The 47,083-nt window shown below is 52.5% G+C and carries 48 protein-coding genes and 1 tRNA gene; 27 read left to right on the top strand and 22 right to left on the bottom strand.

The genetic code is table 11. The features are described 5' to 3' along the window. From D6783_00525 to D6783_00570, 10 genes are all read left to right on the top strand, one after another. Window positions 1-1,064 (top strand): hypothetical protein (locus tag D6783_00525; protein ID RME53841.1); only part of this gene is annotated, 1,064 nt, incomplete at its 5' end. Window positions 1,065-1,194: 130 nt separating this feature from the next. Then, window positions 1,195-2,103: an ABC transporter ATP-binding protein gene (locus D6783_00530; protein RME53842.1), complete on the top strand. Its 909-nt coding sequence runs from the start codon at window positions 1,195-1,197 to the stop codon at window positions 2,101-2,103. Beyond that, complete coding sequence (locus D6783_00535; protein RME53843.1) at window positions 2,100-2,861, top strand: hypothetical protein; 762 nt, start codon at window positions 2,100-2,102, stop codon at window positions 2,859-2,861. Before D6783_00530 ends, D6783_00535 begins: the two co-directional genes overlap by 4 nt. 170 nt (window positions 2,862-3,031) lie before the next feature. After that, window positions 3,032-4,240: a cysteine desulfurase gene (locus D6783_00540; protein ID RME53844.1), complete on the top strand. Its 1,209-nt coding sequence runs from the start codon at window positions 3,032-3,034 to the stop codon at window positions 4,238-4,240. A 109-nt stretch (window positions 4,241-4,349) separates the two neighbouring features. After that, window positions 4,350-4,661 (top strand): hypothetical protein, encoded by a 312-nt coding sequence (locus tag D6783_00545; protein ID RME53845.1) that lies wholly within the window; start codon window positions 4,350-4,352, stop codon window positions 4,659-4,661. Window positions 4,662-4,689: 28 nt separating this feature from the next. After that, on the top strand, window positions 4,690-5,379 hold the full coding sequence (locus D6783_00550) for a hypothetical protein (GenBank protein ID RME53846.1): 690 nt from the start codon (window positions 4,690-4,692) through the stop codon (window positions 5,377-5,379). 13 nt (window positions 5,380-5,392) lie between these two features. Further along, window positions 5,393-5,875: an HIT family protein gene (locus tag D6783_00555; protein ID RME53847.1), complete on the top strand. Its 483-nt coding sequence runs from the start codon at window positions 5,393-5,395 to the stop codon at window positions 5,873-5,875. Next, window positions 5,868-6,194 carry a hypothetical protein gene (locus tag D6783_00560; GenBank protein ID RME53848.1) on the top strand — a complete coding sequence of 109 codons (327 nt, stop codon included), beginning with the start codon at window positions 5,868-5,870 and terminating at the stop codon, window positions 6,192-6,194. The genes D6783_00555 and D6783_00560 overlap by 8 nt, the downstream gene beginning before the upstream one ends. 157 nt (window positions 6,195-6,351) lie before the next feature. Continuing rightward, the gene (locus tag D6783_00565) at window positions 6,352-7,155 is read left to right on the top strand and encodes a sigma-70 family RNA polymerase sigma factor (protein RME53849.1); all 804 of its coding nucleotides are present in this window, start codon (window positions 6,352-6,354) and stop codon (window positions 7,153-7,155) included. Window positions 7,156-7,230: 75 nt separating this feature from the next. Next, window positions 7,231-7,611, top strand: a complete 381-nt coding sequence (locus D6783_00570) for a hypothetical protein (GenBank protein ID RME53850.1) — start codon at window positions 7,231-7,233, stop codon at window positions 7,609-7,611. Between the two features lie 65 nt (window positions 7,612-7,676). Here the strand turns inward: D6783_00570 and D6783_00575 are convergent, their stop codons facing one another. The 4 genes from D6783_00575 to D6783_00590 are packed head-to-tail and all read right to left on the bottom strand — an operon-like array spanning window position 7,677 to window position 11,664. Beyond that, complete coding sequence (locus D6783_00575) at window positions 7,677-8,957, bottom strand: Ni/Fe hydrogenase subunit alpha (GenBank protein ID RME53851.1); 1,281 nt, start codon at window positions 8,955-8,957, stop codon at window positions 7,677-7,679. After that, on the bottom strand, window positions 8,941-9,792 hold the full coding sequence (locus tag D6783_00580) for a hypothetical protein (protein RME53852.1): 852 nt from the start codon (window positions 9,790-9,792) through the stop codon (window positions 8,941-8,943). Before D6783_00580 ends, D6783_00575 begins: the two co-directional genes overlap by 17 nt. Next, the gene (locus D6783_00585) at window positions 9,776-10,690 is read right to left on the bottom strand and encodes an anaerobic sulfite reductase subunit AsrB (GenBank protein RME53853.1); all 915 of its coding nucleotides are present in this window, start codon (window positions 10,688-10,690) and stop codon (window positions 9,776-9,778) included. The genes D6783_00580 and D6783_00585 overlap by 17 nt, the downstream gene beginning before the upstream one ends. After that, window positions 10,615-11,664, bottom strand: a complete 1,050-nt coding sequence (locus D6783_00590) for a hypothetical protein (protein RME53854.1) — start codon at window positions 11,662-11,664, stop codon at window positions 10,615-10,617. The genes D6783_00585 and D6783_00590 overlap by 76 nt, the downstream gene beginning before the upstream one ends. 301 nt (window positions 11,665-11,965) lie before the next feature. On the opposite strand from D6783_00590, the gene D6783_00595 reads away from it, so the two are divergent. After that, a complete protein-coding gene (locus D6783_00595) occupies window positions 11,966-12,706 on the top strand; it encodes a hypothetical protein (GenBank protein ID RME53855.1) in 741 nt (246 codons plus the stop codon). Window positions 12,707-12,844: 138 nt separating this feature from the next. Here D6783_00595 and D6783_00600 read toward each other — a convergent pair whose 3' ends face one another. Continuing rightward, a complete protein-coding gene (locus D6783_00600) occupies window positions 12,845-13,048 on the bottom strand; it encodes a HypC/HybG/HupF family hydrogenase formation chaperone (protein RME53856.1) in 204 nt (67 codons plus the stop codon). Here D6783_00600 and D6783_00605 point away from each other — a divergent pair, their 5' ends adjacent. Both D6783_00605 and D6783_00610 read left to right on the top strand, forming a co-directional pair. After that, window positions 13,049-15,061, top strand: a complete 2,013-nt coding sequence (locus tag D6783_00605) for a DUF2339 domain-containing protein (protein ID RME53857.1) — start codon at window positions 13,049-13,051, stop codon at window positions 15,059-15,061. Continuing rightward, entirely contained in the window at window positions 15,058-16,773 is a 1,716-nt protein-coding gene (locus D6783_00610) for a hypothetical protein (protein ID RME53858.1), read from the top strand. The genes D6783_00605 and D6783_00610 overlap by 4 nt, the downstream gene beginning before the upstream one ends. A 75-nt stretch (window positions 16,774-16,848) precedes the next feature. Here the strand turns inward: D6783_00610 and D6783_00615 are convergent, their stop codons facing one another. Further along, complete coding sequence (locus D6783_00615) at window positions 16,849-17,061, bottom strand: hypothetical protein (protein ID RME53859.1); 213 nt, start codon at window positions 17,059-17,061, stop codon at window positions 16,849-16,851. Between the two features lie 157 nt (window positions 17,062-17,218). On the opposite strand from D6783_00615, the gene D6783_00620 reads away from it, so the two are divergent. The 3 genes from D6783_00620 to nrdR all read left to right on the top strand — a co-directional run bounded on the left by D6783_00620 (window position 17,219) and on the right by nrdR (window position 19,754). Then, a complete protein-coding gene (locus tag D6783_00620) occupies window positions 17,219-18,451 on the top strand; it encodes a hypothetical protein (protein ID RME53860.1) in 1,233 nt (410 codons plus the stop codon). Between the two features lie 181 nt (window positions 18,452-18,632). Then, complete coding sequence (locus tag D6783_00625) at window positions 18,633-19,262, top strand: hypothetical protein (protein RME53861.1); 630 nt, start codon at window positions 18,633-18,635, stop codon at window positions 19,260-19,262. A gap of 54 nt (window positions 19,263-19,316) precedes the next feature. Then, window positions 19,317-19,754 (top strand): transcriptional repressor NrdR, encoded by a 438-nt coding sequence (gene nrdR / locus D6783_00630; GenBank protein RME53862.1) that lies wholly within the window; start codon window positions 19,317-19,319, stop codon window positions 19,752-19,754. A gap of 76 nt (window positions 19,755-19,830) precedes the next feature. Here nrdR and D6783_00635 read toward each other — a convergent pair whose 3' ends face one another. The 5 genes from D6783_00635 to D6783_00655 all read right to left on the bottom strand — a co-directional run bounded on the left by D6783_00635 (window position 19,831) and on the right by D6783_00655 (window position 23,746). Then, a complete protein-coding gene (locus D6783_00635) occupies window positions 19,831-20,346 on the bottom strand; it encodes a hypothetical protein (protein ID RME53863.1) in 516 nt (171 codons plus the stop codon). 99 nt (window positions 20,347-20,445) lie between these two features. Next, entirely contained in the window at window positions 20,446-21,390 is a 945-nt protein-coding gene (locus tag D6783_00640) for a sodium:calcium antiporter (protein ID RME53864.1), read from the bottom strand. Between the two features lie 221 nt (window positions 21,391-21,611). Further along, window positions 21,612-22,037, bottom strand: a complete 426-nt coding sequence (locus tag D6783_00645; protein RME53865.1) for a YjbQ family protein — start codon at window positions 22,035-22,037, stop codon at window positions 21,612-21,614. 107 nt (window positions 22,038-22,144) lie between these two features. Further along, the gene (locus tag D6783_00650; GenBank protein RME53866.1) at window positions 22,145-22,822 is read right to left on the bottom strand and encodes an NUDIX hydrolase; all 678 of its coding nucleotides are present in this window, start codon (window positions 22,820-22,822) and stop codon (window positions 22,145-22,147) included. A 132-nt stretch (window positions 22,823-22,954) separates the two neighbouring features. After that, window positions 22,955-23,746, bottom strand: a complete 792-nt coding sequence (locus D6783_00655) for a hypothetical protein (GenBank protein RME53867.1) — start codon at window positions 23,744-23,746, stop codon at window positions 22,955-22,957. A gap of 170 nt (window positions 23,747-23,916) precedes the next feature. On the opposite strand from D6783_00655, the gene D6783_00660 reads away from it, so the two are divergent. Next, window positions 23,917-24,759 carry an ArsR family transcriptional regulator gene (locus D6783_00660; protein RME53868.1) on the top strand — a complete coding sequence of 281 codons (843 nt, stop codon included), beginning with the start codon at window positions 23,917-23,919 and terminating at the stop codon, window positions 24,757-24,759. Between the two features lie 255 nt (window positions 24,760-25,014). Here the strand turns inward: D6783_00660 and D6783_00665 are convergent, their stop codons facing one another. Continuing rightward, complete coding sequence (locus D6783_00665) at window positions 25,015-25,209, bottom strand: hypothetical protein (GenBank protein ID RME53869.1); 195 nt, start codon at window positions 25,207-25,209, stop codon at window positions 25,015-25,017. Between D6783_00665 and D6783_00670 the strand changes: the two genes are divergently transcribed. From D6783_00670 to D6783_00695, 6 genes are all read left to right on the top strand, one after another. Then, window positions 25,208-26,170, top strand: a complete 963-nt coding sequence (locus D6783_00670) for an ABC transporter ATP-binding protein (GenBank protein ID RME53870.1) — start codon at window positions 25,208-25,210, stop codon at window positions 26,168-26,170. The genes D6783_00665 and D6783_00670 overlap by 2 nt on opposite strands. After that, window positions 26,167-28,134: a hypothetical protein gene (locus D6783_00675; protein ID RME53871.1), complete on the top strand. Its 1,968-nt coding sequence runs from the start codon at window positions 26,167-26,169 to the stop codon at window positions 28,132-28,134. The genes D6783_00670 and D6783_00675 overlap by 4 nt, the downstream gene beginning before the upstream one ends. A 123-nt stretch (window positions 28,135-28,257) precedes the next feature. Continuing rightward, the gene (locus tag D6783_00680) at window positions 28,258-28,878 is read left to right on the top strand and encodes a hypothetical protein (GenBank protein ID RME53872.1); all 621 of its coding nucleotides are present in this window, start codon (window positions 28,258-28,260) and stop codon (window positions 28,876-28,878) included. After that, window positions 28,879-29,334 carry a rhodanese-like domain-containing protein gene (locus tag D6783_00685; protein RME53873.1) on the top strand — a complete coding sequence of 152 codons (456 nt, stop codon included), beginning with the start codon at window positions 28,879-28,881 and terminating at the stop codon, window positions 29,332-29,334. A 413-nt stretch (window positions 29,335-29,747) separates the two neighbouring features. After that, the gene (locus D6783_00690; GenBank protein ID RME53888.1) at window positions 29,748-33,209 is read left to right on the top strand and encodes a vitamin B12-dependent ribonucleotide reductase; all 3,462 of its coding nucleotides are present in this window, start codon (window positions 29,748-29,750) and stop codon (window positions 33,207-33,209) included. Window positions 33,210-33,281: 72 nt separating this feature from the next. Further along, on the top strand, window positions 33,282-35,582 hold the full coding sequence (locus D6783_00695; protein RME53874.1) for a hypothetical protein: 2,301 nt from the start codon (window positions 33,282-33,284) through the stop codon (window positions 35,580-35,582). Between the two features lie 68 nt (window positions 35,583-35,650). Here the strand turns inward: D6783_00695 and D6783_00700 are convergent, their stop codons facing one another. After that, a complete protein-coding gene (locus tag D6783_00700; GenBank protein ID RME53875.1) occupies window positions 35,651-36,028 on the bottom strand; it encodes a hypothetical protein in 378 nt (125 codons plus the stop codon). A 247-nt stretch (window positions 36,029-36,275) separates the two neighbouring features. Here D6783_00700 and D6783_00705 point away from each other — a divergent pair. After that, window positions 36,276-36,347, top strand: a tRNA-His gene (locus tag D6783_00705). Between the two features lie 79 nt (window positions 36,348-36,426). Here the strand turns inward: D6783_00705 and D6783_00710 are convergent. From D6783_00710 to D6783_00720, 3 genes are all read right to left on the bottom strand, one after another. After that, entirely contained in the window at window positions 36,427-37,098 is a 672-nt protein-coding gene (locus tag D6783_00710) for a JAB domain-containing protein (protein RME53876.1), read from the bottom strand. Window positions 37,099-37,179: 81 nt separating this feature from the next. Further along, window positions 37,180-38,193, bottom strand: a complete 1,014-nt coding sequence (locus D6783_00715) for an alpha/beta fold hydrolase (GenBank protein RME53877.1) — start codon at window positions 38,191-38,193, stop codon at window positions 37,180-37,182. Next, a complete protein-coding gene (locus D6783_00720; GenBank protein ID RME53878.1) occupies window positions 38,048-39,691 on the bottom strand; it encodes a hypothetical protein in 1,644 nt (547 codons plus the stop codon). Before D6783_00720 ends, D6783_00715 begins: the two co-directional genes overlap by 146 nt. Before the next feature lie 276 nt (window positions 39,692-39,967). Here D6783_00720 and D6783_00725 point away from each other — a divergent pair, with 276 nt between their 5' ends. Continuing rightward, the gene (locus tag D6783_00725; GenBank protein ID RME53879.1) at window positions 39,968-41,302 is read left to right on the top strand and encodes a DUF87 domain-containing protein; all 1,335 of its coding nucleotides are present in this window, start codon (window positions 39,968-39,970) and stop codon (window positions 41,300-41,302) included. A gap of 60 nt (window positions 41,303-41,362) precedes the next feature. Here D6783_00725 and D6783_00730 read toward each other — a convergent pair whose 3' ends face one another. After that, entirely contained in the window at window positions 41,363-42,310 is a 948-nt protein-coding gene (locus D6783_00730) for a hypothetical protein (GenBank protein RME53880.1), read from the bottom strand. Window positions 42,311-42,496: 186 nt separating this feature from the next. Here D6783_00730 and D6783_00735 point away from each other — a divergent pair, with 186 nt between their 5' ends. Continuing rightward, window positions 42,497-42,712 (top strand): hypothetical protein, encoded by a 216-nt coding sequence (locus D6783_00735; protein ID RME53881.1) that lies wholly within the window; start codon window positions 42,497-42,499, stop codon window positions 42,710-42,712. A gap of 4 nt (window positions 42,713-42,716) precedes the next feature. After that, entirely contained in the window at window positions 42,717-42,992 is a 276-nt protein-coding gene (locus D6783_00740) for a hypothetical protein (GenBank protein RME53882.1), read from the top strand. Window positions 42,993-43,019: 27 nt separating this feature from the next. On the opposite strand, the gene D6783_00745 is transcribed toward D6783_00740, so the two are convergent. The 5 genes from D6783_00745 to D6783_00765 form a co-directional block, all read right to left on the bottom strand. Next, window positions 43,020-43,991, bottom strand: a complete 972-nt coding sequence (locus tag D6783_00745; protein ID RME53883.1) for a CBS domain-containing protein — start codon at window positions 43,989-43,991, stop codon at window positions 43,020-43,022. Further along, window positions 43,988-44,839, bottom strand: a complete 852-nt coding sequence (locus D6783_00750; protein RME53884.1) for a hypothetical protein — start codon at window positions 44,837-44,839, stop codon at window positions 43,988-43,990. The genes D6783_00745 and D6783_00750 overlap by 4 nt, the downstream gene beginning before the upstream one ends. A 49-nt stretch (window positions 44,840-44,888) precedes the next feature. Continuing rightward, complete coding sequence (locus D6783_00755) at window positions 44,889-45,140, bottom strand: hypothetical protein (GenBank protein RME53885.1); 252 nt, start codon at window positions 45,138-45,140, stop codon at window positions 44,889-44,891. Between the two features lie 124 nt (window positions 45,141-45,264). Next, window positions 45,265-45,876 (bottom strand): hypothetical protein, encoded by a 612-nt coding sequence (locus tag D6783_00760; protein ID RME53886.1) that lies wholly within the window; start codon window positions 45,874-45,876, stop codon window positions 45,265-45,267. Window positions 45,877-45,961: 85 nt separating this feature from the next. Beyond that, complete coding sequence (locus D6783_00765; protein RME53887.1) at window positions 45,962-46,987, bottom strand: transketolase family protein; 1,026 nt, start codon at window positions 46,985-46,987, stop codon at window positions 45,962-45,964. Between the last annotated feature and the right edge of the window lie 96 nt (window positions 46,988-47,083).

Consider the following 47,083-nt stretch of genomic DNA (forward strand, 5'->3'; position numbering starts at 1 on the left):
ATATAAATACCCCGTTCATTTCCGGCGACACCATGCTTTGCTTGCTCACCTTGATTGTTTTCGGCATCCTGGGCGTATTTAGTGCGAAGTACCGGCCCCTCGCGAAGGAAGCATTCGACTGCGTGTTTCGCCGGCTAACGTTCAGGAAGTGCAGCACGAGCTTAGATAAGAAAGTGAAGGCGGCGCTTGCAGGAAAGTTGATGAAGCGAAGGCCTGGGCTTGCAAGGCTCGTCTATAAGCATGCTGAACTGCTCAGCTGGGTCCTCACAATTCTCCTCCTGCTGACCGTGGTGAATCTCGCGTTTGGCTTGTATAACTACGTTCAGTACGGGAACTGCAACGGTCCAGAAAATTCTGGCGAGTTTTGCATTTTTGACCCGACAGGGAAGCACAGCCAGTATAGCGGCATTGATGTAGGTTCTCAAGGAGGGGAGGTTCTTCCCGGCCCCGATGACGACCCAGCATTAGGTCCTGAGGAAGCAAGCGTGGAAGTTATTGAGTTTGGGTGTTACCTTTGTCCTTTCACGAGGAAAGCCGAGCCGATGGTGAAAGAGATTCTTGATGAATTCTCGGGCGATATTCATTTTGTGTATCGTGACTTCCCCTTGGACGGTGTCGAGGAAGCAGTCGAGACGGAATCGGTTACGTGTGAAGTGCCTGAGGATCCCTCATGGCTTGAGCGTTTGTTCGGCAAGAAGGAGAAGCCCGAAATTAAGCATGCAGGGTCAACAAGGGCGGCCGTCGCTGCTAACTGCGCCCTCGCACAAGGAAAGTTTTGGGAGTTTCACGACGCACTCTTTCTTGATCCGCAAAAGACGGCGACAAAGTCGGGCTTGGTCGAGATCGCGCAAGAGACAGGGCTTGACGTTAGCGAATTTGAGGCGTGCTTGGAGAGCGGCCAGATGCAAAGCGAGGTTCGTAAGGATTTCGAGGATGGCGTCAGCGCAGGCGTTTTTGGGACGCCAACGTTCTTTATCAACGGGAAACGGCTCGTTGCGCCGAGCAAAGAGGAGCTTGTCCGGGCGATTCGGGAAGCGATGAATGATCGGGGAAGCGAAGGATGATTTGTGCTTCTAAGCCTCTCAAGGAGGTCTCTGAACTGGTGGTCTGGCACGCGTTCGTGGTGCCCGAAACACGCGTAACCAACGCCTTTGCAGAACAAGTATTTCCTAGGCAGGGCATTGAGGGAAGGGTATGGTAGCGCTTGAAGTGGAGAATTTGAAAAAGTCCTACGGTGATGTAGAGGCGGTGAAGGGTGTTTCTTTCAACGTTCGCAAAGGGGCTTTTTTCGGATTTATCGGCCCGAATGGCGCAGGGAAAACAACAACGATTCGTTCCATTGTGGGTCTGACACGGTTTGAGGGCAGTATTCGCGTCTTTGGCCGCGATGTAGATCGTGAGTCCAGGAAGGTGAAGGCGTCCATTGGTCTGAGTCCGCAGGAATATAATTTTGACCGGTTCTTAACGGTGCAAGAGGAGCTTGAGTACACCGCCGGGTATTATGGCTTGCCGTGGCGTGAAGGAAGGAGGCGTGCCGAGCGCTTGTTGCATCGTTTTTCGCTGTGGGAGCACAGGAAGAAGTTGTCCGAGCGTCTGAGCGGAGGAATGAAGCGGCGGCTCATCATCGCGCGAGCGCTCATTCACGACCCTCCTTTGCTCATTCTTGATGAGCCAACCGCCGCCCTTGATGTTGAGCTTCGCCGGTCGCTGTGGGAGGAGCTTCGCCGAATTAATGAAGAGGGAAAGACGATAATCCTGACAAGTCATTATTTGGAGGAAGTGGAGCTCCTCTGTCACGACGTTGCCATCATTCATGAAGGGAGGCTCTTGGCTCTGGGGAAGAAGGAGAAACTCCTTGCTGATTTGAGCTGCGAGATGCTAACAGTTGAGACAGACAAGCCGGTCCCTTCGTCCGCGTTGAAAGGGCTGCGTGTCGAGCGTGTAGGAAGTAAGACGATGATTGTGGGGAAGGGCGTTCATGAGAAGGCAAAGAAGATTTTGGATGCGCTGGAGCGGCGCGGTATTGCTGTCTTGCGGGTAGAGACGGGAAGGGAGAACTTGGAGCATCTTTTTTTGAGGATGACGAGGAGGGGGAGGTCATGAACTGGTGGGGTTTGTTCACCTTGGTCAAGCACGAAGTGCATCGTACCTTTAAGGTGTGGGCTCAAGCACTCTTTCCTCCCATAGTGAGCACGATTTTGTTCATTACCATTTTTTATTTTGTTCTGGGAAGGTCGGCGTCTGCTCCGGGAGGTGTTTCGTATCTTGAGTTCTTGGTTCCTGGCTTGGTGATCATGAATATGGTGTCCGCTGCGTATCAAGGATCGTCGTTTAGCTTATTTATGAGTCGGTACACAAAGCATTTTGAGCATATCTTGACAATGCCGATCTCGTATATGGAGATCGTTCTTGGCGTGCTCATGGGCGGTCTTGCGAGGAGCATCATCACCGGGGCGGGTATTGTGGCGGCAACGTCTTTTTTTATTCCGTTTCGCGTTGAACACGTTGTGTTGTTGGTAGTGTATGTTTTGCTGGCAGTATTTTTTGTCGGGAGCTTGGGTGTTCTGGTCGGTTTTTGGGCGGATAAGTTCGACCACTTAGGGATTGTTGTCACGTTCGTTCTCACGCCGTTGACGATGCTTGGCGGAGTCTTTTATAGCATAAGCAATCTTCCTGCGTCATTTCAGAAGGCGACGTTGCTCAACCCTGTTTTTTACATGGTTGACGGCTTTCGCTATGCCATCTTAGGAATTCATGATGCTCCAATTTGGCAGGGCTTGACGGTGTTGTTCATCCTCGGCGTTGCGGCCTTCACGTTTGTGGTGGCGCTATTGCGCTCTGGCTGGAAGGTGAAGGAGTGAGGCGCGATCGGAAGCAAACGCATAAATAATACTGTGTTTTTCCTTGCTATGTGTTTTGCTTGTGGAAACGGTCCTCGTGTTTTTGAAGAGCGGCGGGCATCCTGCGTGTTCTTAGCGGGCGCGGCGAGGATGCGCTTGCGCGCAGCAGCGTTGGGCGGTGGTGGCACGAAATGCGTTTGAACGTGGAAAAAATAAGAAAAGAGTTTCCGCTGTTTGGAAACGGTGAAAAGGGGGGTGTGGTGTATTTTGATAACGCGTGCATGACGCTTCGTCCCCGGTGTGTCATCGAAGCCGTTAGGCAGTATTATGAATTGTTTCCTTCGTGTGGAGAGCGGAGCATGCACAGGCTGGGCAAGCGCGTTGATGCTGAAGTTGCACGTTCACGCTCAATTGCTCGGAAGTTTTTTGGGGCGAAAAGGAATGAGGAAATTATTTTTACGAGCGGAACGACGCACGCAATTAATATCGTAGCGCATTCTTTTCCTTTCAAGAAGGGGGATGTTGTCGTCACGACGGATAAAGAACATAACTCGAATCTGCTCGTGTGGCAACAGTTGGCAAAAAAAGGCGTGGTTCGTCATGTTGCCGTTCCCTTTGGTGACGTGGAGGCGCTGTCTCGAGTGCTGGAAAAAGGGCGTGTTGGTTTAGTGTCGATGGTTTACACGTCTAACGCGGACGGGTCAAGCATTCCGGTGAAGGACGTTATTCGTGCTGCGCATAAGCATGGCGTGCCTGTTCTTCTTGATGGAGCGCAAGCAGCACCCCACCGTCGTGTTGATGTGCGCGCGCTTGACGTCGATTTTTTTGCTTGTTCAGGGCATAAAATGCTCGGCCCGAGCGGGACTGGCCTGCTGTACGGGAAGAAGGCGTGGCTTGAGCGTTTGGTTCCTGCCCTTGTTGGCGGCGGGACTGTTGTTGACGCGACGCTGCAAGGTGCCGAGTTTGAGGAGCTGCCGCATCGTTTTGAAGCAGGTTTGCAGAACTACGCAGGTATTATTGGTCTTGGCGCCGCGATGGAGTTTTTGCTGAGTGTAGGGCTCTCCCGCATCCACGATCATGAAGTCGCGTTGACGCAGCGCTTGGAGGAGGGGCTCAGGGAGTTTTCCCACCGTGGCGTTCGAGTTATCGGGCCTTCTCCAAAGGAGCGTGGTGGCGTGACAAGCTTCTTTGTTGAAGGTGTTGACGTGCATCAGGTGGCGCTCTTGCTGGACGAGTCAGGAGGATTTGCGACACGTTCCGGGAGGCATTGTGTGCACGCGTGGTTTAACAAGCAACAGTTGGATGGGACGGTGCGGGTTTCCTTTTATCTCTATAATACGATGGAAGAGGTTGAGTCGTTCTTGGAAGCGCTGCGATCAGTACTCGAGATTGTCGCGTGAACGCTCACGCGCGTCAATTTTTTTTGGATGTTTTTTTTTTCAGGCCTTTCCAGACTCTTTTTTTTGGGGAAAAGTATTTATGTTACTTCTCTTCTGATTTTTTTCTTGTATGGGTAGGAACGTCCCGTTCACCGTTGCGTTTGCCATAGTGCTCGTATTAGCAGGTGTGTTCTTGTTAGGGCGCGGCATTACTGGCTTTGTTGTCAGCCAGAGTTGTTGTTTTCCTCCTTTTTGTTCCGGGGAGAACGTGTGTGACGTTGCAAAGCCCGCAGTTGAAAACGGAAGAGGCGGTTCGGAAGAAGGGTTTGTTTTGGCAACGCTTTTTGGAGTGCTGTCAGTCGGTGCCGCGACGTTGGCGGTTGCTGGGCGTGTTCGCCGAGGCGGGCGGCGAAAGAAAGGAGGGCGCGAGGGCAATATTTAAAAATGATTGATTCGTTTTCTCTGCCAGCATGCAGGCGGTTATTGAAGCGATTATTCAGGAAACACAAGCCGTCAGGAGGTTTCGCCTTCGCCCAGAAAAGCCGCTTGAACACAGGCCAGGACAGTTCTGTTTACTCTCCCTTCCGGAAAGCAACGTTGCACGGCCGTATTCCATCGCGACCTCGCCTACTGAGGAGCAGGGTTTTTTTGAGCTCATCATCAAGCGAGTTGAACACGGTCGCTTGACGCCTGCCTTGTTTGCAAAAAAAGAAGGAGATGTTGTGGACGTAAAGGGGCCGTTTGGCACGTTTTATTATCGTGACGGCGTATACGCCCCTGTTGTTCTCATCGGCGGCGGTTCTGGCATAGCCCCCCTTCGTTCAATTTTGCATTACCTCCTAGCAAAGAAGGTGAAGGTGCCAATATGGCTTTTTTTTGGAAACCGGACCGAGCAAGACATTATTTTACACAACGAGTTTTCTGCTCTTTCTTCGGAGCATGAGAATTTCTCGTACATCCCGGTGGTTGATCATCCTAAGGATGGGTCGTGGCAAGGGTATGCGGGTCACGTGACGGAGTCGCTTGTGGCAGAGCGCGTCGTTGACCTTCGAGCCCCGCATTATTATCTTTGCGGCCCTCCGGGAATGGTTGCTCAAATTATTTGTGCTCTTGAAGTGCACGGCGTGCCGCACGAGCATATTAGGCGGGAGCAGTGGTGAAGAAGACGGGTGTATGCAGGAGGTGAGCAGGGTGAGTGGCGAAGAGTGTATCTTTTGCAAAATAGTGAAGGGCGACGTTCCTTGTCATACGATCTGGGAGGATGAGAAGCACTTGGCGTTTCTTTCCATTTTTCCCAATACTGACGGGTTTAGCGTTGTGATCACCAAGGAGCATTACCCGAGTTACGCCTTCGACCTCCCTGATGATGTGTTATGCGGCCTCGTTGCAGCCGCAAAAAAGGTTGCGAAGAAGATTGACAGGGCGTTTGATGATGTTGGGAGAACGGGCTTAATTTTTGAAGGCTTCGGAGTTGATCACGTGCACGCAAAGCTCTTTCCTATGCACGGGACGGCGAATATGAAAGAGTGGAAGCCGATAGAGTCAAAGCAGAGGGTATTTTTTCGAACCTATCCTGGGTATATTTCCTCCCATGATTACGAGCGGGCAGACGATGCACACCTTGCGAAGCTGGCTGAGGTGATCCGGCGTGCATGAGCAAGCGATTGCGAACAGGATTATTGAGGAGGCAAAAAAGTGCGGGGCTGTGAAAGGTATTGTTGTTGAGGTCGGGGACCTTGCGCACCTCCCCGCTGATGAGATGCGCCAGGTGCTCTTGGACAGGACGGAGTGGGACGTCACGGTCGTTGAGAAACGAGCGCTCGTTGAATGTGTTTGTGGTTATTGTGGCGAGCCGAAGATTGTGCAAAAGCAGCATGATGCTACCCTGTTCGAATGCCCTGTGTGCGGTTCACTTCCGCTCGTGAAGGAAGGCGACCAGATTGTTCTCAAAACGGTCGAGCTGCAAGAGGACTGACGAAGGCGAAGAGGGAGCGTAATCTGGGCGTGAAAGGATGCTTTTCGTTTTGAGCAGTTCGCATTCCCTTGCGTTCTCCGTTGAATTTTGAGAAATAGTTTTTGAATGCTCGTGAAAACTTTAAAAGGAAGGAGTGGTTTCTCCTTCTTTTTGAAAAATGACGCGGTCAAACTATGCCACTGAGAGCAGTTCACTCTCGCTCTACATGCGCGTGTTACAGCGTTCCTCTTCAGGCCTTCCTAAGAGCAGAGTGATTGAACTGCACAAGCGGATGCGAGAAGGGGATGTTAAGGCGCGCAATGAGCTAATAGAATCAAATCTTCGTTTAGCATTTCATCTTGCACTCAAGTTTTGGAGGAGGAATGGGGATTTGCCTGTTGAGGACTTCGTGAATGAAGCGAACACCGGGCTCACGCGAGCAATGAATACCTATGACCCTGCTACAGGCGCAGCGATTTCAACGTATGCCACGTTCTGGATACATAAGCATCTGAGGGATTTTGCTGAGAGAACGCGTACTTTGGTAAGGGTTCCTCGATACATACGGGAGAAGGTAACGGAACAAGAGGCTTGTGCAACGGAATCAGCTCCAGAATGGAAAACCACAGCGCAGGAACAAGCGGCAAAGGTTTTGCGTTCAACAACGGTCTCGTTAAGTGACGCCTATGATAGTCTCGAAGAGGAGATTGCAGCGTGCCAAGAAAGGTTCACTGAGGGTGAAGCCGTATCCTCGTTGGACAGAAAGAAAGACATTAACGTGTTGTACGCGGTGCTTGATGCGCTCGATCCTGCATTGAGGGATGTGTTGGAGCGAAAATTTGGATTGAACGGGTACGATGCTTCAACCTTGAATGAAATCGCGAAAGTGTATGGGAAGAGCAAGGAGTGGGCGCGTAAGAGGGTCGATGAGGCCTTGCGGCTCATTCGAAAGCGGTTTCTGGCAATTCGTGCACGAAAGTGATTGTTCAAAAAGAAGAAGGCAGATTGTGAAGGAGATGCGGGGTGTTTTGTTTAAGCGTGAAGAGCGTGATGCTTGATGAGAGAGCTTTTCGTCTTTGGGAATGAGTGGGTTGAGCGGGATAGCGGCGCGTACTGCGTGGTGAAAGAGTTGGAAAAACGCGGTGTTTTGTGCACGCACGTGAAGGATCCGCAGGAGCTCCTTCCTCGTTTAGAGCGCGGCGATCGTGTGGTGATTCTTGATGTCGCAGAAGGGGTTGAAGAGCCAGTAGTTGTGGAGCGTCTTGACCTGCTGGAGACGGGCAGGGTTTCTTCGCTTCATGATTTTGATCTTGCGTTCTTCCTCAAACTTCTCAAGGAAGTTGGTGTGGTCAAGGAGGAGCAAGTAACGATTGTTGCGGTTCCTGTTTCCGGACGCGTCGCCGTAAACGACATCGTGGCGCTGTTGAAAAAAGTGTAGCCACGGCGGGCCGTCATGGATTGCGTCACGGATTGTTTTTGTTTTCGTTTTTTGTTTTTGTTTTTTTATTTTGAGAACCACTTCACTTTGAGGAAGTGCGTGCTGCAGCTAAAGCAGGGATCGTAGGAGCGGATGAGTTTTTCTATTTCTGTCACTAGTGCTTCTTTTGGGAGGTGGGCGATGGTCGGGACGAAGGCTTTGATGTCGTCTTCGCAGTTGCGCAGGTTTTGGCAGGTGGGGGTGATGATATTGGCTCTGATAATGGTTCCTGTTTTGTCCAGCTCGTACTCGTGCCAGAGGACGCCGCGGGGTACTTCGATGGCGCCTATGCCGACGCCCGAGCGTGGCTGTGCTTCAATAAGTGGTTCTTTTTTTGGGGTGAGCGTTTCGCAAAGTTCTGCTGCTTTTTCTACGTAGTGAACGAGTTCTATTGCTTGGGCGAGGTTGTTGAGGAAGGGGCCGTGGAGGGGAAAGGTGATGCTGTGTCTTGCCACGACGCGTTGCGCGGCCGGGCTGAGCCATTGGTGGTTGTTGTTGAGGCGGGAGAGTGCGCCGACGAGGTAGCTCTTGCCTTCTTTGACGACGAAGTTGGAGGTGGCGTAGCGTTCGTGGTATTCGTGGAGGAATTCGTGGTAGCGCTCCTTGGGGAAGCGAGAACTCTGCGAGGTGAGGTCTCCTCGTAGCGTTGCGTACTCTCCAGGCCTGGTGAGGGAGAAGTACTCTGTCGGTCTCTGGAAGGAGGGTTGTTTGAGGCGGGCGAAGAGGTTTGCTGTTTGTTCGGCGTCAGGCAGCGCTTCGCGCAGGCGTCGTGCGATTGTGCGTAGTTCTTGTACTGGAGGCAGCTTGAGCCAGCCCCCAACGGTTGCGCTGGCTGGGTGGAGGTCTCGTCCGCCGATGAGAAAGATAAGATCGTTGCCGAGCTTCATGAGGCGAAGGGCTTGTTGAAGGGTTGCTTTGTGCGTAGGGGCCATGGCGAGCGCGCTCTCAAAGCCGAGGTAGTCCGGGAGGGCGAGGAAGTAGAGGTGGGTCGTGTGGCTCCTGATGCGTTCGGCGTAGGTGAGGAGTTCGCGGAGTTTGTAGGTTTGCTCGCTCGGCTCGATGCCGAGGGCCGCTTCGCAAGCTTGGATGGCGCAGATAGTGTGGGCGCAGGAGCAAATGCCACAGATGCGCGAAGTTATCTCGCTCGCTTCTCGGTAGTGTCGGTCGACGACGAGGCCTTCAAAATAGCGGGCGCCCTCTTCTGCTTGGAGCTCGCATTTCGTTACGGTTGTGCCGTCTAGGCCGAGGGAGAGGCTGGCGTGGCCTTCTATTTTGGTGATGTGGTTGAGTTCAATGATTTTGCCCATGGGGCACCTCGTGTCGTATGCGTTGTTGTTCGGGGATTTTGAGGCCGGCAAAGCTTTGCAGCCGAGTCCTGATCGCGTCGGTGTCAAAGCCTTTTTTTTCGAGCAGGTCGAAGAAGGCGTCGTAGCGTGCTTGGAGGGCTGGGCCGCGGCACCCCCAGCATTCGAGGCCTGCGTTGGTGCAGACGCTGTTGCATCCTCCGCTCGTGATGGGGCCGAGGCAGAGTTTGCCGTCTTCGAGGAGGCAGCGGTTTTCGTTTTTTCGGCATTCCACACAAACAGGGTTGAGGTAGCCGCGATGGACGCGGCCGAGGGCGAAGTCTTTGATGAAGGAGAGGATTTCTTTTTTGTCAGGAGGGCAGCCCGGGATGGTGTAGTCTACAGTGACGTAGTTGTCAATAGGGGCGGCCTGCGTGTCTTCGAGTTTGAGGCAGCGGTTGAACTTGAGTTTTGCGTAGCGGTCCTCTCCGATGAAGTTGCGCATGGCAGGTATGCCGCCGGTGTGAGCGCAGGCTCCGAGGGCGACGAGGTACGTGCACATGCCCCTCCACTTCTTGAGCTCTTCAATGTCTTCTTTTTTTGCGACGAGGCCTTCGACGAGGATGACGTCGTAGTGGATGTTTTGCGGGTTGTGTTCTTTGATGAAGGGGAAGCTTTTGAGATCGACGGCTTCGATGAGGTCGAGGAGGTCGTCCTCGTTGAAAATGACGCTGAGCATGCATCCGTAGCAGCCGGTGACGCCGTACACGCCAATGACGGGTTTGCGCAGCCCTTCGGCGCGGCGCGGCGGGCCTTTGTGTTCTTCGCTCTTGTTTGTTGCTTTAAAAGTCGTTTCCAAAGCTGCTCACCTCGTCGTATCGAAAGACAGGTCCGTCTTTGCAAGTGTAGGTTCCGCGTATCATGCAATGGCCGCATTTGCCAACAGCGCAGAACATGAGGCGCTCGGCACTGACGAAGATTTGGTCTTCGTGAAACCCTTTTTCTTGAAGGAGGTCGATGCAGGTGCGCATCATGACGGGGGGGCCGCACATGATAACGATTTTGTTCTCGTTGGTGAAGGGTGTCTTCTTGACGACGTCGGTGATGAAGCCGACGTTGCCCGTGTAGCACGCTTCGGCCGGGGCTTTGTCGACGCTGACGTGGACGCGGAAGGTTTTTTCCCATTCTTGAATGCTGTGGCCGTAGAGGATGTCGCCTGGTGTTCGGTAGCCGAGGAAGAGCGTGACGTCAAGGTAGTTGTTTCGGTGTCGTTCGATGTATTCAATAACGCCGCGCAGGGGAGCGACGCCGCAGCCCCCTCCAATGAGGACGAGGTGGTTGTTTGTGAAGTGGTGCATGGGGTAGCCGCGGCCGTACGGCCCGCGTACGAGGAGTTCATCCCCTGCTTTGACGTGTTCGAGTGCGTTGGTGACGTTGCCGACCTTTCGGATGGAGAGGTCGACGTGCTCGTCTGAGTAGCTGCTAATGCTGATTGGTGCCTCGCCGATGCCGGGGAGGCTGACCTGGACGAACTGGCCTGGCTGGTGGCGTGGTTGCCAATCAAGCCGGAGAGTGAAGATGTCTTCTGTTTCTTTCTTGTTGGAAAGAACAGTGACGGGGAACGGCTGGTAAGGGTTGGTTGTTTGGGCGCCGTTGCTTGCGTTGTTTGTTTCGATAGGGTTCATGGTGTGTTTTCCTCTGGCGTGTTCTCCTTGAATGCGTTGATGGTGGAGCGAAAGTCGATTCGTTCTGGGCATCCGCGGATGCACCGGCCACACCCGACGCAGAGGTGAACGCCGAAGCGGTCTTTAAACCATTGGAGCTGGTGGTAGATGCGGTGTTTGAACCTGTCGAGGAGCTCGTGCCGGAAGATGTGGTCGCCGGCGACGCGGGTGAAGCTTGGCGTCATGCACGCGCTCCATTTGCGCTCGCGCTTTCCTTTCGTGAGTTCTGGAAGGGATGAGGTGTCGTGGATTTCGAAGCAGTAGCAAGTAGGGCAGAGCGTGTTGCACGCGGCGCAGTCGATGCACCGCGAGGCAGGTTCTTCCCATTGCTTGTTATTGATGAAGTGGTTGAGGTTGATGGTTGCGAGGTTGTTGGTTCCTGGCGTGGTTTTTTCTTCGTCGGAGATGGAATGAGGAGTTGGGGTGAGGGTGTCAGGGAGGGTTTGGGCGAGGTTGTTGAGGAGTTGTTCTCCTTGGTTGCTCGTGGCTTCGAGGAGGTAGTGGTCGGCTTTTGGGTAGAGCATGATGTCCTGGGCGTTCTTGTCCAGGTTGAGGGAGCCGCAGAAGCAGTATTCGTCGTAGGCCGTTGCGCAGTGGATGCCGATGAGGACGGTTTCGTCGCGGCGGGCTTGGTAGTACGGGTCAGGGTGTTCCGTGGTGAAGGCGATGTCTTGGTGGGCGATCGCGTTGAGGTCGCAGCGTCGAAGTCCGAAGACGACTTTAGGTTTCTTTTGCGGTGTTGCGGGGGTGAGGGTGTTGCCTTTGAAGTGAAAGAGTGTTTCTTCTTTTGGGAAGAAAATTTTTTTGGCGGGGAAGAGGGGGAATTCTTCGAGGGTGATGTCCTTGATGGCGTCTTCGGTGGCGAGTTCTTCGTAGCGGGTTTCGTCTTGCTTGATGGGGGCGAAGACGGTGTAGGTTTGCATGAGTGTCTTGAGGAGGGAAGAAAGCCTCTCTTTTTGGAGTTTCCACACAGCGTTGCTGCGAGCGGACTGCTGGGGCGTGGCCATTTCTTTGTCTTGCGAGCGTGAAGATATAAAAAGATTTGCCTCTACTTGCGAACCGTAATTATTTTATATGGTGGTGTCGTTGCGGTGTTGTTGCGTGCTCAGGTGTGAGCTGCGGAGCGTCGTGGCTCGGTGCCGAGGGCGTGTTGTCGCGGTCTGGCGTTTTTGTTTGCTCTTATGCTTGTTTATGCTTGGTTGTGTGGGTGGCTGGTTATGGATTCATGGAAGGGTGTGGGTTTGGTGTTTGGCAGTTCCTGTTTCGTGTTCCTTTTCGTAGTGTTGGATCGTTGGGGGCGGGTGGTTCGTGGACGGGATTGAGCTCTGCATCAGGTTTTCACTCAGGCCTACGTCGTTGCGGTTCTGCGGTCCGCAGCGAGCTCAGGCGTTGTTTCAGAGGTACTTGGAGAGGAAGGATAATGAGGACGAAGTGAGAGCCGCGTTTGAGCAGTTTGAAGGGCTCTATCCGTACTTGAGCGCGATTGCGCAAAAGCACGGGCGGGACGTTCTCGATTATGACGTTGTTGAGGCGTACTGGTTGGGTAATCGCTTGCTTGAAGGGTTTACGCGCGATGAGGCAAGAGGGATTATTGAGGGGTTGATGGCGAAGCGTTCCGCGTTGCGAAGCCTGCCTCGCAGGATTGGGGAAGCGCTCATCGAGTCGTTGCCCGAGAAGGTGTTGCCTCATCATAATTTCCACGTGTTTTATGTTGGTGTGGGGAGGACTGCTGGCACAGTGCCGCTCGTGATGAACAGTTACGACCAGTGCAGGATTAGTTGGGGTGAGGTGCTTGAGGTGCGTGCAGAAAAGGAGTTGCTCCGGGTGAGGACGACGCGCTTAGTTGAGGACGGAGGAAAGGTGGTTCTTGGCGGGCGTGTGGAGCGTGAGGTGGGGTACGTGCCTGGTTTGTTGGGGCGGGTTCGCAGGGGTGATTTCGTAGCGTTGCATTGGGGGTTCGCGCCGGTGTTGTTGCGCGAGGAAGATGTAGCGCGTATTGAGAAGTACACGCGCTACGCCCTTGATCTCTACAACGAGCGGGCAGTGTGAAGCGCCGCGTCTGAAAATCTCGTTCAGGGTCGTGACCGGTTCGTGGCGTGGCTTCTCAGGAGGTTGCCGTTCGTGGCCAGTCGCGCCAGGAACTATGAGAAGGTTGGCTAAGGAGGTTTAGCGCGCGGGGGTGTGTTCTTATGGTGAGAGGAGGTGGTATAGTGCTTTGGCTTTTTCGGGGGGGACCTTCTCGACAGCCATTCCTGCTTGGACGAGGACGTAGTCGCCTTTTTTTACGTGGTCGAGGAGCGAGATGTCGGCGCTGGCTTGCTGGCCGTCAAAGTCGAGCGTTGCGGTTTTGTCGTTGATGGCGATGACCTTCCCAGGGACTGCAAAGCACATATGGGGTGTTGTTTCTCTTTTCTTGTTTTTAAGCGTTTCTTTTCGTTTCAGTACGGTTCTAGGAGTTGGTTTTGGCGCGCCTTCTTGGAGTCCTCGTGGCGGGCGGCGGAGGGCTTGGAGAGAAAATTTATAAAGTTTGCTTCAGGAGTGTTTGCTGTGGCGCTCAAGGAGGACATTGCGAAGCTGGCAAAGAACCAGGCCGCGTTGCAGAAGAACCTGGAGATTTTGAAAGGGCGGGTTGATGCGCTCGAGCAAGCAGTGTCGGGGCTTGGCGGAGCGTCTTCTTCTGAAGCAAAAGCGCGTGTTGGGAGTGCTAGCGGTGAAGACGACGCGCTTGCCGCGTCGCACCATGCAAAGGCTGCATCCGCTTCGTCGGCGGCGTTGGAGCGCCGTGCTGCTGCCAAGAGGGAGCCGAGGCAGGTTGAAAACCTCGGTTTTAAGGTTTTTGGCAGTGTCGGCTTTCTCCTGCTTGTTTTAGGGCTGTTCTTCTTGTACTCGTATGCGAAGGAGCAGGGCTGGATCGGTCCGGGCGAGGAGATTGTCCTGGGCGTGCTCCTATCCGCAGGCGTGCTTTTAGCGGGCGAACTATCGCGTAGGAAACAGTTTTTGGCGTTCTCGCAGCTTCTGACGGGCGGCGGGTTGGGCTTGCTCTACTTCACGTTTTTTGCAATGTATTTTTTTGAAAAGTACCGTGTCGCGTTGAGAGTCACGTTTGGTTTAGAGGCGTTCTTGCTTCTTGCCGTAGTTGCTGGTGCGGTGGCGTTGGCGCTTCGTCATGACTCTGTCATCCTTGCGGGGTTTGCATTCTTTCTTGGGTATCTCTCCGGCATCTTGGCCTTTATTGATGGAGGAGAGGGCATGCTGCATCCGGTCATGCTCTACACGCTCTTGCTCTCGATTGGCTTGGCGGTCCTGGTGGCAAGGAAGAACTGGCCGTTAGGCATTGGGAGTGTGATTGCTTCGTACATCGTGTACGGCTTGGTTTTTTCAGATGCGAAGTGGAGGGCGTACAGGTATGGGGAGCAGGCAGGGAGTTTTGTTCCTGGCGTTATTTATGTGCTTTTAGGGTATGTGCTGGTTTTCTTCGTCCTTTTTAATGTGTTGAGTGTTCTCTTGCGGGATGACGAGAAGCATTGGCAGAACGTTGCGCTCTCGGTGCTTAACGCCGCGCTCTCTTTCAGGTTCGGCTTTCTCCTTGTGAAGGAGTGGTGGCCAAGTGCGCGGGGTGTGTTCGTGGTCTTCTTCGCAGTGGTGTATGTGCTCATGGCGTTCATTGCGAAGAGGCGCCGCTTGGTAAACTTGTTTGAAGCATTCATCGCGCTCAGCGTAACCTTCCTAACGATTGCCGTGCCGATTCAGCTTGATAACGCGTGGGTGTCGCTGGCGTGGTTGCTTGAGGGTTTATTGCTCATCTTTGGTGGTGTTCGCGTGAAACACGCCTTCTCTCGCTTGCTAGGCTATCTTGTTGCGGCGATCGGTGTTGTGCGTGTCGTCGTGTGGGATTCCTTTATGCTTGACTTTGGCGAGCGAACCCTCATTTTTTCCGTGACGGTTGCTATTCTTTGGCTGATATATGTGTTGCTGCGAGACAACGAGGAAGTATTGCGGTCAGAACCTAATGAACGGTTTTTGATACGGCTCGTTCCTCTTGTCGGTTTGGTTTTGTTCACGTTATTTCTCACAATTGAGGTTGTCGATTGGAATGGGTTGTTCTCCTCGCTCAGGTCCGACGCGAGGCAGATTCTGCTTTCCATTGTGTGGACGGTCGAGGCCATCGTTCTCATCGTAGCCGGTTTTGTTAACAAAAAAAAGGTTGTTCGCACCTTTGGTGTTGTGCTTTTTGGTCTCGTTCTGGCAAAGTTGCTTATTTTTGACTTGAACAGTGTTTCAACACCGTACCGGGTGATTGTGACTATTGTTGTGGGTGTGTTGGCGCTGGTCATCTCGTTCGTCTATACGAAGAACAAGGAGCGCATTGAAGAGTTTTTGAAGGGAGAGGAAGAGGGGGAATGATGAATCAAAGTTCATGGCGGATGCGCGTTGCTCATGTCTCGTTAGCGCTGTTCGTAGTTACTTGCGTGTTGCCCTTCGTGCTCGGCACGGCGGACTTTTCCGAATGGAAGTACGTGCAAGACATCGCGATTCCGAGGGAGGTGCAAGAGCCGGTAAAGCTCGCGCTCGACGCTTCCATTCTTGATCATGCCCGTGTTGATGCTGCCGATATTCGTATTGTGGCCGGCGTGGAGGAAGTTCCGTTCAAGCTTTTTTTGAGCAAGAAGCGGGAAGAAGTTCAAAGAGTACAAGCCGTTGAGGCGTCTTCGGTTCGGCCACCGTTTCGCTCGGTGGACTTCTCGCCTCTGAACGTGATTGATGGCTTGAAGGGATTGGGGGATGGCGAGTACTTTCAAGTGGACGCGACGGTTGATAAAGATTCGGCGTGGCTCATTCTTGATCTGGGCGGTGAGAAGTTGACGAGTAAAGCGAGGTTCTTCACCCCCGATCCGCTCTACACGTTTACCGAGGTCCAAGTGGAAGGGAGCAATGATAAGGGTTCGTGGACGCTACTTCGAAAAATGAGCAAGGTGAGCAAAGGCAGCGTCGTGGTGGTTCCGTACGCGCCAGCGAAGTTTCGCTACTTGCGCTTCACGTTTCGGCATACTGGCTCGTTGGTGATAAGCGAGGTGGAAGTGCTTGGTGAAGATGCGGGGTATGTTTTGTTCTTTGGTGATGGGAGGAAGGATTACAAAGTGTATTATGGGAACTCCGCCGCTTCGTTGCCGGACTATGACTTGACAGGGTTGTACAGCACGGCTGATACGCCGTTCGTGTTCACAACAGGGGAGCGAATTAACCCTTCGTTCACATCCGACCCGGATAGTGATGGTGTTGGCGCGGGTGATACGTGCCCGTTCGTTGCGAATCCTGATCAGCGTGATAGTGATGTGGATGGTGTTGGTGATGCGTGTGATAACTGCCCGCTTGTGAAGAATGTTGATCAGTTGGATCGTGATGTGGATGGTGTTGGTGATGCGTGTGATAACTGCCCAAGGAATTATAATCCGAACCAGTTGGATCGGGATTTGGATGGTGTTGGCTTCGTGTGCGATGATGATGACGGCGACGGTGTTTTGAACGGGGAGGATAACTGTGTTGAAGGGTATAATCCTGAGCAGATTGATGTGAACAGGGATGGTGTTGGTGATGCGTGCGACGACGATGACGGTGACGGAGCGCCGAATTACCTGGACAACTGTAAAATTGCGAATCCTGATCAGCGTGATAGTGATGTGGATGGTGTTGGTGATGCGTGTGATAACTGCCCGTCTGTGAAGAATTCAAACCAGCGTGATAGTGATGTGGATGGCGTTGGGGACGTGTGCGAGGATGCTGATGGCGACGGCGTTTTTGATGTGGTTGATAATTGCCCAAAGGAGTCAAACAGTGATCAGCTGGACTGGGATGGTGACGGCCTTGGTGATGCGTGCGATAACTGTCCGGAGCATCCGAATAGGGATCAGAGTGATGTTGACCGGGACGGTATTGGGGATCGGTGTGATAGTGAGGAGAGCAGAGTGTTAGAAAACCCGTTTGTCGTTTGGGGGTTTATCGGGCTTGCTATTGTTGTGGTGGCGTATTTGGTGTTTTCTCTGTATCGCGAACCGCCTGTGAGGCGTGAGAAGAAGGGTGGTGCTGAAACGCGGCAGAAGGCGGGCGAGCAGGAGTAGCGGCCCTTGTTGGTTGATCGGGAAGGTGTAGTTCTTCCCGCTCCGCCTCCGTTTTTTTTTGATTATTTTGTTTTTTTATTTTTTCTTGTAGAGCACGCGTTCGAGGTGGCGTTCTGTTTTTTGGATTTGTAAGAGGAGCTCTTCAATGTGCTCGTCCATGGCGATGTTGCGGCGCTCCATTGCAAGAAGGCGGCGCTCCAGAACGATCATGAGTCTGATGCTGTAGGCGAGGCCGAGGAGGCCCATGAGGAGGATGAGGTAGAAGAGGGCATCGTTTGGTGTTGTCATAGCAGGGTTCATGCCTCTTGTGGTTAATATAGTTTTCTCTTCTCTCGAACTCGTCTTTGGCACTTCTTTGAGGCGGGTGTGTTCTTCGCGAGGGAGGCTGTGGGTTGAGGTAGGTTGCGGGTTAACTTTATATACTGCCGGGACGTAGGAGCGGCGTATGGGTAGCGTGAAGCATTCATTGCCTCGGGTCGTCGTCGTCGGCGCGGGGTACGCTGGGCTCTCTGCCACTCGAGAGCTTTCCCAGAACGGCAACGTTGAGGTCGTGCTCGTCGCGCCAAGGCGAACGTTTGCTTTGTTGCATCGTATTCCTGACGTGTTAGCAGGGGTGTTTCGGCCTCGTGAGGGCATGATCGATTTGAGAAGGTGGCTGAGGGAGCGGCAAGTTTCCTTCGTTGAAGGGGTGGTTGCACACTGGGATGTTCGCCGGCGAGTGTTGCACGTGCGAGGAAAATCGTCGCGCGTTGTTAAGGGTAAAGCGCAAAAGAGAGGAATTGGTGCGGCCTCGCGCAAGGGTGCCGAGCACACACTTTCCTACGACTATTTGGTTGTGGCGTGCGGGAAGCGTCCGTCAAAGCCCCGCATCCCCGGCCTGGGCCCGCATGCCCACGTTGTTGATTCTCTTGCCGCGTCGGAGTCGCTCTTGCACCATGTTCGAAATGTGTTGGAAAAGGCGAGAAAGCAGCGTTCAGAGGCGGTCAAGGAGAGTTTGACCTTTGTTGTGTGTGGGGAGTCTCACGAAGCGATCGAGCTCGCTGTCGCTCTGCGCGGCATGGTCGATGACCTTGCAGAAAAAAAAGGATTTGATAGAGGCGCTCCTTTTGTGTACGTGGTGGGGAGAGAGGATTCGTTCGTTAAAGGTTTGCCTTCGAGGGAGCGCGAAGCTTTGCTTGACTGGCTTGAGGTGAGCGGCATCACCTTGTTGGTGGATGTTGATGTTCAGCGCGTGGACGGGCATCATGTTGTGCTAGACTCTGGCGCGAGGATTGCGGCGAGGACGCTCGTGTGGGCGAGGGTCGAGACGCCCCGGTTCGTTGAATCAGCGGGCTTGGCCGTAGAACCCGGCGAAGGAGTGTTTGTCTCTCCTGACTTGGTAAGCGTGTCTGACACGCGAGTCTTCGCGGCAGGGGATTGTTGCGTTGTTGAAGGAGGGAGTGGCGGTTCGCTGGCGTTTTGGGAGGCGGCTTGGCAGGGCAGGCTCGCCGCGCGCAACGTGCTCAAGATGCTTGAGGGAAGGCCTTTGCGCGAGTGGCGTGTCTCTCGCGGGGCAAGGCTTGTCGCGACGGGGCGTGGAGCGGCGCTGGTGAGAAGGAGAGGCGTGTTCTCCAGCGTCTTGTTTTCGTGGTGGCGCAAGTTTCAAGAGCAACGATTGCTTGCCAGGCTCGGTCTTTGAAGTTTGTTGTGCCATTAGCGATGTGGGTTGTCTGCTTCTTTGGCAAAGGTGGGCGCAGAGGTTTTTTTTGGTGTTGCGTCCTGCTTAAAAAATTGTGAGCGGTCTTCGAAAATGTTTATATAGTGGTTGGTGTTTTCTTTTCTTCTTGGTCTCGAGGTGGTATGTGTTGTCAGTGAAGAAAATGAAAAAGAATAAAAAGTGCAGTGGCAAGGATGGAGTGAGGATGAAGGAGAAGAAGAATTATCTTGAGGCAACGGTTTCCCTTCCAGGCGTGCGGATTTCTTTGACGAGTGACGCGCCAGAGCGTTCCTTGCAGGAGTTGCGCAGGTTGGTAGAGGCGATTGGTTCAGTAGAGAATGATGCGCTCTTGTATGAGGACTTTTTGCAGTATGAGCTCAAGGAGCGGCTTTCTTCGGACGTGACGGAGAATCCTGAGATCATGGCGCTTATTAAGGAGACGCTTGCTGTTGAGGAGGATTACCTTGTTCGCAGGGGGGTTGTCGATGTTGTTGAGGAGTACGACCTTGTTGAGAAGAAGAAGGGAAGGATTATTGAGCCAGTTGCGCTCAAGCAGTGTTTGGACAAGTTGTTTGTGGGTGTGGAAGTGCCGGCGGTGAGGAGCGCGCTGGTTCACATCAAAGGAGGCGTTGACAAGGCGCAGCGTGTTATGGTGCTTGATCACATTAACAAGCGGCTGAATTACCCGAAGTTGCGTGTGTTTAATACGAAGTCGCGCGGTGATGATAAGTTGCTTATTGAAGTTATTTTGTTTGGGGATTTTCAGTACAGCGAGCACCAGGATCAGGAGTAATCCGGGGCCGGATGGTTAAGTTGATAAAGGAGTGTTGGTTCTCTTTTTGTCAGAATGTTGTGCCCGTTTTGTGGAGGGGGGGAGTCAAGAGTTGTTGATTCTCGCTTAAGTGGTTCTGCAACGAGGCGTCGGCGTGAGTGTTTGGCGTGTTCGAAGCGGTTTACAACGTATGAGCGGTTGGAGATGCCGCCGTTGCTCGTGGTGAAGAAGGACGGGTCGCGCGAGCGCTTTAGCAAGGAGAAAGTGCGCGAAGGCGTGCTTCGCGCGTGTGAGAAGCGTCCCGTATCTTCTGGCCAGATTGAAGAGTTGGTGGAGAAAGTTGCGAGGGCTGTTTTGGAGAAGGGTCCCGAGGTTTCGTCGAGGCGTATTGGCGAGCTCGTGATGCGGCGTTTGAGGAAGCTTGATAAGGTCGCGTATATCCGCTTTGCTTCGGTTTATCGCAATTTTGAAGATGTTGATTCTTTTGAGGAAGAAGTGAAAAAGCTCCGGTAAGGCTTGCAAAGGCCGTTTTTTTTTTGTTGTTGTTGTGAGCGGGGGCGGGCCTGCTTGCTCGCGGTTGGTGTTTTTTTTAGCAAGTGTGCAGGTATGCTTGTTCCTTGCCGTACTTGACTTCGAGAACGTCACCTCGCTGGCAGGTGGTGTTGAAGTCGAGACGGCAGGTGTATCCTTTTGTGATGGTGCCTTCAATGAGGCATCCGCTGTCGACGAGAACTTTGTTTTTGAAGAGTTTGAACTCGCTTGAGTTGAGGGCGCTGTCTCCCTCGTAGGCGAGGATGAGGTATCCTGTTTCTTCTTTGTTGGGGTTGGCGTTGTGGAACGTAACGTCTTCCTTGGTAAAGGTGTGTTCTTCTTTGGTCTCCAGTGCTTTGAGTTTGGCGAGGATGCAGAGGCGTATGGCATTGAGGTCTTCGGGAGGGTTTCTGCAGGTTTTTCGTTCGTAGTTGACGAGGTCTTTTGCCGCCCTTGCAAGAGCAGTGGCTTCTTGGAGTTGTGTCTTGAGTGTGAGTACTTGTATGAAGAAGATGCCTGCGAGGAGGATGCTGATAAGCAAGGCAATGCTCAGGACGAAGGTGGTTTTTTCCATAAGGGTGAAGGGCTGTTTTTCTTCTTTGTTTTTAGCTTTTGGCGCTTGCTTTTTATATTTTTTGTCGTTGCTGTTCTCTTGCTCAGTTGTGTTCTTTTGTCAGGGTATCAGGATGGTTCCGAGCTTGGTGAGGAAAAGGATGAAGATGAAGAGGAGAATGAACCCGTCCCAAAGGGTTATTTCTTTGTCTTGGGCGATGAACGTGAAGAGCAGAGTGGCCGAAATAAAGAAGATGAGGCCGATGGCGAGGGTGGTTGGCGAACTCGTCAGGGGGGTGATCATGCCGGGGAGGCCGAGGACGAGGAAGGTGTTGAAGATGTTGCTGCCGAGGACGTTGCCGACGGCCAGGTCAGCTTTTCCTCGCCTTGCAGCGTGGAGGGTGACGCTCACTTCGGGGAGGCTGGTCCCTATGGCAAGAAGGCTTATCGCGACGAGGCCTTCTGGGGCTTGGAGCGTAGTTGCGAGGAGGGTGAGGGAGAAGACGCTGACCTTTGCGCCGGCGTAAATGCCGGCGATGGTGAGTGCAAGGATGAGCCAATCAACGGTTTTTTCTTTTGTGGAAGGGACGGTTTCAGTGTATATCTTTGCGCGTTTTGAGAGTGCGTAAAAGATGTAGACGACGTAGCCCGCAAGTGAGAGTGCTGCTTCTGTTCTGGAGAAGACGCCGTCAAGGAGTGAGATGGTTGCGAGGATTGCTGATCCGATGAGGAGGGGGATGTCGACGTGCATGACGTTCCACTTGAGCGAGATGTTTTTGGTCATGAGGGCTGCGAGTCCGAGGACGAAGAGGATGTTGGTAATGTTGCTGCCGAGCACGTTGCCGATGACAATGCCTGTCTGGTGCGTGGCGGCGGCTACAAGAGATGATGCGAGTTCGGGGAGGCTGGTTCCCAGGCCGACGATGATGAGGCCGACGAGGAAGGGGGACATGCCGAGGCGCAGGCCGATGCGCTCTGCTTTTGTTGTGAAGATGTCTGATGATTTGATGAGGAGAAAGAGGCCGAAGGCGAGAAGGAGGAGGTAGAGCGCGAGTGCGAGAAACATTACTTCGTTGCGTGGGGTGTCGCGTTTTTATTTTTTTGCTTTTTTTCTCGGTGTTCTGCATGCAAGGGCGTGAAGCGCGGGCTTCGAAGCAGGCCGCGGTCTTTTGCGTACAGCCCAGCTCTCTTTGCGCTTCTGGTCGGGAGGGAGGTGTTGTTTTGCCTTTGGCAGGTGCTGGGCGTGTTTGGTTTGGTGTTTTCTTTGCGGCGGGGCGTACTGAGGAGTTAGGAGTGAGTATCAGGGTGGCTTTCTGTTGCAATAACGGTGAATAGTACGTCTCGGTGTCGTCGAGGTCCATCCAGCTCAACGAGCATGATGCGCTGCCACGTACCCAGAGCGAGGTTTCCATGAACGATAGGGACGGTTTCTGACGGGCCGAGGATGCTTGCCTTGATGTGTGCTGCGGCGTTGTTGTCGATTCTGTCGTGCAGGTAGTCTCCTTTTTCGGGGATTGCTTTGTTGAGCGCGGTGAAGATGTCGTCACACACGTAGGGGTCGTGGTTTTCGTTGATGATAATGGCTGCGGTGGCGTGGGGGGTGTAGACGGCGCAGATGCCTTCTTTGACGCCGCTTTCACGGACTGCCCGCCGGGCGTCGCTCGTGATGTCGATCATTTGTTGGGGCTTGCTGGTCTGGTAGGTTGCTTTCATGAATGTTCACCTCCAAAAAAGGTTTTTGCTGGGAATGCTGCGGGAGGGCGAGAAAAGAGAGGGCGTCCTGTCGTGCTGGACCGTTGTGTTTTTTGGGGGCTCTTGTGTTATTGGTTGATTTCTTCTCTTGGTGTGCTGGTTTGGTGGAGGAGTGTTTCGTTCTCTTCGGTGATGAAGAGTTCGTGCACCGTTGCTTTCTCGCCTTTCGTGTGTTGGATGATCCAAAGATCAGTGGGTGCAACGAGGTTTTGTGTGCATTCTTCTGGTGAGAACCAGTCCAAGCCGAAGGGTAGTACGTGGGGCTTGCCGGATAGTTTGAGCATGCACACGAGGTTGATGTTGGCGTGTTTCCTTGCTGTTTTTTCAAGGAGCTTTTCGTGAACGACACAACTTATGCCGATGAAGTCGGCCTGGAGTCCTGTTATTCTTTGCAAGTGTTTGGTTGCTGTTGTTTCAATGGTTTCGTGAAGGGTGAGGTTCGTTGTTGGGAGTTCCCATTGGCGCTTGTAAGGGGAGGTTGCTCTTCGTTGAAGGAGGACGTTTGTGTTGTTGGTCAAAAAAAGTTTGATCTTGGTGCCGACAGAGTTCGTGTCTAGGAGGAGGTCTTTGGCCAGGGTATAGCCATCTCTTGTGTGGGTTACTTTTCTTTGTTGGATGAGACTGGCGAGGAGAAGGGCGGTTTGTTCGCCGGGCAGGCCGAGTGCTTTCTTGATGTCAGAAAATGACAGCGTTCGTTCCTCGATGAAGAGTGAGAGGACGTGCTCTTCGGACACCGAGGCGCTCATACGGGAAGGATAGGCCTCTTTGATTTATAAATTTTGTTCTTGTTTGTTTTTTTTGGAACTTTTTTTGGCGTTTTTTTCTTTTTTTTCTCTCTTTGTTTACTTCCCTTGTTTCCTTTCGTGTTTATTTTTGTTTTAGGGCGTTTTTGTTTTTTCTCGTTGTTTGTTCGTGAGTTTTGTTGCTATTGTTTCAGCTGCGTGCACGAAGGCGTCTATGTCTTGTTCAGTGCTGAGGATGCGTGTGGAGAGTTTGAGTGTTGAGCCAAGGATTTCTAAATAGGTTTGCGGTGTGTCTTTCGTATCGCGCCAGGGGAGTGAGTCCAGGTAATTGATGAGGTCTTGAGAGATGCTTTTGCGTGCTGTTTTGATGTCGGTTGAGAGGAGGATCCATGCCCTGCCTGAAGATGCTTGGCGTGTTCGTACGTCCCACGAGTCCCAAGGAACGGTTGCGAGGGCCCATTGTTCCCACACGCCGGGTTGCCTGGCCCGGATGAGGATGTAGGGGAGGTTGAGCTCTTCTGGGAGGGTGATGACTGTGGTCGTTGTGAGCAGGGAGGGGTGGGTGGCGTGGTCGAGGATGGAGATGTTGAGGTCGAGGGTTGTTCCTATTATCTTGTCTCGCTTCCACGTGAATGCGTTGTTTGCGCGCAGGCGCATGCGCTTCGTTGCTGGAGTAAAGACGATTTTTGTTTTGAGCTGATCAAGTTTGTCCTTTGGCAAGAGCGTGTAGCCCCGTTTGCGGGCGTAGGTGTTGATGAAGTTGTTGCGTTGCTTTGTTTTGGCGAAGATGACGAGGAAGTGGCCTGCAGGGTAAGCGATGGCTGCTGCTGCGATGACCATGACCACCAAGGGGAGGTTGTGTGCGGTTGCGGGGTAGATTTCGAAGAAAAGAGTGGTTGTGAAGAGGGCGATGATGAGGGTCCACATGACGAGTTTGTGATGCACAGTCCTTCAGAGGCATGGTTATTTTTAAGTCTGGCGGTTGCGGGGCGTGGTTCGTGTTCGTTCGTGTCCGGGCGTTTGCTGAAGCAAAAAAGGTGTTAGGGGGGCTGAGTGGAAGACTTGCATTGTTTTGAGAGCTATCAGTAACATATTTATTGAAGGGAGCAGTTCCAGGTGCTGTTCGTATTCGAGAGCGTGTGAGAAGAGTGGCAGAAGAGTCTTTTATCCTGGTGGACTTGAAGAGTGGCCGAGCAAAGTACTTGGCAAAGGTTTTGGGGAGTGAAGCGTGTCGAAAGATTTTGGAGCGGCTCGCGAAGGGAGAGGGGACAGAGTCTTCCCTGGCAAAAGAACTTGATATGCCGCTTTCGACTGTTCATTATAATATGAGATTGCTTAGGGAGGCAGGACTAGTGCGTGTGGACGCGTTTCACTATTCTGAGAAAGGAAAGGAGGTTGCGCATTATTCGCTGGAGAACAAGTATCTCGTGATCGCGCCGAAGAAGAAAGAGGAGGAGGGCGCGTCGGTAATCTCGAGGATGAAGTCGTTCCTGCCCGTTTCAGGTCTTATAGTGGGTGGGGCGTACCTTGCGTATGTGCTCGCCTACTTTTTGTCCAGGCCGTCTCGTTTGGCTTTGTTCTCGTCTGGAAAGGTTGGCGCCTTTTCATCGCAGGCGCTCGTGCCCGAAGCGGCAGTTCCCGCGGCGGGTGTTGGAGCGGGCGCGTCGGTCTTGAACGGGTCAGGAGCCTCACGCGCTGCACTTTTGGCTTCTGATGCTGTAGGAGGAGTTGGTGGCGGCGCCGGCGGTGTTGGCGGTGGTGCTTGTGCTCAGGGCGCCTTTCCTGGAGGGTGTGTCGATGCTGTTGCTCTTTCTTGGTGGTGGCCGGTGTTTTTCGCAGGTGTTGCCGTGTGTGTTGTGGCGCTGAGCGCTGCGGTACTCTGGTTGCGTTGGCGGCGCAGGAAGCGCGGAAAGACGCTTTTGGAGCGAGAAGCGCAATAGATGAGGCGGGTTGGTCCTTGGCGCGTGCAGCGTGTTGATGTGAGGAAAGATTCTAGGAAATATTCTTATAGGGGAGTGTCGCCTCGTTCTTGCAATGGCGGTTCGTAAGGTGTCAAAGGAAGAGTGGGCGGCGATGATTGAGCGAGGGATTCGCCGCCACGAGCTTGCAAGAGCGCGGTCTCGAAGGAAGGTGTTGAGGCATCTTCGTCACTTTTTGCCAGTGCCCATTCTCATTGGCTTGGTTGCGAGTGTTCTCTATGTTCGTGTTTGGGGTTGGGCTTCGTTTCTGCAGGCGCTTCTTTCTTGGGTGGTTGGTATTACGTTGGTGACAACGCTCCTTGCCATTTTCGTTCCTGGGAAGAAGTCTTGATCATTCATTGTTTGGTTTTTTTCTCTTTGAAGTGGGCACGAAAAACTTTTAATCGCTGTTTCGTTATTGCCGGGTATCATGGGCGACGCCATTTTTCGTGTGAAGCACGTTTCAAAGTGCTTTGGGCGCCATGAGGTTCTGAAAGACATCAATTTTGATGTTGAGCGCGGTGAAATCATTGGCTTGATAGGCGCGTCTGGTTCGGGCAAGACCACGCTGTTGAACGTGGTGGTGGGGTTTTTGTTGCCGAGCAAAGGCAAGGTTGAATTTCGTTGTCAGATGGGAAATAAAGAGGTTTTTCTGTCTGTTCATGATCACACCGACGTGTTGAAGTCGTTTTGTGGCTTTGCTAGTCAGGAGCCGAGTTTTTACCCTAAGCTCACTGTTCGTGAGAATTTGGAATATTTCGGATCGCTTTACAATCTCTCAAAGGACGTGTTGAGGAAGAATACGGAGACGTTGTTGCATTTGATGGATTTGCAAAAGGCCCAGCATCTTCTTGCTGGAAAAATTTCGGGCGGGATGGAGCGGCGGCTGGACATTGCGTGCTCCCTCGTGCATGATCCTGACGTGCTTATTTTGGACGAGCCCACGGCTGATTTGGACCCTGTGCTTCGCGATCATATTTGGGAGATTGTTCGTAAGGTGAATGCGAAGGGAACGACGGTGATTTTGGCGAGCCATCATTTGGCCGAACTGGAGAACTTTTGCTCTCGTATCCTTATTTTGCGAAAGGGAAAGATTCTTGACTTGGACACCCCATTGCATTTAAAGGCGAAGTATCAGCGTCATCAGCAAATTCATTTGGAGTCATATCCGGGGAATTATGACAAGCTTATTCCGTTGATTAAGTCTAAGGAGATTACTCGAGTAGAGCAGAAGGGGGCGACGCTGGTCATTCATACTGATCAGCCGCAGAGAGTGCTTGAGGACGTGCTGAAGATTGTTCGTCAGCACAAGGAAACGCTGGTGGATGTGCGGTTGTGGAAGCCGAGTTTGGACGATGTGTTTTTGCAGCTATATCGGGGTGTGGCGAAGTGAAGTTCTGGAAGGTGCTCGGGAAGAATTTTAAAGTGTTGTTTCGCTCGAAGGAAAGCGCGTTTATTGTTGTCTTTGGTCCGCTGCTTATTATCATGCTGGTCAGCTTTGCGTTTATGCGCTCGTCTGATCTTCAAATATCGCTTGGAGTGTTTGTTCCGGACGAAACAGCTGAGGCGAAGGCGCTTTTGCAGAGCTTGTCCCAAAACCCTGTTTTTTCTGTAACGAGGGAGGGGAACGTTTCTTCCTGCATTGATAAGGTTGAGAAAGGGGTGTTGCACACGTGTCTTGTCTTGCCGGAAGGATTTGAAATTGTTCCTGGAAGGTCGAATCGTATTCGCTTCTTTGTTGACACGTCTCGTTTGAACGTCGCCTATCAAGTTCGTGAGGACGTGTTGGGTGCGTTGAATGTTCAGCGTGCAAATATCAGCAAGGACTTAACAGAAGATATTTTGGACGCGCTCTCATTTGCTGAGTTCATGTTGGAGCGAACGGAGGAGGATGTTGCCTCTCTCGGGGAAGGTGCGGGAGGTGTGAAGGACAGCTTGGACGAGTTAGACAGCATCTTGACGCGTGCGTCGTTTTCCTTGCCGGAGGTCGACGTAAAAATGGTGCGCCAGGCTGCGAGTCGTGTTGAGAACGACGCCAACGCGGTGCGGGAGAAGGCGATTGAAATTCTTGATCGGGCAGATCTTATTCTTAACGAGTACGAAAATGATTGTGATGGGTGCAGCAACGCCACACTTACGAAAATTGCCGAGTACATGGACGAAATGAAGGTGTTTAGGGAAGAGGTCGAGGGGATCTATAATGACACGCCGCAAAACCTTTTCCTGCTCTACAACTTACTTGATAGGACCGACGAGTCTTTGAAGATGGTGAAGGAGCGGTTTGAGGAGGTTGAACTCAACAACGAATTGGCCAAAGAGCATATTGTATCGCTGAAAAAAAATGTGGATTCACTTCTTGAGGAGATTGAAGGCGTGCGGGGGGGCATTCGTGCAGTGCTGGATCGGTTTGCTTCGTTGCAGTTTAAGTCTTCAGAAGAAATTATCAACCCGATCTTGACTGAAGTTGAAACAGTAACGCCGAAAGTGGGTCGTGAAGACGTGCTGCTTCCGTACTTGCTTGTTTTGGTGGTGATGTTTATTGCTCTGATTCTTCCCAGTATGATGGTGGTCAAGGAAAAAACGTCTCGGGCTTCCTTCCGCGTCTTTACAACACCAACGAAAGGTGTTTATTTTGTGTTCACAACGTTCTTGGCGACGATTATTGTAATTAGTGTGCAGGCAATGATTATTTTGCTTCTTTCCTACTTTTTTGGTTTTCTCCCTGATTTGTTTGTGATGCAAGAAGCGGTTTTTGTGACTGCCGTGACGGTTTTGTTTTTGGCGATTTGCTTTTTTTCTCTTGTCGGGATGGTTATTGGATTCTTGAGTTCGACGACTGAAGCGGCTACGATTGCTTCGATTAGCGTGGGGAGTGTTCTCTTGTTTCTCTCGAACGTCATCGTTCCTGTTGAGCAGCTGAGTGTGCTTGTTCGGTTCAATCCGTATGTTGTGTTTTCTGAGTTGTTGCGAAAAGCGTTTCTTTTTGGAGAGTCGCTTGGTGATGCGGGAGTGTTGCTGCTCCTTATTCTTGTGGCGATTGTTGTCTTGCTCCTGCTGAATGTGGGGCTACAGTTATTTTTGAAGAAGCGGTTTTTTATGAAGAGGAGCGGCGGTGCTCCTGTTGGTGCAGGGCGTGTTGTTGCGCCGCTCGTGGTCGGCGAGTTGTCGGTTGTTGACCTCCCTTCACTTCTTCGCGCTATTGAGGAGCTCACGCAAGGGGAGTACGACGAGCTTCGTTCCCGAGGAGTGATTTCTTCGTGGTTGCGTCGGGAACTCGGCGAGTCTCGCTTGGCGAGTCGGTTGGCCAGGGCGAGCAAGGAAAAGGCTGTCGAGATTTTGCGCTCGAAGATTACGTAAGCAGAAGTGGGTCTTGCTGGAAGAACGCGTAATCTGCGCGTTTTTTTTTTGCGATGTTTTATTTTTAAGTTTGGCAGCGCGGCAACCATAGTGTTTATTAACTAGACTTGTTTCTTTATAGGCATGGCGGTGAAGGAAGGCTTGGTGTATTGTTACACGGGGGATGGGAAAGGAAAGACCACGGCCGCCCTCGGTGTTGCTCTGCGGGCTATTGGGCAAGGTTGGCGGGCGTATATGATTCAATTTATGAAAGGGGGGATGTACACGGGCGAGTTTCTTGCAGCCTCGCGGTTTTTGAAAGGGCTCTTGACGATTCGCCAGTTCGGTAGGGGGTGCATTAAGCAGAAGCGTCAGTACACGCTGGATAGTTTTGAGGAGAAAGTGGTTGCTGAGAGCGTTCGTGATGATGTGGAGTGCGGCGAGTGCAGGTATTGTTTTTTAAATGACGAGCAGCAGGCAGATTTCTGCCGGCAGGGGTTGCATCATGCTGGGGTGGTGTTAGGCTCTGGGGATTACGAGCTCGTCATTTTGGACGAGATTAATGTTGCTGTTTCGCTGGGGTTCATCAAGGAGGAGGAAGTGTTGGCCTTGCTCGATGGGCGGCCTGCAGGGGTGACGGTGGTCTTGACAGGGAGGAATGCTCCTTCGTCATTTATTGAGCGGGCGGATTTGGTTTCGGACGTTGTTGAAGTGAAGCATCCGTTTCAGAAAGGGGTTTTGGCGAGGAAAGGGTTGGAATGGTAGGTGGTCGTTTGTGGTTGTGTGGTTATTGGTGTCGGCGGCGCTGATTGGTGGTGTGTTGTTGGGAGAGAGAAAAAAAGGGGGGTGGTTATCGTGGTTCGAGTAGAGCGTGGGGCTTCCCGTGCCCGCAGTGGAGGGTTGCCGAAGGTTTCAAGCATCGGCGCGGTTACTGTTTTGAAGGATCGTGAGGAGTATTTTTTGCTTGATATTCGTGAAGGAAAAGAGCATCTTTCTCGAATAGTAGAGGGGGCTTTGTGGATGCCAAGTCACGAGTTGGTCGCGAGTTGGGGTTTGCTTCCTCGGCGTGCACGCATTGTTGTCCTTGATGACTCGGTTGTGAGGAGCAGGAAGGCGGCCGCGTTTTTGTGTAAGATGGGCCTTGTTGCGAAGTATTTGCGGGGGGGCTTGCGTGAGTGGTGGCGTGCCTTGCCTGAGTCGCGTTCCTTGGTGCATCGGTGAGTGAGGAAGGCGCGGAGGGGGCCCAAGAAGTAAGCAGGATCGTGGCGTTGAATCGTTGCGTTGAAGATTGTTGTTAGTTGTTTGCGTGGGGAGGCTCTGGTCAAGGGGGCGCAAACGTTAAATACTTCTCGTGGGTTTCTTTTCAGCACGTCTTGGAGTGGTTAGTGTGCGGGGGTGTTTTGTCGGTGATGGTTCAGATTTATTTTTTCACTATCGGGAATTGTTAGGTTTTGGAATAGTGTTTTCACAACGATAAAACTTATAAAAAACGCCACGCCTTACCATAACATGTTGTAGTTTTAAGAAACAAAACCACAACATGTTGTGTTTTTTGTTTGAGAAGGGCAGGGCATTGACAGCAGAAGGAATCGAAGTGGGGTAGTATGCGGCAAAAACTTGAATCGAAAAAAGGATTGCGCATCAAGCGCATGTTTACCAAGCCCGGGGAAGATCCTTTCGAACAGTTCACATACGAGCTTCGCAACTCTGTCATTCGCAATCCTGACGGCTCCGTTGTTTTTGAGCTGAGCGATGTCGAAGTGCCGGTGTTCTGGAGCCAGGTCGCGACGGACATCTTAGCACAAAAGTACTGCAGAAAAACAGGCGTTCCTCAGTTTGACAAGGACGGCAAGGTGAAGAAGGACGAAGCAGGAAATCCTGTTCTCGGCCCTGAGCGAAGTGTGAAGCAGGTCGTATCCCGTCTCACGTCCTGCTGGCGTCATTGGGGGGAGCAGTTCGGCTACTTCAGCAGCGAAGAGGATGCGCAGGCGTTTGAAGACGAGCTCAAGTACATGTTGGTGAATCAAATGATGGCGCCCAACAGCCCTCAATGGTTCAACACCGGCCTCGCTCTCGCGTACGGCATTAAGGGCGCACCTCAAGGGCATTTTTACGTTGACCCCGTCACTGAGAAGGTTTGCGAGTCGGAAGATGCGTACTCGCGTCCCCAGCCGCACGCATGCTTTATTCAATCTCTTAAAGATGATCTGGTTAACCCGGGAGGGATTTTTGATTTGGTTGTTCGAGAGGCTCGCCTCTTCAAGTTCGGTTCCGGGACAGGAACGAATTTCTCTGCACTTCGCGGAAAGAACGAGGCGCTTTCAGGCGGAGGGAGGAGTTCTGGCTTGATGAGCTTTTTGAAGCTGTACGACGTCGCGGCAGGATCGATTAAGAGTGGCGGAACCACGAGACGGGCTGCAAAGATGGTCTGTGTTGATATGGATCATCCTGAGATTGAGGACTTCATCATGTTGAAAGTCCGTGAGGAGCAGAAGGTTGCCAATCTCGTGGCGGGCTCGAAAGTCTGCAAGGAAGCGTTGAGTGCGATTATGCAGGTGGCAAAAGAGGAAGGAACCGTTGATTTTAGAGAGAACGCCCGCTTGCGAAAAGCAGTGGTTCGTGCCAAGAAGTTGCACGTCCCGATTAACTACATTTTTCGCGTTTTGCAGCTAGTGCAGGAGGGGAGAGACACCCTCGAGCTGCGGGAGTTCGATACGCATTACGAGTCAGAAGCGTACGAGACGGTGACAGGGCAGAACGCGAACAACTCGGTACGGATTACCAACGACTTCTTCCGAGCGGTAGAGCGTGACAGCGATTGGCCTTTGATTAACAGAACCGACGGCGCCGTGGCAAAAGTGGTCAAGGCGAGGAAATTGTGGGATGATGTGTGTTTTGCCGCGTGGATGTGTGCAGACCCGGGGGTTCAGTTTGACACAACGATTAACGAGTGGCACACGTGCCCGGAGGACGGGCGGATTCGTGCGTCGAATCCTTGCGGGGAGTACAACTTTCTTGATGATACTGCGTGCAACCTTGCCAGTATTAACCTTGGTAAGTTTTTTGATTTTGAAAGCGGCAGGTTCTTGGTGGATAGCTTCCGGCACGCCTGCCGCCTGACGACAATTGTTCTTGAAATTAGTGTGCTTATGGCGCAGTTTCCAAGCAGAGAGATTGCGCTTCGTAGTTACCAGTATCGAACGCTCGGGTTGGGTTTTGCTAATCTGGGTTCTTCCCTGATGCGTTTGGGCGTGGCGTACGGGAGTTCAGAGGCGCTGGCTTTGACGGGTGCCATAACGGCAATCATGTGCGGGCAGAGTTATGCAACCTCTGCCGAGATGGCTGAAGTGCTTGGACCGTTTCCTCGCTACGAGGCGAATAAAGAGCACATGCTGAGGGTGATGAGGAATCATCGGAGGGCGGCGTACAACGCGCCGAAGGAGGAATACGAGGGGTTGACGGTGTTCCCCATGGGCATTGACGAGAAGCAATGTCCTTCGTACTTGTTGAATGCCGCTCGGGCGTGCTGGGACGAGGTGCTTGAGCGAGGAGAGAAGTTTGGCTTTCGCAATGCTCAGGCCACGGTTATTGCCCCGACAGGAACGATAGGTCTTTTGATGGATTGTGACACGACAGGAATCGAGCCTGATTTTGCGTTGGTGAAGTTCAAGAAATTGGCGGGGGGAGGGTACTTCAAGATTGTGAATCAGTCGGTTCCTGTGGCTTTGAGCAGGCTTGGCTATACGGATGAGCAAATTGACGACATAGTGAAGTATGTTGTTGGGCACGCCACGCTGGTCGGCGCGCCCCATATCAATAAGGAATCGTTGCTCAGAAAGGGGTTGAAGGAAGCTGAGCTTGCAGAGGTTGAAGACCAGCTGAGAAGTGCATTTGATATCTCGTTCGCATTTAATCGCTGGACGCTGGGTGAGGAAGCGTTTAAGCGTCTCGGGTTCGAAAACGAGCTGAACAATCCTTCATTCAACGTTCTTGAGGCGTTGGGGTTTTCGAAGAAGGAGATTGAAGAGGCGAACGAGTACGTGTGCGGGACGATGACGATTGAGGGGGCGCCTCACTTGCGTGAAGAGCACTTGCCTGTTTTTGATTGTGCAAATCGCTGTGGGAAGAAGGGGAAGCGGTTTATTCATTATCTTGATCATATTCGGATGATGGCTGCCGCTCAGCCGTTCATTTCAGGGGCGATTTCGAAGACGATCAACTTCCCATACGATGCATCGATTAAGGATATTGAGAACGCGTACATGACGTCGTGGAAGTTGATGCTGAAGGCGAACGCGCTCTATAGGGACACCTCTAAACTCTCTCAGCCGCTCAATACCGTTGTGGAAGACTTTGACTTTACTGATGTCGACGTTGAAGAGGATGTTCAGGACGTGCAGGAGCGGGCAAGAGAGGTCGTCCGCCGCAGGTTGCCGAACAGGAGGCAGGGGCTGGTGCAGTCTGCAGAGATTTCAGGCCACAAGATCCATATCACGACCGGCGAGTTTGAAGACGGTAGTGTTGGCGAAGTGTTCATTGATATGTATAAGGAAGGAGCGTCGTTTCGTTCTCTCTTGAATTGTTTTGCCATTGCAGTGAGCAAGGCGTTGCAGTACGGCGTGCCGTTGGAAGAGTTTGTTGAAACATTTACGTTTACAAGATTTGACCCTTCAGGGATTGTGTCGGGTCATGATGCCATAAAGAACGCGACGAGCGTTGTTGATTTTGTTTTTCGTGTTCTCGGTTATGAATATTTAGGACGGGATGATTTTGTGCATGTGAAGCCCAAGGACAGGCAGACGAGGCTTGATCAGTTGCGAGGAGGAGGTGTTGTGAAGGAAGCGGAGCGCGCTGGTAAGAGCGCCGATTTCGACGCGTCCTCGGGTTCTTCTCGTTCCTCCGCTGGAGCTGGCGAGTCGGAAGGAGGTGTGGCCTCCCAAGCGGGTTCGGGAGGAGATTCAGAAGAGAGGGTGCGCCAAGCGCGTGCACGGGGGTATACTGGCGAGGCGTGCTCAAGCTGTGGCTCGATGCGGGTGAAGCGCAACGGTGCTTGTACGTTGTGCGAGGATTGCGGCGCGACGTCTGGGTGTAGTTGAGCGTCTCGGGTGGCGTGTTGATTTTTCTTGCAAGGAACGGTTGTTTGTTGCTGCTTGCGTTGTTTGTTATTGTTGCTTGCTTTCTTTGTTGTTTTCGTTTCTCACCCGCCAATTTATTTTCTATATGGAATTTTTCTGAAAGGGGTGGTTGTCGCGGGGGAGGGCGGTCGTGTTCAGGGAGAAAGCGGTGACCGTGCAAGTAGGAGGTGGGTTGGTGAGCGAGGCCTTTTCGTTTCAGCAATGGTTTATATAGGTGAGGTGGTTCTCTTGAAGCGCATGGCTGAGAAGACGCGCATTTCAAAAGCCAAGTCCGCCCCGTTCACGAAAATTCGGAAGAGAAACGGTCAGTTAGCGGAGTTTCGTCCTTCCAAGATTCGTTCTGCTATTGGCAAGGCGGCGGAAGCAACAGGGGTGAGAGACAGTGCTGCTCTTGACCGCCTCGCTGAAAAGGTAGTGGCTCTTCTGGAAGAGCGTTTTCCGAAGGGCGCCGTTCCGACGGTTGAACAGGTACAAGATGTTGTTGAAGAAGTCTTGCTCGCCTCTCCGTTTCATACCATGGCGAAAGCGTATATTCTCTACAGGAGGGAGCGGGCAGAAGAGCGAGCGGCGAAAAAGGCGCTCGTGGGTGAGTTGGTCACGACGCCGCTTTCTTTGAACGCGTTGCGCTTGCTCAAGGAGCGGTATTTGCAGCGCAAAGACGATGGGAAGCTAGAAACGCCTAACGATCTTTTCTTGCGCGTTGCCAAAGTGGCCGCGGCTCAGGAAGCTCGCTTTGTCGATGAGCGAGAAATGAGAAGTTTGCAAATTCGCTTTCACAACCTCCTCAAGCGCCTTGACTTTCTCCCGAACACTCCTGCTCTGGTGAATGCAGGGCGGTTGAAAGGCTCGCTCTGCTCGAGCACAGGATTTGTCATCCCTGATTCCATTGAGGGTATTTTTGAGACCCTTAAAAACGCGGCTGTGATGCAGAGGAATGGCTCGGGCGTTGGTTTTAATTTTTCGCTGCTTCGTCCTGCACGTTCTTCTGCCGGGGGTATTAAGGAGTTGGCGCAGGGGCCTATTCCGCATCTGAAGACATACAATATGGCGTTGTCAAAAATCAAGCAGATGGGTGTTCGAGTAGGGGCGAACATGGGCATCTTGAGCGTGCATCATCCGGATATTTTGGATTTCATCACGGCAAAGGCGCAGGACAAATCCATAGCCAACTTTAACCTGTCCGTTGCGTTAACCGAGCAATTCATGGAAGCTGTTGTGCTGGACAAGGAGTATGAATTGATCATGCCGCACACTGGCCGCGTGGCAGGAGTGATGAACGCGCGCCAAGTATTTGACATTCTCGTGGCGTCCGCTTGGAATTTTGGAGATCCCGGCGTCCTCTTTGAAGATGTGATAGAAGCGGGGGGTGATCGCTTTGCGTGCACTAGCCCTTGTGCTGAGTTCCTGCTGGCTGATTTCGAGTGTGGCATCGTGGGCGCGATTAACTTGGCAAATATGGTTGAGGAGGGAAAGATTGCTTGGGATCGGCTTGAGAGCACGGCGAAGCTTGGCTTGCGCCTCCTAGATGCCCTGCTTGACGCGTCCGAGTATCCAATAGCGAAGTGTAAGAAGGTGGTTATGAAGAATCGGAAAGTGGGCGTTGGGGTGATGGGATTTGCGCATCTCCTGGCGCAAATTGGTGTCCCGTACGATTCTGATCAGGCAGTTGAGCTTGCAGAGAAGATAATGGAGCGTATCAAGCGAGCAGTCGATGAGGAGAGCGTCTCCTTGGGAAAACTCAAGGGGACTTGTTCAGATGGTGTGCACAGGAACAAGACAAGGACGGCGGTGAGCCCGACTGGTTCACTTTCCATGATTGCGGATTGCTCTCCCGGGATTGAACCTGTTTTTTCAGTTAGTTATGTGCGTTATGTAAGCGGAAGCCGCGAATACTACTATCTTGATCCTTACCTTCAAAGCATTTTGAAGAAGGAAGAAGTGCTTTCAGACGAGGTAATTGAGAAGATTGCGAATCACGGTTTGGATATTCCGGAAGTTCCTGAGCGGATAAAACGCATTTTCCCAACAGCTATGCAAATTTCTCCAGAGTGGCATATCAAAATGCAAGCCGCATTTCAGAAGTTTTGTGATAATGCGGTGTCGAAGACGGTGAACCTCCCGCATAACGCGACGTTGATCGATGTTGAAAATGCAATTCTTCTTGCCTACAAGCTCGGTTGCAAGGGCATTACGGTGTATCGGCAGGGGAGTAGGAGTGATGAAATTTTCAAACTGGCGGAGGTTATTCAGCGAAAACGTCCCGCGAAGATACCGCGCGTCCTTGATGCGCTTAAGAATCGCTTGGAGAATAAAGCGCTAGACGAGTTTTCTTGAGTTTTTGTGTGTGGTTGTGGCGGCGTGGCTTGTTGTGGAGTACAGCGTTCTCCGTGGCGTTCCGTGGGTTACGTGAAGAGCCCCCAAAAGCTTGCTTTTCCGCCTGTTTTGTCTTTTACGCCAGAAGGATCGCAGGTTTGTGTTTTCTCGTCGTAGCACTCTCCGCCTGCTTCGATGCATTTGGCTCTGCACTTGCCGACGTCCTCTCCGCCAATGCAACATCGATCTCCCTTCGTTGCTTGGGTGAGGAGGGTGTTTGTTTGCTGGAAGCCTTCCGTTGCGGCGCCGGAGGGGGGTTTTGTAGCGAGAAAAACTGTTGTAATCGCTGCTATGGCGATGAGGCTTACAATGCCAAGGAGAAGGAGAATTGATGCATCCTCCTTTGGGAGCGGTGATGATGCTTCTCCGTCTTTTGCGTTGTGCTTGTTCGTTTTTTTGCGCGGCATAGGAGATATTTCTTTTTGGATTTTTTATTTTTTTTGGTTTGAAGGGAGAAAAGGCACGAGCGTTGTTTTTTTGCCTTAGAACGTAAAGAAAGGTTTAAAAGGAGAGAGGGGCTCTCTACGAGCAGCATGGTTCAGTTTGGTTTGATGGGTTTGCACGTATTGGAGGGTGCCTGCGCGAGGAGCGCTGGTTGTCTTCATTGCTAGGCGGCGCTCTTTTTCTTTGCTAAAGCGTTGTTTTGTGTTCATGGCGGTAGTGGCGTAATGGTTAGCGTGGAGGCCTGTGGAGCCTCAGGACGGGGTTCGATTCCCCGCTACCGCCTCTCTCCCTCTTTTTTCTTTTGGTGCCGCGTTCTTTTTTTTGAAGGGAGTTGGTTTTGAAGGGGGAGTGAGCGGAGCCGTTAGAGGAGGTTGTTTTTGCGAAAGCTGAAGAAGTCCGTTTCTGAGACGATGATGTGGTCGAGGAGGGGGATGCCGAGGACCTCTCCTGCGAGGGCGATTTGTTCGGTGGCGGCAAGGTCGCTGTCGCTTGGGAGGGGAGATCCTGAAGGGTGGTTGTGGACGAGGATGAGCGCGGTCGCGCTTTCGCGAATGGCAGGCTTGAAAACTTCTCGTGGGTGAAGGAGCGAGGCGTTAACGGTTCCGATAGAAATGACTTCTTCTTCAATGATGTGGTTTCTCGCGTTAAGGTAGAGCGCGATAAGTTGTTCCTTGTCCAGGTGGCAGAGTTTTGTCGTGTAGAGCTGGGCGAGTTGGGTTGTGCTGTGCACTTCTTCTCTTGAGGGTGCTGTGAGTGTTTTTTGGCGTCTTGCGAGTTCGAAGTGGGCGATGATGGCAGATGCTTTGGCAAGGCCGATGCCTGGAAAGTGTTGGAGTTCTGAGAGGGTTGTTCTGCTCAAGCCGTTGAGGTCCTGCCATGAGAGAAGGCGTGTTGCGAGGGTGACCGCGTTGGCTTTGGGTGTTCCTGTAGCGATGATGAGGGCGAGGAGTTCTGCTTCTGAGAGGGACGTTGGGCCATGGCGGAGAAGGCGTTCTCTCGGCCGAAGGTTTTCTGGGAGGTCGTGAAGCCGCACAGGGTTTGGCGAGAAGAATGCTGTTTTTTTGAGTTTCTCGTCTTGTACCGGATTTTTTTTGTTCTCGTTTTTTGAGAGAGGTTAAGAGAACCAGTCGGCGATGATGGTGTTGCTCGTTGTGTAGTCTTCGTCAATCGCCAGCCAGTGGTTTGCGCCTTCCAGGACGATGAGGGTCGCGCTTTCCCAGTTCTTGACGAGGCGTTTACTGAGTTCGAGCGGGACGAGGTCGTCTTGGTCTCCGTGGAGAATGAGGGTTTCTGTTCGGGGTTTTGGCCCGTGCAGGATGCGCTTGCTCCATGTTTGCGCGTCTTGATAGACGCAGAAGTGGAGCCGATGGCTCGGCTTCCCGTGGAGGGTGTACGTTATCCATCCTGTTTTCTTCCATTCTGTGATGGAGAATCGTTTCTTCCACGTTGTTGCGGGTGCGGTGCTTGGCGCTTTGAGGAGGAGCTTGTCCACGTTCATGGTGAGGGCTGCTCCGATGCAGGCGAGCCCTCCAAGGCTGTGCCCGCACAGCATTCGTGATCGGTAGCCGAGTTTTTTGCAATGGCACAGGGCGGCTCTGACGTCTGATACGAAGTTGGTGACTGTTGCGTGTTCAAGTTTTCCTTGGCTTTCTCCATGGCCGCGCAGGTCGAAGCGGAGCGTGCTGACACCGCGGCGCGCGAGGAGGCGCGCGACATGCTTGTCGCCACGGTTTCGGTGGTCGGCGTAGCCGTGCACGAGGATGACAATGCGCTCGTATCCTTGGTGGTTAAGCGTTCCTTTCAGGATGAGTCTTCCTGTTGTGGGGAAGGTGATGTCTTTTTCAGTGACGCTTCTTGGCATGGCGTGAATTGTATGCCCCGTGGTTTTTATGTCTTGCGGCGTGCGAGGAAGAGATAAGACAAGAAAGAAAAAGAAAGAACGTGCGGGGGAGGAACTGATTTTTTTTTTATTGCGTGCAAGGTTATTGCTTGCAGAGTGTTTCAAGTTCCTCGAGGGTTTTGAAGCCGAAATATTGTTTGCCGCCAATGACCCAGGTTGGGTAGGGGATGTTGAGTTTGGCGCATTCTGGTGTTGGCTTTTTTGTCCCCTCCTGTGAGCACTCAACATAAGCGACGTCTTCTTTACTCGTGCCGAAGAGGTCGAGTTGGGCCTTTGTTTCACTGCTCCACTCTGCCCCGTAGAGCGCCGCGTCGGCGTCCTTCAGGCAAGCCGCGACGGCTTCTTCCTTTGAAACTTCGGTTTCGCCTTGTGATTCTGCTTGCTCTTCTGTTGGCGTTTCTTCTTGAGTTTCTTCTTCAGTTTCCTGTTCGGTCACCGTCACCGTCGCCGTTGCAGCCTCGCTGCCCGGCTCGGGCGCGTCACTTTCGGCTTGGCCTTCCTCTTCTTTTGGTTCAGACGCCTGCAGCTCATCACTGTCTTTTTCCTTGTCATCAGTCATGACTGCTTTTGAAGCGTCTTGTTCTTCGGAGGGGTATACGATCTCCGCGGCTTCACGCAGCTCTTTGATGAACGAGCGGTATTGCTGCATCCTTGCTTGTTCTTTGAGGCTGTTTTCGATGTCGTCTCGCACGTCCTCAAAAGCAAGGGTGTGTTCGGGCTCTTCGTCAAGTTTTTCTATAATGTGGACGCCGAAGCTCGTTGTGACAATGCCGATGTCTCCAACGTCCAAGTCGAATGCTTTTTCTTCAAAGGGAGGGACCATTCTGCCGCGGGGGAAGGTGTATTCTCCGCACGTCTCTTTGGAGCCCGCGTCGACGGAGTAGTTCTTGACGAGGGTGCAGAAGTCCTCTCCGTTGTTGTATCGTTCAATGAGTTCTTGGGCAAATGCTGTGACGTTTTCTTCGGTTTCGCCGCCCTTGATGGGGAGGAGGATGTGGCGAACCGTGACTTGTTCGGGGACGACGAACTGCTCTTTGTTTTCGGCGTAGAACGCTTTAATGTCCGCCTCGCTCACCGTGACGTTATCAAGCCCGGCCTGGTCGAAGAGCTTGTTGATGAGCGCTTGCTTTCTGAGCAGGCCTCGCAGCTCTTGCAAGGTGACGTTGCGCTTTGCTAGGGCTTCTTCGAGTTGGCTTAGGCCGATGTTGTTGCGTTCGAGGACTTTGACGAGTGCCTCGTCCACCTCTGTTTCGTTCACGTCCAGGCCGCGAGCTTCTGCCTCTTGAAGCAAGACGAGTTCATCGATCATCTGGTCAAGCACTTCGTCTTTCGTGAGTGCTTGCTGCACGCGAGCGGGGAGGATGCTGTACTGCGCTTCCAAGTCGCTTTTAAGGATGGGTTCGCCGTTGACCGTGACCAGGACGGTGTCGTCCACGCCCGGAGCGTTGTTGCTTTGGAAGAGGAGGATGGCAAGAACGGCAATGATGACGAGAATGGCGAGGGGCACTGCCCAGTAAAGAAATCCGCCTTCTTCGTCTTGTCTGCGTGGCTGGCTTGGGCCCCTTCGAGGCCGGCTCCGACCTTTGCTTGGGCCTCGGGGACTCGGCGCTGAAAGCGGCGAAGAGGCGCGTGCTTTCTTGGCGGTGCGCTTCTTTGCCTTGGCCTTTCTCGTTGCGCGTTTCTTCATTGGTCCGGCACGGGCAGGCTCTGCCGCTGCCTCATCCATAAGAGAAGTATCGATGGTTGTTGAAGGTTCTTGGTCTGGTTTCAATTCGCCTCACCCTTGTTTTAGGTTCTTCACCCCTTTTTCTGGGGGGTTGGAGTGCCCGCATCGTATTTAAAACTTCCGCTTGATACTCTTTTTCAGTGAAGAAATGAAGGCGGTCCTGTGCGTTGTTACGTGCGTTGTTACGTGGTCTGGTGGTAGCGAGCGGTTGTTACGGGGGTGTTACGGGTTCGCAGAGCCAAAACTATATAAATCGTGTCGGTGAAAAGAGGTTTTATGTACGATATCATTATTGGTCGTTCTGAAAAGGACAGGGAGCGGTTTGGCAAGGAAGGCTGCGTCTTACTCGGCAAGCATTACGTGAAGATGGGGCAGACGGAGAGCTTGTCAAACAATGTTTACCTTGACGTTGTGCGCTCGCACGTCGTTTTCGTTTGCGGAAAGCGAGGCGGGGGGAAGAGCTACACGATGGGCGTTATTGCTGAAGGGATGGCTTTGCTTCCGGAGGAAGTGCGCAGAAACTTGAGCTTTGTTCTTTTGGACACGATGGGGATTTATTGGACGATGAAGTATCCTAACCAGAAGGATGCCGACCTCTTGCAGGAGTGGGGTCTCAAGCCTGCTGCCTTCCCAGTGAAAGTCTTTACGCCGAAAGGGTTTTTTATGGAGGCGAGGAAGGAAGGGATTCCTGTTGATGCGTCTTTTGCTATCCAGCCATCAGAGTTGACAGGGAGTGATTGGGTGAGTGCGTTCCGCTTGGATTCTGCCGATCCCGTTGCTGTGCTCATTGAGCGCGTCGTGAGCGATTTGCGGGAGGAGCATCAGGAGTTCTCATTGGGGCATGTGTTGCGCCGTGTTGAGGAGGCGGAAGGGTTTGAGCCAATGGTCAGGGAGGCGGCGAAAAACAGGTTCTTGATGGCAAGGGCGTGGGGTGTTTTTGACGTGCAAGGAACGCCGATTGCCAACTTGGTTGTTCCGGGCCAGATCTCTGTGCTTGATCTTTCCGTGTACAACACGCAGGAGGGGGGTTGGAGCGTGAAGTCGCTCGTTGCAGGTCTCGTGTCGCAAAAGCTGTTCCTTGAGCGTATGCGGGCCAGGAAGGTGGAGGAGTTTCGGGAGGTGCACAAGTCGGTGAGTTATTTCTCGCAGGAAGCGTTTGTTCGCCAGGAATTTCCCCTTGTCTGGCTCGTTGTTGATGAGGCGCATGAGTTCTTGCCAAGGACTGGTTCGACGCTTGCTTCGGGTCCGCTCATTACTATTCTTCGTGAGGGTCGTCAGCCAGGCATTTCCCTGATTTTAGCATCGCAACAACCGGGCAAGATTCATACTGATGTGATGACGCAGAGCGATACGGTTATTGCTCACCGCATAACGGCGAAGGTCGATACAGACGCCTTGGGTATGCTTATGCAGAGTTATATGCGGGCAGGCCTTGATGTTGAGCTCAACAACCTGCCTCGTGTGAAGGGGGCCGCGCTTGTTTTTGATGATACGAACGAGAAGCTCTACCCTATCAGGGTGCGTCCGCGTGTTTCGTGGCACGGAGGCGAGGCGCCTGCAGCGTTGCATAAACTCAGCGGGGGGTCTTCGTTCGAGAAAAAGTTTGTTTAGGGGTTTTTTGTGTTTCTTTTGTTATTATGTATTTTGCGTTAGTATTCTCAGTATTCTCGGCTAGTGTTTTTCCTGGATGAGCGGAGCCCAGGTTGTAGGGAGTGCGCTGATGTAGTCTTGCACGGTTTTTTCTTTTTCAATCCATGCTTCGCGGATGCCGATGGTTTGGGACGTGTAGGTTGTTTCGACATCGTAGTCTTTCCATTCTTTGAGTTTGTAGGCGTGGTTGTTTTGGCTTCCGTCTCCTTGGGCGCGGTAGGCTTCTGTGTGAGGGCTGAGGACGTCTTGGAGTGATGCTGGTGGCGCGATGGTGATGGCGATAGAGAAGCTGTCGCGCTCTTTATCGTAGAAGACGCGAACAGCGTTGCCATCGCGGCCGTTGCTTGCACGGTCTTGGTCTTTATTGATGAGGAGGTAGTGGTGCCTCGTTGCTTCAAGGGAGGTCGCCGCGGCGAAGGGGTCAGTACCGATAAGGGAGAAGTACGTAGCCGTGATGTCGTTCGTGGAGGCGCGCCACGCGAAAGGAGGGTTGCGCAGGAGGTTTGAGAGGTGTTGGTAGCGGGTTTCCCAGGCTGCAAAGTGTTGGGCTCGTTTTTCTTGTTCTTCTTCGTTGAGCGGGAGCTGTTTCCAGTACTCTTTTTCGTAGCGGGCGCTGCCGGGGGGGTCGTAGATGAGGAGTTGGTCGTCCAGCGTCGCCGTAAACTGGTAGGTTGATTGACCGTGCGTGATCGCGAGGGTTTTTGTGGTGCCGAAGCGCGGTTCTTTGAAGCGGGCAGCGCTCTTCGGGGTTGTTCCTGGCGGGCTGCGGTAGGAATAGGCGTTTCCTGCTTCGGTCATGATTGCTTGGGTGAGGGATCCTGGTTGTTTGAGGGAGGACGCCACGCGCTCGGGGTCGAAGTCAAGCCATCGCTCCTGGGAGAGCAGGAGTGAGGGTGTCATCGCTGCCGCGGCCGTGAGTGTTACGATGCGGTGCAGTGCTTCTCGCCGGGTAAGTTCTGGAGTCTTCATGGTATCGGAGGACGGGCTTCTTCTTTGCTAGTCGCTTCGTGTTTTTGCGAAGGCAAGTGCTTTTTTTTGCTGTGTCGTGGTGCTGTTTTTTTTTTGTGGCGTGGAAGTATTTAAGAATTCTCTTTTTTTTCTTGGTGAAAATCGTGACAGAAACTTTATTAAGGGCGGTCGGTTTATTGAGGAGTTATGCGGCTGGAAGATTGGCTGGCGCTGCATAGCGAAGACCTGCGCCTTTTGCGCGGGAAGTGGGTGGCGTTCGACCTTAATTACGGCATTGTTGCGAGCCACAGGGAGTTTTTAGGTGTTTTGCGTCTTTGTAGGGAGCGCAGGCCAGATATCGTTCCGGTTGTTGGGAGGGTTGGATACGATGGCGTTTTCGAAAAGTTTTCCAAGGACAGTTAAAGGCGTGACGTATCCTCAGTGGGAGGAGGTCTTCCTCGATGCTGAGGAGGAGTTGACTATTGAGGAGGAGGCCAAGGAGAAGAATCTTTCCTTGATGAAAGAGTGTTTGGATGATGCGAAGCGTGTCCTGCAGGAGAAAGGGTTGAAGGGGTACGAGACGAGCATTGCTCATGTAGCTGTTGCCTTGTTTGAGAAGCGAGCGTCGCACCAGGTGTTTTGGAAGGAGCGAAAGCTCAAGGAGAAGTTTGACGCGTTGTACGGCGCAGGGAAGACGCGTTGAAGGAAGGACGGGAAGTATTTTCTGGGTTTATTCAAGGCTGAATTCCATGAGGGCGCCGCATTTTTGGTAGACGATGGTTTGGTCGCGTGTTTCTACACGGACTTTGAGGTCGCCGAAGTCTTGTTTTTCGATTCTGTTGAGACTGTCGCGGAGGAAGGAGAACATCTGGTGGCACAGGTCTGTTTGAGTAATGATGCCTGCGAGTTTTTTGTTGACGAGGACGGGGAGGCGTCGGACTCCTTCCGCGAGCATGATCTTGTTGGCTTCGAAGATGTTGAGGTCGGAAGCGACGCACTTGACGGGGTCTGTCATGATGTGGTGGACTTTGAGTTTGGGGAGTTTTTTGTCGAGGCGGGCGAGTTGCTCGATGATATCGTATTCGGTGATGACGCCGAGGACTTCGTCGCGGTTCGTAACGAGGATGCTGCCAATGTTGTTTTTTGCCATTTTTTTTCGGACGTCTTCGAACGTTTCGTTTTTGGTTACGCGGATGACTTTGTTCATGATGTTTTCGCAAAGGATGCTGCCGTAAAGGTCGACTTTTTGGGTGAATTGTTCTTCGACGGCTTTGACGAGGTCCGTTTGGCTGAGGATGCCCTTGATCTCGTCGTTCTCGGTCACGACGAGCTTCCGTATCTTGTTTTGCTTCATGAGAAGCTCTGCGCTGTTGATGGAGTCGTTGGGGTTGATGGTGATGACGTTGGAGCTCATCAAGTCAGAGACTTTTTGTTTTTTGAAAATTTCAGGGTTGAGCGGCGCTTTGAGGAGGAAGTCTCGTTCCGTGATGATGCCGATGGGGCGTTTTTTTTCTTCAACGACGAGGCAAGAAACTTGTTCTCCAATCATGATGTTGATGCAATCAAGGAGGGAGTCGTCGCTGCGTATCGTGTTGACAAAGGGGGTCATGATGCTTCCTGCTGGCTGGTTGAAGAGTTTGTTGATGGCGCGGCGCCATTGTCTGCGCTCGCGTGCCTGCCAGATTTTTTTGAGAAAGCTCATGGAGGAGTAACGTCTTCTTCTGTGACGGTGTTCACGCTGAGGCCGTGGAAGATGTAGGTTTCTTCTTCTTCGCCTGATGAGGAGTAGATGGTGATTTTGAGCGGGATGCCGTAGTAGTCTGAAAGGATCATTTCGGCCTTTCGTCCGTCTCGTGTCGTGTAGGAAATGATGGTTGAGGGGGTTGATTGGTAGATGAGGCGGTTTTTGATGGTGGCGGCTTTCACTTCTGAGAGCCAGTCAAGCGGTGTTTTGGTGTAGATGGTGGTGTAGGGGAGTTCGTGCGTGGTCGCGGTTCTACATATGCGTCTTGTTGTCGAGAGGCACAGGCCTGTCGCGGTTTTTTTGGTTTTGTCAACGAATATGGTGTCGTACCCGTCAGTTTTGTTGAGCTGGACGAAGTTGAGGAGGTTGATGCGCATCTTTTCCCCAAGAACAAGGTATTCATCTTGGGTGAGGTTGGTGGGAGGGCTTTGAAGGAGGTATTGGTAGGAGGTGACGCGGACTTTGGCTCGTTCAAGAATTTCTTTGACGGCGGGGTCTTCTTTTGGGGAGCAGTCTTGAGGGCAGTTTTGCTGGGTTTCAGGGCAAGGGCACCCTTCTGCTGCGCAGACAACTTCTGCGCACGTTCCGTCTCCGCACAAGTCAACACATCCTTTTCCTGATGGTGCTTGCTTGATGGGTCTGACTTCTTTGCATTCTTCGGGGTTTGGCGTTGTGCTTCCGTCGGGGCAGACGTACGCCGTCTTGCTGCAAGCAGAAGCGAGGAGGAGGGCGAGGGTTATGAGCAAGAAGGAAATGAGGGTGATTGTTATTCGGTGCTGTTGTGTTGGTGTGTTTTGTTGTTTCATGGTAACTCATGCAGGCAGCTGTTTTTTTTGGGAGAGGCAGGCGGGCTTTTCAGCGCTTTTTTTGTTTTTTCGTTGCGAGTGTTGCAAAGGAGATTGTTCGCAGGTCGTCTTCGAAGTCTTCTTCGGCGTAAGTCATGCTAATCATGCTGGAGATGAAGAGGATGGTGAAGAAGAGGAGGAGGGTGAAGGCGATGGTTGCTCCTTTGTTGGTTTCCCATATGCCCGGCCAGAAGGCGACTACGATGAAGCCGATGATGCTGGTAAGCATGAATTCGTTGCCGAGTGGAACAATTTTTCCCATTGAGCGCTCACCTCTCTTCTTTTTTTCTTTCGCGCGTTTATATATCTTATGGTTTGATTGGGGGGTTTTTCTGCAGAACGGCGTTTTTCCTTCTTTTTAGAGTTGAAGGAAGAGAAGGTTTTTCTTAAAATGTGTGGAGGAAGGTGTGGAGGTAGCCGCGAAACTGTGCTCCCGGGTAGGTTTGTTGGAATAATTCTCTTGTCGCGATTTCTAATTGGCGAACGTCCGCGCTTTTGAACCATTGAGTTAAGAGGCGGTAGAGTTCCTGGTTTCCTTCGGGGAGAGATGGTCCTTGAATGCTGTTGGGGACGAGGATTTCATCGAGGTTTGCGTCAATGCCGACGTGGGCGTGTGTTATTTCGGCTTCGAAATGATCGTTTCTTGTTGGGTTAAGGTGGTTGTCGAGAGTGAGGATGGTGCCGGTGATGTATGTTTGGTCGAAAGGGTTGACGCGGCGAGTGTTTCGTGGCTTGATGATTTGCTGGTTGGCGTTGAAGCAGTGGTAAAGGCCGGTCGCGAACAAGGCGGAGCGCGTGGGGGCGTCGTATCCTCCATAGGCGCAGGTGAGGTCTGTAATGTCGTCGGCGGTTATGCGCCACGCAGAGTCGCCAGTAGGGGGTTTTGTTGTGGTGGGGGTCATGATCCTCTTCGCGTGGCGAAGGGTTGTATTTATGCTTTGTTGTTTTTGAGAAGTAGTGGCGGTTTGTGCTCGTAAGGGGGCGGGGCCGGTTCTCATGGCGAGGGAAGGGGAACGGGACAGGAGTGGCAGTGGCGTATGCGCTGCTTTTTGCTAGTTCCTCATGCGGCGTTCGGAACCGTCTTTACTTGTTTTGAGTTTGTCTTTTCTTTGTCCTTGTTTTTTTTCGGCTGTGCTGAGTTTTTTGTTTGGGCGGCGGGGGGTGTGCGTTCACAAGTTCTTCTGCTACGTGAGCAATGTTTTTTGCAGTCAGGCCGTAGTGTTCGAGAAGTTCTGTTGCTTTGCCGCTTTCTCCAAAAGCGTCTTCAACCCCGACGCGCCTGAGCGGGACGGGGAGGGCTTCAGAGAGTGTTTCACTCACGGCGCTGCCCAGTCCGCCGGTGATTTGGTGTTCTTCTGCTGTTATGACTTTGCCGGTTTTTTTTGCGGAGGAGAGGAGTGTTTTGGTGTCGAGTGGTTTGATGGTGTGCATGTTGATGACTTCCGCTTCGATTCCTGCTTTGGTGAGGATGCGTGCAGCGTCAAGAGCGGCTTTTACCATCAAGCCGCACGCGACGATGGTTATGTCGCTTCCTTTGCGGAGTACGTTTGCTTTGCCAATGGTGAAAGGGTCTTTTTCTCGGGTGACGCTCTCAGTTTTTTCCCTTCCGCCGCGAAGGTAGACTGGGCCTTTGTGCTTTGCTGCCGCAAGAACTGCTTTTTTCATCTCGGTGGCGTCGGCCGGAGCAATGACGATCATTTCTGGAAGTACGCGCATGATAGCGATGTCTTCAAGTGCTTGGTGGGTTGCCCCATCCTCGCCGACGGTCAGGCCGGCGTGACCGCCGTAGATCTTGACGTTCGCTTTTGAATAGCAAACGCTGACGCGGATTTGGTCCCAGCTCCTGCCGGGTGAGAAGGCGGCGAAGGAGGCGGCGAAGGGGATTTTTCCTGCGTGGGCCATGCCCGCTGCGAGCCCGATGAGGTTTTGTTCGGCTACGCCAACTTCTATAAACCGCTCGGGGAACTTTTTTTTGAAGGCGCTGAGCCTGTTGCTTTCGGTGAGGTCTGCGCTGAGTGCGACGACGTTTTTGTTTCGTTTTGCAGCGAGGAGTATGCCTTCTCCGAATCCGTCTCGCAAGGCTTTTTTTGGCTGTGCACGGGCAATCATCGTGGTGTTTGGTTATTGTTCGCTTTGCTTGCTTTTGTTGCTCTGCTTGTTGCTTGTTTTTGTTTGCAGCGTTTATGTTATGTGGCGCGTTCGATA

The sequence above is a fragment of the Candidatus Woesearchaeota archaeon genome (assembly GCA_003694805.1).
GTDB lineage: Archaea > Nanobdellota > Nanobdellia > Woesearchaeales > J110 > J110.

Excerpts from the sequence above, each read along its gene's own strand:
- D6783_00655 (RME53867.1), bottom strand. The coding sequence starts at position 23,746 with ATGTGGACCCTCATCATCGCCCTCTTCACAACCACTCTTTTCTTCGAA.
- D6783_00635 (RME53863.1), bottom strand. The coding sequence starts at position 20,346 with ATGGAAAAAACCACCTTCGTCCTGAGCATTGCCTTGCTTATCAGCATC.
- D6783_00605 (RME53857.1), top strand. The coding sequence starts at position 13,049 with ATGGGGTGTTGTTTCTCTTTTCTTGTTTTTAAGCGTTTCTTTTCGTTT.
- D6783_00550 (RME53846.1), top strand. The coding sequence starts at position 4,690 with ATGCAGGCGGTTATTGAAGCGATTATTCAGGAAACACAAGCCGTCAGG.
- D6783_00645 (RME53865.1), bottom strand. The coding sequence starts at position 22,037 with ATGAAAGCAACCTACCAGACCAGCAAGCCCCAACAAATGATCGACATC.
- D6783_00565 (RME53849.1), top strand. The coding sequence starts at position 6,352 with ATGACGCGGTCAAACTATGCCACTGAGAGCAGTTCACTCTCGCTCTAC.
- D6783_00765 (RME53887.1), bottom strand. The coding sequence starts at position 46,987 with ATGATTGCCCGTGCACAGCCAAAAAAAGCCTTGCGAGACGGATTCGGA.
- D6783_00745 (RME53883.1), bottom strand. The coding sequence starts at position 43,991 with ATGAGCTTTCTCAAAAAAATCTGGCAGGCACGCGAGCGCAGACAATGG.
- nrdR (RME53862.1), top strand. The coding sequence starts at position 19,317 with ATGTTGTGCCCGTTTTGTGGAGGGGGGGAGTCAAGAGTTGTTGATTCT.
- D6783_00535 (RME53843.1), top strand. The coding sequence starts at position 2,100 with ATGAACTGGTGGGGTTTGTTCACCTTGGTCAAGCACGAAGTGCATCGT.
- D6783_00760 (RME53886.1), bottom strand. The coding sequence starts at position 45,876 with ATGAGAACCGGCCCCGCCCCCTTACGAGCACAAACCGCCACTACTTCT.
- D6783_00585 (RME53853.1), bottom strand. The coding sequence starts at position 10,690 with ATGCCCAGAACGAATCGACTTTCGCTCCACCATCAACGCATTCAAGGA.
- D6783_00735 (RME53881.1), top strand. The coding sequence starts at position 42,497 with ATGCGGCTGGAAGATTGGCTGGCGCTGCATAGCGAAGACCTGCGCCTT.
- D6783_00755 (RME53885.1), bottom strand. The coding sequence starts at position 45,140 with ATGGGAAAAATTGTTCCACTCGGCAACGAATTCATGCTTACCAGCATC.
- D6783_00590 (RME53854.1), bottom strand. The coding sequence starts at position 11,664 with ATGGCCACGCCCCAGCAGTCCGCTCGCAGCAACGCTGTGTGGAAACTC.
- D6783_00720 (RME53878.1), bottom strand. The coding sequence starts at position 39,691 with ATGGATGAGGCAGCGGCAGAGCCTGCCCGTGCCGGACCAATGAAGAAA.
- D6783_00730 (RME53880.1), bottom strand. The coding sequence starts at position 42,310 with ATGAAGACTCCAGAACTTACCCGGCGAGAAGCACTGCACCGCATCGTA.
- D6783_00530 (RME53842.1), top strand. The coding sequence starts at position 1,195 with ATGGTAGCGCTTGAAGTGGAGAATTTGAAAAAGTCCTACGGTGATGTA.
- D6783_00555 (RME53847.1), top strand. The coding sequence starts at position 5,393 with ATGCAGGAGGTGAGCAGGGTGAGTGGCGAAGAGTGTATCTTTTGCAAA.
- D6783_00750 (RME53884.1), bottom strand. The coding sequence starts at position 44,839 with ATGAAACAACAAAACACACCAACACAACAGCACCGAATAACAATCACC.
- D6783_00625 (RME53861.1), top strand. The coding sequence starts at position 18,633 with ATGAAAAAGAATAAAAAGTGCAGTGGCAAGGATGGAGTGAGGATGAAG.
- D6783_00715 (RME53877.1), bottom strand. The coding sequence starts at position 38,193 with ATGTTGAGTGCTCACAGGAGGGGACAAAAAAGCCAACACCAGAATGCG.
- D6783_00725 (RME53879.1), top strand. The coding sequence starts at position 39,968 with ATGTACGATATCATTATTGGTCGTTCTGAAAAGGACAGGGAGCGGTTT.
- D6783_00700 (RME53875.1), bottom strand. The coding sequence starts at position 36,028 with ATGCCGCGCAAAAAAACGAACAAGCACAACGCAAAAGACGGAGAAGCA.
- D6783_00680 (RME53872.1), top strand. The coding sequence starts at position 28,258 with ATGGCGGTGAAGGAAGGCTTGGTGTATTGTTACACGGGGGATGGGAAA.
- D6783_00610 (RME53858.1), top strand. The coding sequence starts at position 15,058 with ATGATGAATCAAAGTTCATGGCGGATGCGCGTTGCTCATGTCTCGTTA.
- D6783_00620 (RME53860.1), top strand. The coding sequence starts at position 17,219 with ATGGGTAGCGTGAAGCATTCATTGCCTCGGGTCGTCGTCGTCGGCGCG.
- D6783_00670 (RME53870.1), top strand. The coding sequence starts at position 25,208 with ATGGGCGACGCCATTTTTCGTGTGAAGCACGTTTCAAAGTGCTTTGGG.
- D6783_00665 (RME53869.1), bottom strand. The coding sequence starts at position 25,209 with ATGATACCCGGCAATAACGAAACAGCGATTAAAAGTTTTTCGTGCCCA.
- D6783_00540 (RME53844.1), top strand. The coding sequence starts at position 3,032 with ATGCGTTTGAACGTGGAAAAAATAAGAAAAGAGTTTCCGCTGTTTGGA.
- D6783_00575 (RME53851.1), bottom strand. The coding sequence starts at position 8,957 with ATGGGCAAAATCATTGAACTCAACCACATCACCAAAATAGAAGGCCAC.
- D6783_00570 (RME53850.1), top strand. The coding sequence starts at position 7,231 with ATGAGAGAGCTTTTCGTCTTTGGGAATGAGTGGGTTGAGCGGGATAGC.
- D6783_00600 (RME53856.1), bottom strand. The coding sequence starts at position 13,048 with ATGTGCTTTGCAGTCCCTGGGAAGGTCATCGCCATCAACGACAAAACC.
- D6783_00640 (RME53864.1), bottom strand. The coding sequence starts at position 21,390 with ATGTTTCTCGCACTCGCGCTCTACCTCCTCCTTCTCGCCTTCGGCCTC.
- D6783_00615 (RME53859.1), bottom strand. The coding sequence starts at position 17,061 with ATGACAACACCAAACGATGCCCTCTTCTACCTCATCCTCCTCATGGGC.
- D6783_00545 (RME53845.1), top strand. The coding sequence starts at position 4,350 with ATGGGTAGGAACGTCCCGTTCACCGTTGCGTTTGCCATAGTGCTCGTA.
- D6783_00650 (RME53866.1), bottom strand. The coding sequence starts at position 22,822 with ATGAGCGCCTCGGTGTCCGAAGAGCACGTCCTCTCACTCTTCATCGAG.